Origin of the sequence: Kibdelosporangium aridum (assembly GCF_900176515.1) — a bacterium.
In the GTDB taxonomy this organism is placed as follows: domain Bacteria; phylum Actinomycetota; class Actinomycetes; order Mycobacteriales; family Pseudonocardiaceae; genus Kibdelosporangium; species Kibdelosporangium aridum.
The window spans coordinates 1-57,318 of the sequence record NZ_FWXV01000016.1; the positions used below are offsets into that span (position 1 = coordinate 1).

Consider the following 57,318-nt stretch of genomic DNA (forward strand, 5'->3'; position numbering starts at 1 on the left):
CCGACGACCCTCCAACGTCACCCCGATCGCCGCGTAGATCGGCCGGTTGGCTACCTGACCATCCCGGATCTTCACATGCACCGCATCGATGAACACCGCCGCGTACACCGCATCCAACGGCCGCGACTGCCACTCGCTCATCTCCGCGATGACCTGATCGGTAATCCGCGACACCGTCTCTTTCGACACCGACGCACCGTAAATCTCGGCGAAATGCGCCGAGATCTCCCCGGTCGTCAATCCCTTGGCATACAACGACAACACGACCTCGTCCACACTGCCCAACCTGCGCTGCCGCTTGCGGACGATCACCGGCTCGAAACTCGAGTCCCGATCCCGCGGCACCGCGACCTGCACCTCACCCACCGCATCGGACACCACCGTTTTCGACCGGGTACCGTTACGCACGTTCGAACCCGCCCGGCCGGGCTCAGCCTGGTGCTTTTCGTGGCCGAGATGCTCGGTCATCTCCGCGTTCAGCGCGGCTTCCAGCACCGTCTTGGTCAACTGCTTGAGCAGACCGTCCGGGCCGGTCAACGCCAACCCCTGCTCCTGCGCCTGCGCGACCAACCGGGCCGCCAGCTCTTCCTGCGCCGACCGCGGCTTCGCGGCCTTCTTCCTGCCTGTGGCTCGTGGACTCACAACATCCAGTGTCATCACACATCGTGCCCAATCCCGCCGAGATCACTCCCGGCGTGTCAGGCCAGAAACACCGATCTTGAAACAGTCCCGAATGCCAGGGTGTACGTCCTGGACGGGTGGCCGGACCCCGTTCCGCCTGGCGTGGCGGACGAGTTGTCGTTTCCTCTCCGATGCCTTGAGTTTCGGTGGGTGGCGTTGTCCCTGTCCTTTGCAGACAAGCCACCGGTGTGTCGCATGCGTGCTCAACCCTTGCCCGTTTTGAAGGGCGTGTCGTCGCGGACAGACAGACACACCAGGAGACAAGGTGCGCGTCCGGACTTCGCGCTGACCGTGCCGGGGGATGTGTTGATCTGGTTCGTGGATGCCATGACATGCTGCCTGGGGATGCGACGGCGTCGGTCGGTGATGGAGCGCCGGTTGCGCTGAGGAAGGAGAACCAATGAGCCTCTTATCTGCGGATCCCGCAGATCCACCGTCCTGGCCGCATAGTTGAGGTGAATTGGGTCTGTCCTGTGTGGTGCAAGGTCGCCGGTGCCTGTGTCTACTCAACTCGTGTCACACGCGTGGAAGGCGTGCCTTCGCTGGGCGAGGCCATCGAGGGCCGAGGCGCGCCAGACTCCGCGCTGATTGTGCCGGGCATGTCCCGTGTTGGTCTGGTTGCATGACGGATCCGTCCAGGGCTCGTCGGCACCGGTCGTTGAGGGAGCGCTTGTTGCGCTAGGAAGGAAAGTTATGTGCGCTGTCATCGCAGCTTCGCGGTCCATGACAGATCCGCCTGGGTGCAGCGGCACCCATCGTTGATGGGGTGCTTCTTGTGCTAGGAAAGAGAACCAAGTAGGCCTTGATGTGTCGCCTTCGAACCTTCGCGGTCCCTGTCCGTAGTTGAGGTCTGTTAGATCTGTCCCTGTGGTGCACGTATTGCCGATGTCGTGTGTCCTCAATTCATGCCACACGGGCGAAAGGAATGACCTCGCTGGGTGAAGCAATCGAGAGGGAGGTGTGCGCCAGGGCGTTGACCGATCAGACTAGGTTCAGCGGCGCCCGTCGTTGATGGAGCGCTTGTTGCGCAGGGAAGGAGAATCGCGTGGGCCTTCATGTGTGCTGACATGAAGCTTTGCGGTCGTTGGCCGCATGGTTGAGTGGGGTGGTTATGTCCTTTGTGGCGCCTGGATCCAGCGGCAGCCGCCGTTGACGAAGCACTGATGCACTGGGAAGGAAAACCAAGTGGGCCTTGATATGTGCTGACATCGCAGCTTCGCCGCCCCTGGTCGTACAGGCAAATCTGTTTTATGGGCCTGGATCCCTGGTGCCCTGCCTGCTCGGTATTACCTGGATGTTCCGTGTGCGGATCCCGCCGTACAGCCCACTCGACGTAACTGCCCATATCGGTGCGCTTACCCGCAGCGCAGCCCTGGCTGGACCTCTGACGCCAGAAGAGCATCGACCCCCGGGGCGCGCCTTGGAAGGAGGTGAATGCCTTGATGAACCGCAGTGTGCTTGACCCGCTGCAGCTACGTGACTGGCGCCTGATTCCTGCTGCCCTTGCGGTGTGGCTCGCGGCCTTGCTCGGTCTGCTCATCAGTTGGTGGTGCACGGTCGCAATCGGCGTAGTCGGCGGTGCTGCGGGCATCCTCGTCCTTCGGAAGCGTTGGCCTTCCTTGGGCCTCCGGGGTGACGTGCGTGGTCGATGGCTGCGGCGCGGGATGGGCTGGTCGTTGTTGGTGTGCGGGGTTTTCTCCGTCGTGCCAACGTCTTTGCGGCTCAGGGCGTGGGAGCAAGATCCGCTCCGCGCCTACGCGGCACGCGGAGAAGCGGCGCAGCTGACCGTTGTCCTGTCGGACCGTCCGCGACCCATCTTTTCCGCGGGTTTTGGTGGGCAACAGGCCGGTGCGCGGTTGGCTTCGGTGTCCGCCGATGTTCAGGACGCCAGAGTGGACGGCCGCTCGGTTCCGTCGACAGGGGCAGTGGTGCTCCTTGTCCCCATGGCTGGGTGGTCGAACCTCTTGCATGGCCAGCAAGCCCGCGTGGAAGGAACGCTTGCACCCGGTGACCCGGCAGTGGCCGTGCTGCGGGTGCGAGGACCTCCCGTCGACGTGACACCCGCACCGGTGTGGCAAAGGCTCGCGGAAGCGATGCGGGCCGGGTTGCGGAACGCGGCAAGCGTGCTGTCGCCGGAGTCGGCTGGGTTGTTGCCCGCTCTGGTGGTCGGCGATACGTCGATGCTGCCGCAACGGGTTGTCGAGGAGTTCCGTGCGGCGGGGATGGCGCATCTGCTGGCTGTGAGCGGTGCGAACCTGGCGATCGTGGGTGTGGCGACATTGCTGTTGCTGCGGCTCATGCGGCTTGGACCGAGGCTTTGCGCGGCTGGGGCAGGGTTGACACTCGTCGGCTTCGTCGTGCTCGCTGGGCCCGAGCCGAGCGTGCTGCGTGCCGCGGTGATGGGCGGCGTCGGGTTGCTGGCATTGGTGATTGGACGCGAGCGGGCTGCGTTGCCTGCGTTGGCCACGTCGGTCATTGTGCTGGTACTGCACGACCCGACGATGGCGACGAGTGTCGGGTTCGCGTTGTCCGTCTTGGCCACGGGTGCGTTGGTTCTTCTTGCTACGAGATGGTCGCGGTCGATGGCTGACCGAGGCGTGCCGCGGATGCTCGCGGAGGCTGTGGCGGTACCGGCTGCTGCGCATTTGGCGACGGCACCGGTCGTCGCCGGGATGAGTGGACAGATCAGTCTGGTCGCTGTCGGCGCCAACCTGCTGGCGGCACCGGTGGTGGCTCCGGCCACCGTCCTTGGGCTGCTGGCGGCGCTTGTCGCTACGCCGTTTCCTTGGCTTGCCGAGTTCTTCGTCTGGCTCGCTGGGCCGGAGCTGTACTGGATGATCCAGGTTGGGCGGCATGCCGCCGCGATCCCCGGTGCGGCGATGGACTGGCCCGCCGGATGGTGGGGAGGGATGCTGCTGGCCGTTGTCTTGGTCGTGGGTGTCGTGTTGTTGCGACACAAGCGTTTGCGAGTCCTCGCTATTGCCGTGGTCGTCGGGTTTGCGATCGTGCTGGTCCCGATCCGGGTTATCGAGCCGGGTTGGCCGCCGTCCGGCTGGTCGTCGGTCGCGTGCGACGTTGGTCAGGGTGACGCCATCGTGTTGGCGACAGCCGAGCCGGGGCGGGTTGTGCTTGTCGACACCGGCCCGGATCCGGGTGCCGTCGCCGCGTGCTTGAACAGGCTTGGAGTGTCACGGATCCCGTTGGTGATCCTCACGCACTTGCATGCCGACCATGTCGGTGGGCTGTCGGCAGTACTGGGTGAACACGCGATCGGCGCGGTCGCCGTCGGTTCGGGGCGGTTGCCGGGTTGGGCGTGGCGGCAAGTGCGGTCAGAGGCCGAACGGTCGCAGGTGCCTGTGGTGTGGCTGACCGTAGGACAACGTCTGGACTGGCCAGGTTTGGCGATCGAGGTGCTCGGCCCGCATTACGCCGACACCCGGCAGGAAGGCGAGGCAACCGGAACAGAGATCAACAATGGGTCCTTGGTGCTGCGGGCGACGACCACCAGCGGACGGGTCCTGCTGACCGGCGATGTCGAACTGGCCGCACAGACCGACCTGCTGGACGCCAGGGTCGACCTGAGCGCCGACGTCCTCAAGGTCCCGCACCACGGCAGCCGGTACATCGTCCCGGAGTTCGTCGAGGCTGTCCGGCCGCGGGTCGCGATGATCAGTGTGGGTGCGGGGAACCGGTACGGGCACCCGAACCCGACCACACTCGGGCGGCTCATTGCCGGGGGAGCGACGGTGCTGCGCACGGACCAGGACGGCGATGTCGCTGTGGTTGGTGACTTGACCGTTGTCCGCAGAGGTGATGCGCGCGGGCCGCCGAAGTGACGCGGCCAGGGCGCGACCCCGCGCCCTGGCTTCACGTCACCGGCTGAGACGTTCGATCTCCGCCCGCAACACCGTGACCGATTGCTCGGCGAAGTGGTGCAGCGTGGCGAGTTGTTCGCGGTCGTACTGGGTGAGGGCCTCGGACATGCGGGTGAATAGCGGCATATAGAGATCGGTGGCCAACTGCGCCCGTTCGGGCACGACTGTGACAACGACCTGACGCCGGTCGGACGTCGATGGTTCCCGGTTGGCGAAGCCTGCCTTCTCGAGCCGGTCGACGACGGACGTGATCGCGCTTGGCGACACCCGTAGTTCCTTCGCCAGCTCGCGCGGGGTGTGCGGGCGCTGGATGAGCAGGAAAAGGCACTTCAAGTCGGTTCCGGCGATCCCGAGGCGAGTGGCGATCACGTCGCCGAGGGTCGTGCCCAACGCGGCGGCTTGCTGCTGGACAGCCAGTAACCGGGCTACCAGGTCGGGATCTGCCACCGCGACTCCTTTGTTCGATCGTGGTATAGCTTAGTAGATAATATATTCGGCTGTCGAATTAGGGGGCATGGTGACGCGGCAACTCCTCTTCAGTGGGACGGCCCGGAAAGGCCTGTCCGGCCTGCGGAACCTGGACACAGTCGCCGATCCGAGCGTGACCCGGCGCAGTGGTCGCTGGTGCATGGTGCTGGGCGGGACATACGGCCACGACCGCGTGATCAAGTTGTTCACCGCCGAGTCGACGAGAGCCGACGGTGGTTGGCGGATCGCGACCGCGCAGGATGACCCGGGCTTGGCCGTCGAGTTGGCGGACGCACCGCCGCCAGACGCGTGGGACGCCACCGGTTACCACTGTCCGGCTTATGTGCGTGGGCTTGATGCCAGCGGCGCTGTCGTCGAGCGGATCTACTACGCGAGCTCGTCGGGTTGGGACAGCCTGTACGGGCCGTACCAGATCGGTTTTCTTCAGTTGGTGGACAGCACTTGGGTCCGTCGACCGGAGCCGGTGTTCACCGCTGGCGCGGCGTGGGAACGTGGCACGGTTCTCGAACCGAACGTCCTCCATCACGACGGGCGCTGGCTCCTGCGCTACACGGCAGGCCTCGCCACCGGCGAGCTTCCCGTGACCGGCCTGGCCGAAAGTCCGGACGGCGTCAGCGGGTGGCGCCGAATCGGCACGCCCGAAGCAGGCCAGTTCGATGCCCACGTTATCGCCGGCGAGAAAGGATTCGACCTGATCACCTCCCGGCACCCGCTCGACTCGAAGTTCACGCCTGGCGACGGCTTATGGCACTCGCGAGGCGAAAACCCTGACGGGCCTTGGAAAACCGCGCGCCAGATCGTGAGCACCATTGACGGCACTGACTGGCATCAGGCCGGCGTATGGAAACCCACTGCGGTAAGGGAAAACGGCCGGCTGATCGTGTTCTCCACGGTCGCGCAGCCCAGCGAGAACCCTTATGTGCCAGCGCTTGGCATCGGCATGTTCGAGGCCTCCGCCGACTGATCGGCGAAGGCCTCGGTAGGCGTCAGAAGCCGAGCGCTTGGTGGACCGCGTCGGCCGACGGTGGCACGGTCGCGCGCGGGCCGACCTTGGCCTCGATGGCGTCCAGGGTCTTCAGGCCGTCGCCGGTGATCAGCAGGACCGTTTCGGCCTCCGGGTCGAGCTTGCCGGTCTCGATCAGCTTCTTCGCCGTCGCGACGGTCACGCCGCCCGCGGTCTCAGTGAAGATGCCCTCGGTGCGGGCCAGCAACCGGATGCCCTCGACGACTTCCTCGTCGCTGACGTCCTCGATCGCGCCGTTGGTGCGGTTGACGACATCCAGCACGTACGGGCCGTCGGCGGGGGCGCCGATGGCGAGCGAGCGGGCGATGGTGTCCGGGCGCACGGGCTGGACCACGTCGTGGCCTGCCTTGTACGCGGCGGAAACCGGCGAGCATCCGGTCGCCTGCGCGCCGAAGACGCGGTACGGCGTCTCTTCGACCAGCCCGAGCGTGCCGAGCTCGCGGAAACCCTTGTCCACCTTGGTCAACTGCGCGCCGGAGGCGATCGGCACGACCACCTGCTGCGGCAGCCGCCAGCCGAGCTGCTCGGCGATCTCGAACGCCAGGGTCTTGGATCCCTCGGCGTAGTACGGCCGGACGTTGACGTTCACGAACGCCCAGTCCTCGTGCTCCGCAGCCAGTTCGGTGGCCAGGCGGTTCACGTCGTCGTAGTTGCCGTCGACGGCGATCAGCGCGCCGTCGTACACCGCAGTGGTGAGGATCTTCGCCTTCTCAAGGGAAGACGGGATCAGCACGACCGATTCCCAGCCGGCCCGTGCGGCCGCTGCGGCGGTGGCGTTGGCGAGGTTGCCGGTCGACGGGCAGGCCAGCACCCGGAAACCGAGCTGACGCGCGGCAGCCAATGCGACGGCCACGACGCGGTCTTTGAAGGAGTGTGTGGGGTTACCGGTGTCGTCCTTGACCCACAGGCTTTTCACGCCGAGCGCGGCGGCGAGGCGGTCCGCCTTCACCAGCCTGGTCAGCCCGGGCTCGGTGTTCGGGTATGTGTCCACATCGGACGGAACCGGCAGCAGGTCGCGGTAGCGCCAGATGTTCTTGGGCCCCGCTTCGATGTCCTCGCGCCGGATCTCGCCGAACGAGTATTTGACTTCGAGCGGGCCGAAACACTCCGCGCACGCGAATTCCGGGGCGAGCGGGATCTGGTGACCGCACTCACGGCACGACAGTGCCTGGGCAGGTCCGAGGTCGAAGGTAGTGGGCGCACCGACTGTGGTCGTCATCGCGAGGTATCTCCTCATCTTTCCGGCTTCCGCCGGTCGGAATTGGCACCGTGTGCGACACCTGAACGGTGAACGCATGGTTGCCGGGGCTTCTTCGGGCCGATCCCTCTGCCCCTCTGGATGAGCAATATTCGGTTGTGGGCGTTTCTGCGGGACACGTTACGGCACGGCGGTTACTCAATGCCACCCAAGGCGCCCACCATCCGGGAGGGCGAGGCGTGGCAGGATGCGGGGTGTGAACGCCCCGGCCGTGACGCCCGAGCCGCTGCAACTGGTGGTGGGCGAGGAAGAGCTACTGGTAGACCGCGCGGTCCGGGCGGCGCTGGAGTCCGCCCGGCTGGCCGACCCGACCGCGGACCTGACCAGGGTCCGGGTGGCTGATCTCACAACCCCGCAGCTCACCGAGCTGGTCAGCCCGTCACTGTTCGCTGAGGCGCGGGTGGTCGTGCTGGAAGCGGCGCACGAGGCGACCCAGGAGATCTCCGACGCGATCATCTCGTACGGCAAGAACCCGGCCGACGGCGTCGTGCTCGTGGTCCTGCATTCAGGCGGCGGACGCAGCAAGGTCGCGAAGGCGTTGCCCGCGGCGTTGAAGAAGGCGGGCGCCAAAGTGGTCGAGTGCCCGAAGATGACCAAGCCTGCGGAGCGCGAGGAATTCGTCCGGCACGAGATCCGCGTGGCGGGAGGCAAAACCGACGCGGCCGCAGTCGCCGCCCTGATCGAAACGGTCGGTTCAGACCTGCGCGAGCTCGCCTCGGCAGCCGCACAGCTCGTGGCCGACACCGACGGCAAGGTCGACGAGACCGCGGTCCGCCGCTACCACAACGGCCGCGCAGAGGTGAACGGCTTCGCCGTCGCCGAGAAGGCGGTCGTCGGCGACCTACCCGGCGCTCTCGAAGCGCTCCGGTGGGCGATGCAACTCGGTGTCCCTCACGTGCTCGTCGCCGACGCGCTTTACGACGCGGTCCGTACCGTCGCGCGCGTCGCGCCCCTTGGCCGGGTCGACCCGTTCAAAATGGCCGGTGAGCTGGGCATGCCGCCATGGAAGATCAGGAAAGCGATGGGACAGACCCGCGGCTGGCACCCAGCGGGACTAGCGGACGCGATGCAGATCGTCGCCCAGCTCAACGCCGACGTGAAGGGCGCGGCGGCCGACGCGGGCTACGCCCTGGAACACGCGATCATCAAGATCGCCCGGGCTCACCGCCGCGCCTGACCGCTGAGCGGAGCCCTCCTCGGACGGGTATGGCGCCGCTGGGCCATGGGCCGCGCGTTGAGAGACATTCCACGGCGAGCTAGATCTCGCCCGGCGAGACTACGCCACCCCACCGACACAAATCCGCGCCCGAAATGAGCACCCCCCGATGACCCAAAGTACTGGGTGGGTCTGACAGAAATCGCAGGTCCGGGCGGGAAACTGGCGGCGCCTGTGGACAGATTGATGTTGGGTTGGGGTGTGCGGGGCAACCCGCATCGCCGTCGCCGAGGGCTACTGGGTGGAAACGCCTTGGCTGGGGACATGTGATGAGGCGGAAGTGCCTGGCCGGGGACATGTGATGGGACCGAAGTGCCTGGCTGCGGATGTGCGATGGAGCCGAAGTGCCTGGGACGGGGACATGGGACGGGGCCGAAGCGTCTAGGCCGACATGCGATGGGCCGGAAGCCTGGGCCCGGGATATGTGATGAGGCCGAAGTGCCTAGGCCGGGATATTCGAAGGGCTACGCCGCGCAGTGCCACCGGACTGCGGAGGCGGGCATGCAAAAGGGCCCGCACCCTGCTGGTGCGGGCCCCTTTGACGCGCTTGTCAGAGGCTGTTCGCGCGCTTGGCCATCGCCGACTTGCGGTTGGCGGCCTGGTTGGCGTGGATGACGCCCTTGGCCGCGGCCTTGTCCAGCTGGCGGCTGGCGACCTGCAGCAGCTCGACGGCCTTGTCCTTCTCGCCGGCGTCGGCGGCCTCGCGGAACTTCCGGATCGCCGTCTTCACCGAGGACTTCACGGACTTGTTGCGCAGCCGAGCGGCTTCGTTCGTCTTGATGCGCTTGATCTGGGACTTGATGTTGGCCACGCTTGTGCTCCTCAGGATCGCTATCCGGATTGCCGTACCGCGACTTGTCGGCCCCGCACAATGCGCGGGTTTCCTCCAGGGCGGAATGCCACACGGCACGACTTCCGACAGGGTAACAACCCGTCACCTTCTCCGACGAATCCACCCCCTGGGAAAACCGGTAACGATGTCTCCGTGGCTTGTACCAGGGTGAACACCGTGGATCTCGTCGCTGTGGGGCTTGTCCTGTTCGCCGCGATCGCGCACGCGGGGTGGAATTTCTCCGCGAAACGCGCGGGGGCGGGTGGCGCACTGTTCGTGTGGCTCTACCAGTGCGCATCGGCCGTCATCTGCCTGCCGATCGCGGTCATCGCTCTGCTCGGCGAGCGGCCACAGTGGAGCTGGCTGCTTGCGTCCGGTGTTAGCGCGGTTTTGCATGTCGCGTATGGGCTCGCGTTGCAGAAGGGATACGCGGCGGGCGACATGTCGGTCGTGTATCCGGTGGCGCGGGGGAGCGGTCCGTTGCTGTCGGTGGTTGCGGCTGTGGCGTTTCTCGGTGAGCGGCCGGGGCATTGGGCGCTTGTGGGTGCTGGGTTGGTTGTGGCGGGTGTGTTCGTTGTTGGGCTGGGCAAGAAGCGTGTGTCGATTGGGCCGAGTCTGTTCTACGGCGGGCTCACGGGGTTGACCATCGCGAGCTACACGTTGTGGGATGCCTTGTCCGTCAAGACCGTGCCGCCGTTGATCTACTTCTGCACGGGTGCGGTGATTCAGAGCTTGATTCTGGCGCCCTACGCCGCTCGCAACAGTGGACGCATAGGTTCCTTGTGGCGGGAGCACAAAGGCGATGTGCTCGTCATCGCTGTCTTGTCTCCCGCTGCTTACATCGCTGTTCTTTACGCGATGAGGATTGCTCCGGTGAGCATGGTCGCGCCCGCGCGGGAGTTGTCGATTGTGTTCGGCAGCCTGATCGCGTGGCGTTTCCTTCGTGAGCCGAATCCCGTTCAGCGGCTCGCGGGCGCCTTCGTCGTCCTCGCCGGGGTCGCCTTGATCGCTGTCTCGTGACGTTCATCGGAGGTTTCCGGAAAGTAACAGCGCGGGAGATTGGCCGGACAGAGTAGTGCGCGATGGCGTTTCGCTGGGTGAAGATGTCGACCATGAGCCGTCGCACAACCACATCACGGGCCAAGACCGACCCGTCGACCAATGGGCACGCACCAGGCGCGCTGTTCGACGGCTATCTCGACCCGGGCCGCCCGCACGCGGGCGCGTACGACGAGATGTTCGCCGAGGAGACCACGATCCGGTCGGCGTACCGGACCCTCTACGACTCGCTCGCCCCCTCCGAGGTCTCCGATCTCGCCGCTCGGGCGGAGGCGCTGGGCCGCGCGTTCGTGGACCAGGGCATCACGTTCTCGCTGTCCGGTCAGGAGCGTCCGTTCCCGCTGGACCTCATCCCGCGCGTCATTACCGCGTCCGAGTGGTCCAAGTTGGAACGTGGCATCGTGCAGCGCGTACGGGCCTTGGAGATGTTCCTCGCGGACATCTACGGCGACGCGCAGATCATCCGGGACGGTGTGCTGCCGCGCAGGCTGATCACCTCATGCGCGCATTTCCACCGTGAAGCCGCCGGGATCTCGCCGCCCAACGGCGTACGCATCCACGTCGCCGGGGTCGACCTGGTCAGAGACGAGCAAGGCGTGTTCCGCGTTCTTGAGGACAATCTGCGGTGCCCGTCCGGGGTGTCCTATGTCATGGAGAACCGCCGCACGATGGCGCGCGTGTTCCCTGACCTGTTCGCGCGACATCGCGTGCGTGCCGTGGGCGACTACGCGGGGCATCTGCTGCGGGCGCTCCGGGCCTCGGCCGCGCCGAACGTGGCGGACCCCAACGTCGTTGTGCTCACGCCAGGTGTGCACAACTCCGCGTACTTCGAGCATTCGTTGCTGGCGCGGCAAATGGGCGTCGAGCTTGTCGAGGGACGGGACCTGTTCTGCCGGGACAACACCGTCTACATCCGCACCACCGAGGGCGAACGCCAAGTCGACGTGATCTACCGGCGCATCGACGACGACTTCCTCGACCCGGTGCAGTTCCTGCCGGACTCCGTGCTCGGCGTCGCGGGCCTGGTGAACGCCGCCCGTGCGGGCAACGTCGTGATCGCCAACGCGGTCGGCAACGGTGTCGCCGACGACAAGCTCGTGTACACGTACCTGCCGGAGATCGTGCAGTACTACCTCAACGAGAAACCGTTGCTGCCCAACGTGGACACGTTCCGGTGCTGGCTGCCCGAAGAGCGGGAACACGTCCTGGCCAACCTGGACCAGCTGGTGGTCAAGCCGGTGGAGGGCTCCGGCGGATACGGCATCGTGTTCGGCGCCGAGGCCACCGGGCCGGAGCTCAACAGGTTGCGCCGCAAGATCAAGGGCAACCCGCGTGGCTGGATCGCGCAGCCCGTCGTGCAACTGTCGACCGTGCCGACCAAGATCGGCGACAAGCTGGCGCCCCGGCACGTCGACCTGCGGCCGTTCGCGGTCAACGACGGCAACTTCATCTTCGTCCTGCCCGGCGGGCTGACCAGGGTCGCGCTGCCGGAAGGCAGCCTCATCGTCAACTCGTCGCAGGGCGGCGGTTCCAAGGACACCTGGGTACTGGCCGCTCGTTCATCCACTGTGGAACGCGAGCTGGCCGAGCCGGGACTGGCCGAGATGGCCGGGATGAACTCGACCGCCGTCGACCAGGGCCCGGAGCTGTCGAACAACCAGCAGCAGCAACAGCAGCAACAACAGTCCCAGAAACAGTGACAGGCAGGAGGCACGATGCTCGCGCGCAACGCCGAGTCGCTGTACTGGATCGGACGCTACGTGGAGCGGGCCGACGACACGGCTCGCATCCTCGACGTCTCGGTGCACCAGCTGCTTGAGGACGCCACGGTCAACCCGGACGCCACCAGCCGCCAGCTGCTCGCGGTCCTGGGCATCGACCCGCCCGACCGCGACACGCTGGACGTGTGGTCGCTGACCGAACTGGTCGCCTACTCCGAGGACCACGCCGGCTCGATCGTCTCGTCGCTGACCAGCGCACGGGAGAACACCCGCGGCGCACGCGAGGTCGTCTCGACCGAAATGTGGGAGTGCCTGAACGCGATGTGGAACGCCGTGCCCGAGCGGCAACGCTACGCGCGGCAGGTAGGCCCGCACGCGTTCTTCTCGTTCGTCGAGGACCGTGCGGCGATGTTCGCCGGGCTCGCCGATTCCACGATGAGCCGCGACGACGGCTGGCGGTTCCTCGTACTGGGCCGATCGGTCGAGCGCGTGGACATGATCGTGCGGCTGCTGATGTCCCGTGTCGGTGACAAAGCGTCTTCCCCGGGTTGGGTGACCGTGCTGCGCTCAGCGGGCGCGCATGACACATACCTGCGCACCTACCGTGGCGCGTTGGACGCCGCGCGGGTCGTGCAGTTCATGTTGCTGGACAGGCTGTTCCCCCGGTCGGTGTTCTATTCGTTGAGGCAGGCCGAAGCGTGTCTTGAGCAGCTTGACCATCAGCCGGACGTCCGAGTGGGTGCCCGGGCGGAAGCGTTGCGGCTGCTCGGCAAGGCCCGTAGCGACCTGGAGTTCCTCCGGCCCGCAGATCTGCTGAACGACCTGCCGAAGATGTTGCGCGGGTTGCAGGCTACGGTCCGGGACGTGGGTGAAGCCGTGTCGCAGCAGTACTTCCACACCTCGCCGTGGGTCGCGTGGACCAACGCGGAGGTGTCGTCGTGAGCGAGCTTGCGAGCGAACCATTCAACACAGTGTCTCAGCGACCCACGGCGGCGGCCAGCAAGGAGCGGAAATGAGCTGGCGGGTCAGGGTCGTCCACACCACCGGCTACCGTTACCGGTCCCCGGTTGTCCAGTCCTACAACGAAGTTCGTGTCACGCCACGCTCCGACCGCAAGCAGAACGTTGTGGTCAGCCGGGTCGAAACGACCCCGGCGACTCGGCAGTACCGATATGTCGACTATTGGGGCACGGCCGTCACGTCCTTCGACCTGCACGCGCCGCACACGCAGCTGAAGGTCGTCGGCTCGTCGGTGGTCGAGACCAGTGGCGAGGTCGAGCCGATCCGCACCGGGACCTGGGCCGACCTGCGGGCGGACAACCTGGTCGACCGGTACACCGAACTGCTCGAACCCACGGCGTACACGCCACGCGACCGGGAACTCGGCGCCGTGGCAAGGACTCTGCGCAAGGGGAAGACCCCGGCTGAGGCTGTTCTCGAAGCGTCCCAATGGGTGCACCAACAGCTGAAGTACCAGTCGGGCACCACCGGCGTGCACTCGTCGGCCGTGGACTCCTATCAGGCCAAGGAAGGCGTCTGCCAGGACTTCGCCCACGTGACCCTGGTGTTGTTGCGGGCCATGGGAATTCCGGCCAGATACGTCTCCGGGTACCTGCACACCAAGCCGGGTGGCGAGCTCAAGGAGACCGTGCGCGGCGAAAGCCACGCCTGGATCGAGGCGTGGACCGGTGGCTGGTGGGGTTATGACCCGACCAACGCGATCCCGATCGGCCCACGGCACATCTGGGTCGCGCTTGGCCGGGACTACGCCGACGTGGCGCCGCTGAAGGGGATCTACTCCGGCGGCGACGCGACCGCGTTGGAGGTGACCGTCGACATCACCCGGCTGGCCTGAAGCGACGAGACGAGTCGCCGTTGACCATGCACACCTGCGATGGCCCCGGCACGCCACCCCCATCGATGGATCACCTGGCTGACGGGTCGTAGGTCCACTTCGAACTCTGCTGGGCGGCGGCCGGTTCCTCGACCGCCGCGATGATGTTCATCCGCGCTATCCATTCGCGCAGCACGGGCATCTGTGCCGGTTCGGCGATCGCGGGTTCGACCAGCTCAGGCAGGTTCAGCACCGAGCCGCCGGTCAGTCGCAGCCGCATCGGACCCGACCAGTCCAGCTGGTACTCGGCACGCCTCGAGCGGATCAGCGCCAGGCTGATGGTGTCGCTGACCAATTGCGTCAGCACCTCGACAGCAGCCTGCTGCTTGTTGTGCGGGTGCACGTCGTCGTCGAGCACCTGCGACACCAACACCAGGCCCTTGCCTTGCTCGATGGCGGTCAGCACCTCGTCGAGGCTGCCGGTCCGGGTGACCCCGGACGTGGTGGCCAGCTTGGTGAGCGTCTCGGCGTTGTTCTTGTCGATCGCCGCACCGGCGAGCCGCACGATCTCCTCCCACGAGGCGCGTGGGCCGAGATCGCTGATCAGCAACTGGCTCTCCAGCTGTGGAATCGTCCGTTCCGGCTGCCGCATCAGCGCCCACGCCTGCCGGTTGTCGCCCACCTGGTCCGGTTCGGACATCTTCTCGATCGTGGCGATCCGGACCCGGATCGGCGGGTGACTGTCGTACTTGGACGCGGGCTCGGCGTCCAGCATCTCGCCCTGCAGCTCCGCGAGCTGTGCCCGGCGCGTGCCGTTGGTCAGGTAGGAGTTGAAGCCCAGCAACAGGTCGGGAGTACGGCCTGCCTGCCCGACCAATCCGACGTACGAGCGGTTGAAGTGCGTCCACGCCATGTCCAGTGCCGGGATCTTGCCCAGCGCCGACCGTGCGGCCGACTTGCCCGCAGCGCGTACGGCCAACGCGTCCGCCTGGAGCTCCTGAGCACGGTTGGCCGAACGCGCCACAAGGAAGTACAGCTTCATGTACATCCGCATCAGCCAGCCGATCGGGCCGTCCAGGCCGTCGACGGTGTGCGCCATGGTCGCTGACGCGCGGTACGTCACGGCGGCGTACTTGGTGTGCCCATGGCTGTAGTGGCCCAGCTCGTGCCCCAGCACGGCACGTAGCTCGCTCGTGGTCAGCCCGGCCAGCAACGGAAGACCGATCTCCATGTACCGGCGCCCCGGCCGTAGCCCGAGGAGCTTGCTGTCTTCCCATACTGCGGCGTTGACCTCGGGCACGAGCCTGATCTCGTCAGGCCCGCGCGTGTTCGCGATGACCGCCAGCTCGTCGATCATCTGCCACAGCTCGGGCTGCTCCGCGCGCGTGATCGCCGCACCGTGGGGTTGCGGCCGGTGCTTGAGCACCTTGTACAGCGCGCCGCCGATCGCGAAGATCACGATCCCGGCGACGATGACCAGTTTGATGCCCGCGAGCCTGCCGGTCGCCAGCGCGTAGATCGCCAGGCCGGCGAAACCGGCGATCAGACCCGTGATCAGGACGAAGAACCCGATCAACAGCACGACGGATAACCCGGCGCGTAGCCGAACCCCCACTGATGTCCACCCCTTGAATGCTCAGATCCCCCGACCTGGCCGCGGAAGTGTGCACCTTGGGGCTGACAGTTGTCTACACGGAAAGCGTCAGACCGTTTTCTCGGTGCGTTCGGGGCCGAGTTCCTCGAACAGCTGCCGCTGCAGATAGGGCAGCGATTTGTCCGGTTCGGTGAGCAGTTCCCACGCGGGCCCGCCGTGCTCGGTCCACTCGGGCACACCGGCCTTGGCCAGCGCTTCGGTGCCCTCCGGGGTGGTCAGGAAGGTGTTGAAGCGCTGCACGAGGTCGGGCGTGCGGTACTGATACGACACGCGAGCCGCGGAAAGCCGGAAGTCGTGCCACACCGTAACCAGTGCGGGCAGTTTCATCAATGCCGACTTGGCGGCCTCTTCACCCGCCGCCGAGATGGCCACCGCCTCGGCTTGTTCGTTCCGCGTCCGGTTCTGCGATTTCGTGATGAACCGATAAGGCAGCAGAACAACGCGCGGCAGCCGTGATTCCAACGGCGACACGGTCTGGAAGTGAGCAAGCTCATGGCCGGTGACCGCACGCAACTCGCTTGTGGACAGCCCGCCCAGCAGCGGCAGACCCACCACGAGGCAACGGAAACCGCCCTGCTCGCGCAGGGTGGCACGCATGTCCGGCCCGAGCCGGATCTCATCGGGCGTACGGGTCTCGGCGACCTCGGCCACCTCGTCGACCATCCGCCACAGGTCAGGGTGGATCTTGCGGTTGATCCAGGCGTCCTGCTGGGCTTGCGCCTTGGCCTTCGGGCGCAGCACGTACTGCAGGAAGAGCCACAGCAGCACGACGATCACCACCAGCGCCGCCCAGGTGGCGCTGAAGACGAGCGTGATGGCCGTGAGTACCCCGGCCGCGATTGCCACGAGCAGTGCGAGGTACCCAGCCAGCATCTGTCAGCCCCTTGTCCGCGCGGCGATCGCGTCCGCTACGCGCTGGAACCGGCCAGGCTCCAGCACGGCACCTTCCCGTCGGATGTCGTCCTCGTCGAGTTCGTACATCCGGCTCAGCAACACGAACGACTCACGGCCGTCCCGATCCCACGACCCGCTGCCCAAGCCGAACCAGCCACGCTCGCCCGTACGGTCCTTGCTGGACAGCATCATGGCCAGCAGACGGTGACCGTTTCGTCCGACGACCAACAACGGCCTATCCTTACCCCTGTCCGGGTCCTCTTCGTAAGGGACCCAGGCCCAGACGATCTCGCCAGGATCCGCGAGGCCGTCGAGGTCGGGGGAGTAGTCCAAGATCGAGCCGGGCTCGATGACATGCACCTGCCGCACGTAGCCGTGTGCGGGCTTGAGGTCTTCGCCGGGATCACGCACGCGGCGAGCGTACTGGTCATGGGACTATTGAACGGTCAGGCATGCAAACAGCGAGGGAATCAGTGGCCACGTTCGCCGATACGACGTTCACGCCGCCGGAGCGCATCCGGAACTTCTGCATCATCGCACACATCGACCACGGCAAGTCCACCCTGGCCGACCGGATGCTGCAGCTCACCGGCGTGGTCGAGGAACGCGCCATGCGGGCTCAGTATCTCGACCGGATGGACATCGAGCGCGAGCGCGGCATCACGATCAAGGCGCAGAACGTGCGGCTGCCCTGGGTGGTGGACGACGAGGAAATCGTCCTGCACATGATCGACACCCCCGGGCACGTCGACTTCACCTACGAGGTCTCCCGCGCGCTCGAGGCGTGTGAAGGTGCGATTCTGCTGGTCGACGCCGCGCAGGGGATCGAGGCGCAGACGCTGGCGAACCTGTACCTGGCGCTGGAGAACAACCTGGCGATCATCCCGGTGCTGAACAAGATCGACCTGCCCGCGGCCGACCCGGAGAAGTACTCGCGTGAGCTGGCGCACATCATCGGCTGCGAGCCGGAGGACGTGCTACGGGTGTCGGCGAAGACCGGTGAGGGTGTGCGTGAGCTGCTCGACGCGGTCGTACGCCAGGTCCCGCCGCCGGTCGGCCAGGACAACGCCCCGGCCAGGGCGATGATCTTCGACTCGGTCTACGACACCTACCGCGGTGTCGTGACCTACATCCGTGTCGTGGACGGCCGGATCACCCCGCGCGAGCGGATCCGGATGATGTCCACCGGTGCCGTGCACGAGCTGCTCGAGGTCGGCATCATCTCGCCCGAGCCCAAGCCCAGCGTGGGCCTCGGTGTCGGCGAGGTCGGCTACCTGATCACCGGCGTGAAGGACGTCCGCCAGTCCAAGGTCGGTGACACGGTCACCTCCGAGCGCAAGGGCGCGACCGAACCGCTGGCCGGGTACCGCGAGCCGCGGCCGATGGTCTACTCGGGCCTCTACCCGCTGGACGGCTCGGACTACCCGGACCTGCGTGAGGCACTGGACAAGCTGCGGCTCAACGACGCGGCGCTGACCTACGAGCCGGAAACCTCCGCGGCGCTGGGCTTCGGCTTCCGCTGCGGCTTCCTTGGCCTGCTGCACCTGGAGATCACCCGCGACCGGCTGGAGCGCGAGTTCGGCCTCGAGCTGATCTCCACCGCGCCGAACGTGGTCTACCGGGTCGTGACCGACGACGGCACCGAGACCACCGTGACCAACCCGTCCGACTGGGTCGACGGCAAGATCATGGAGGTCTACGAGCCGATCGTGAAGACGACCGTGATCTGCCCGAGCGAGTTCATCGGCACGGTGATGGAGCTCTGCCAGGCACGGCGCGGACAGCTCGGCGGCATGGACTACCTGTCGGAAGACCGCGTCGAGTTGCGCTACACGATGCCGCTCGCGGAGATCATCTTCGACTTCTTCGACTCGCTGAAGTCCCGCACGCGCGGCTACGCGTCGCTGGACTACGAGGAGGCAGGCGAGCAGACTGCGAACCTGGTCAAGGTCGACATCCTGCTGCAGGGCGAACCGGTCGACGCGTTCAGCGCGATCGTGCACCGGGACGCCGCCTACGCCTACGGCACCCGGATGGCCACGAAACTGCGCGAGCTCATTCCGCGGCAGCAGTTCGAGGTGCCGATCCAGGCCGCCATCGGTTCACGTGTCATCGCGCGGGAAACGATCCGGGCGATGCGCAAGGACGTTCTTGCCAAGTGCTACGGCGGTGACATCACCCGTAAGCGCAAACTGCTGGAAAAGCAGAAGGAAGGCAAGAAGCGGATGAAGATGGTCGGCCGGGTCGAGGTGCCCCAGGAGGCATTCGTGGCCGCGTTGTCGACCGACGAGGCAGGCGACAAGCCCAAGGGCAAGAAGTAACTAGGCAGTCAGCTCGTCGAGCAGCCGGATCGCCTCCGCGTACTTCGCGCGGAGGCGATTCTGCGTTTCCTCCTCCAGCGCGGCCAGCCGCACGGGATCGGTGTTGTCGCCGATATCCGCGCGTTTCACTTGCACGGCAATGGGATCCGCGGCCACGCGCCGCAAGTAGTCCGGCATCGGCTCGCCGGGGATCTTGCTCAACGCGATCACGGCCGTGACCACATTTTCAGGGCAGCCTTGGGAACGAAGGTCCGCGGCCGTCACCGAGGTGTCCTCGATGACGTCGTGCAGCACGGCGGCCATCTGTGCGTGCGCGCCCTTCACTCGCGCCATCACGCGCAGCGGGTGGTCGATGTACGGCTTGCCGCTCTTGTCGACCTGACCGGCGTGTGCCTCACGGGCGATCCGGATCGCGTCATCGAGTACGAAGCCCATGCGGCGATTGTCGCCCATGATCCCCGGCCGCTCTCATCAGCACGTCGACCTCGCAGCCTGGCGCGGACGGGTCGAAGCCGTGCTCGGCCAGCCAGCGGACTCCCAGCAGGCTTCGCAAGGACCACCACGCGCGGATCACGTCGAGGTCGACGTCGGTGCCGTAGCCGTCGATGACGTCGTCGAGGTGCTCCTCGTGCCCGAGCGTCAAGATGGCGAGGTCGAACAGGGCATCGCCCTGGGCCGCCTCGGTCCAGTCGATCACGCCGGTGATCTCGTCACCGTCGACGAACACGTGGCTGACCTGAAGGTCGCCGTGCGTGAAAACCGGTGTCCACGACCGGAGCGCAGCTTCGGCGATCTGGCGGTTGCGCGTGACAACGTCGATGGGAAGGACGTCGTTGGCGACAAGCCACTCGCATTCGCTGTCGAGCTCCGACGCGAGCCTGTCGAGACTCCGACCGGGCCATGGCGGCAACGGCGCGTCGTGCAGCATCCGTACGGCGGCACCCGCCGCGACCCACGCCGCCGACGACGCGCTCGACGGCTCACCGAGTTGGCCGAGCGCCTTGCCCGGGACGGCAGCGAGCGCGAGCACGGGCGGCTTACGCCACAGGATCTCCGGCGTCGGGACCGGCACCATAGCCATCGCCTCGACCTCGACATCGGTGCGCGTCTGATCAGAGTCGATCTTGAGGAACACGTCGCCGACACGCAGGGTCGCGCACTCTTGATGGGCGACGACGACCTGGACCTCCTGCATGTCGGCCATTATCGCGGGGGTGATCACCGATGTCGCCGGATTTATCGCGTGCGACGGGCGCAGCGCGGCACCAAGGCCCGGACGACCGCACCGCGCCTCCTCGGGCCGATGCCAGGCGGCCTCGCCCGCAGCGACCTGTCATTTCAACAAAATCCGGAGGCCCGGCCAAGTACATTCGCAAATCGCCACCTTCGCGCGGAGAAGGACACCCGCGACGTAGGGCCGGCCTCCGCAAGGTTCTGGCGGGCAGATCAGGTGACGTCTTGCCCAACTAGGGGTTGACAGCACCCATTGGTCTAGTCCATTTTAGTGGTGTAGACCACAAACCGGGCGCGGGTGTGGAGAAAAGAACATGGTCAGCAGGGCCAGGCGGCTGTTCGCAGCCGTCTCCACCGCTATTGCCGCGCTCGCTTTGGTTCCGGCCGGACAGGCCGTCGCCGCGAACATAGTGAACAACCCGGGCTTCGAGACGGGCACGTTATCCGGCTGGTCGTGCACGAACGCGACCGTCACCAGCAGTCAGGTGCGGTCCGGCACGAACGCCTTGGCCGCGACGCCGAGCGGGCAGGACTACGCGAAGTGCTCCCAGCAGATCGCTGTCCAGCCCAACACCGCGTACAAGCTCTCCGCGTGGGTCAACGGCAGCTACACATACCTCGGTGTCGGCGGAAACGGCCTCGCCGACCGCAACACCTGGTCGCCGTCCACCGGTTGGGCCCAGCTGAGCCTCGACTTCACGACTCCGGCTTCCACGACGAGCGTCACGATCTACCTGCACGGCTGGTACGGCCAACCGACCTACTACGCCGACGACGTCTCTCTCGACGGCCCCGGTGGCACGCCCACAATCCCCGTTGCCCCAACGGGTTTGAACGCGAGCGCGGCCAACTCGACAAGTGTGAACCTGACCTGGAGCGGGCCGTCCAACGCGACGAGCTACCGCGTGTACCGCAACAACCAGCTTGTCGCGTCGCCGACCGGCACCTCGCACACCGACACCGGCCTGACCGCGAACACGACCTACAGCTACCAGGTCAGTGCCGTGAACTCGGTGGGCGAATCGCCAAGGACCACAGCGGTTTCCGTCACCACTCCGCCCACCGGCGGCGGCCCTGACCCGGGTCCGCTGCCCAAGCACGTGCTGACCGGTTACTGGCAGAACTTCTACAACGGCGCTCGCGCGCTGCGGCTCGCCGATGTGCCGACGACGTACGACATCATCGCGGTTTCCTTTGCCGACGCGGTTCCTGGCCGTGCGGGCGGTGTCACGTTCACGCTCGACTCCGGACTTTCCTCGCAGCTCGGTGGTTACACCGACGCGCAGTTCCGGCAGGACATCAAGACTGTCCAGGCACGCGGCCAGAAGGTGATCATCTCCGTCGGCGGGGAGAAGGGCACGGTCGTGGTCGGCGACGGCACCGCCGCGAACAACTTCGCCAACGACATCAAGAGCCTCATCTCGTCCTACGGCTTCAACGGCGTGGACATCGACCTGGAGAACGGCATCCACCCCGGACCGATGGCGACGGCGTTGCGCAGCATCCACGCGGGCGGCGGCACGATCATCACGATGGCCCCGCAGACCATCGACATGCAGTCCACCCAGGGCGGGTACTTCCAGTTGGCCCTGAACATCAAGGACATCCTGACCATCGTCAACATGCAGTACTACAACTCCGGCACGATGCTGGGCTGCGACCAGCAGGTCCACGGGCAGGGCACGGTCAACTTCCTCACCGCGCTCGCCTGCATCCAGCTGCAGGGCGGCCTGCGGCCCGACCAGGTCGGGCTCGGCCTGCCCGCGTCACCCAGCGGCGCCGGTGGCGGCTACCAGTCGCCGTCGAACGTCAACAACGCTCTGAACTGCTTGGCTCGCGGCACCAACTGCGGCACCTTCAAGCCGAGCACCACATGGCCGGGCATCCGTGGCGCGATGACCTGGTCGATCAACTGGGACGCCGCCAACGGCTACCAGTTCGCGAACACTGTCGCACCGCACCTCGACACCCTGCCTTGAGGTGCACCGGGAGTGGCTCTCGCCTCAGCCCACGGGCGAGAGCCACTTCCGAGTTCTAAGCTCTCTCCATGTTCCCGAAGCTGATCGTCGCGCCGATGGCAGGTGGCCCGTCAACACCGGAACTCGTCGCCGGAGCGGCGAACGCGGGAGCGTACGGCTTCCTCGCGGCCGGTTACCTCACCCCGGAAGCCGTGGCCGGGCAGATCGCCCTGACCAAAGAGCTCACGGTAGAACCCTTTGGTGTCAACGTCTTCGTCCCCGGCGAGGAGTCCACAGCGGACCTGTCGGAGTACCAGCAGATCCTCGAACTGGTCTACGGCACCGAGCCGGGTGATCCGGCGTGGACCGACGACCACTACCCGGCGAAGATCGATGTGCTGGTGGACAACCCCGTCGACACCGTCTCGTTCACATTCGGCGTTCCTTCCGCGGACGATGTGGCCGAGTTGCGCGGCGTCGGCAGCAAGATCGTGATCACCGTGACCAGTCCCGACGAGGCCCGCCGGGCGGCCGAAATCGGGCCGGATGCGTTGTGCGTCCAGGGTTTCGAGGCGGGCGCGCACCGAGGGATCTTCGTCGACGACGGCTCGCCGAGCGGAGCGCCGGCCTACGGTTTGCTCGCCGCGTTGCGGATGGTCAGTGCGACCGTGGATCTGCCTTTGATCGCAGCGGGCGGTCTGGTGCATGGTGCCGACGTCGCCGCTGTCCTGACAGCCGGAGCCGTTGCCGCGCAGCTCGGGACGGCGTTCCTGCAGTGCCCTGAGGCCGGAACCCAGCCACTGCACCGCGAAGCTCTGCACGGCACCAGGGAAACCGCGTTCACCAGGGCTTTCAGTGGTCGTCCCGCCCGCGCGCTGGTCAATCGGTTCGTGGAAGCCAACAGCGCCTTGGCGCCTGCGGCGTATCCACAGGTCAACAGCATGACCAAGCCGATCCGGGCGGCCGCGGCCAAAGAAGGCGATCCCGAGGCGATGTCGTTGTACGCGGGCCAGACCTATGCCTACGCACCACAAGGCACCGTGGCCGAAGTGGTGGCTTTGCTGGACACGCAGATGCGGGCCGCGATCAGATCCGTCGCGACAGCACTTGACCCGGCCAGTCAAAAATAGACTTGTACGTGTGCGACTTCACGAAGCCGTGGCGCTCGTAGTACCGGATGAGGTCGCCCTCGCCGCCAGCGAAGCAGTCGACGCGCAGCAGTGACACGCCTTTCGCACGCGCGATCGACACCGCCTTGTCCAGCAACTGAGTGCCGATCTTCTTGCCCGCGTGCCGTCGTGAGGTCAGCAGCAGCCACACGTAGACCTCGGGCTCGTCGATCGGGTTGACCTGTGGCACCGGCTTGTCGGCGGTGACCATCACGCCGACCGGTTCGCCGTCCAGCTCGGCGATCCACGTGTCGGCTTCCTTCACCATGTTCGTGACGCTCGCGAGCCTCGTCGGCATCCGCGACCAGAGCTGGGTACCCCACTGCTCGGTGTTGCCCCGCGACACCATCCACTCGACGGCCTCGTCGGCCATGGCCATGATCGCGTCGATGTCGGCTTCACCACCAGCTCGAATCCGCATGCGTTCTGTCTACCCCATTGACCAGAATGGGTCTCATGATCGACCGACTCGCCGACGAGCTGCTGGCCGTCATCGCCGAAGAAGACCCGGTCAACGACTTCCTCGACGACGACGACACCGAAGTCCCGCTGCCCGACCCGGCCGAGGACGCACAGTTCCGGCTGGCCGGCCGGGCACGCGACATCGCCGGCCGGGCAGGCGCGCTCGAACCCAGCGTCACCAGGGGAGTGCTGCTGCAACAGGCCGAAGCCTTGATCACCCGGGTCGAGTCGAGGCTGGTCGAGCACACCATGTGGGACTTCCTGGTCTCACCGATCGCCAAGATCTTCTCCGGCCGGGTCGCCGGTCATCCCGCCCGGCTCGCCGCGTTGCCCGAATACCTGGCCAAATCGGCGAAACGGCACCAGTCGGGTGTCGCCGCGGGCCGGCTTCCCGTTGCGTACCGGGCAAAAGCGGCGGTCGCGCGGATCGACGCCTTCCTGGCCAACACGGCCGAACTGGGCACGGACGACCCGGAAATCCGGCGTGCTTTCGCGGCATACCGGGATGTTCTGGACAGCCTGCCCGGCAGGCCCGAAGAACAACCTGGTCTGTGCTGGCTGCCCGACGGCGAAGCCACATACACGCGGTTGGCCAAGATGCACACGACCACCACGTACACGCCTGAGCAGTTGCACCAGGCAGGTCTGGATGCGATGGCACGGCTCGACGAGGAGTTCGCGCAGATCGGCAAAGCACCGGCGGCACATATCCGTGACCAGATTCGCAACGACCCGTCGATGCGATACCGCACTGAGGACGAGGTTCTGGCGATACCGCGCGCAGCCATAGCCCGTGCATGGGAGGTCGCGCCGCAGTACTTCGGGCGTCTGCCCGCTACACCGTGCGCTGTCGAACCCACACCGGCCGAACGGGCTCCTGGCCAGTCCGTCGCGTCGTACTCACCCGCCGAGTCCGTGTACTACGCCAACACGTATCGCTGGCAGGAACGAGACAGGTGCATCGCTGAGGCAAACGCTTTCCACGAGGGCGTTCCCGGCCACCACTTCCAGATCACCCTGGCCAAAGAGATGACCGGCGTGCCGCGGCTGCGCAAGGTCGCGTGGATCAACGCCTACCTCGAAGGCTGGAGCCTGTACTGCGAACGGCTGGCCGACGAACTCGGCCTCTACTCGAACGACGAGGCCAGGATCGGGATGCTCGTGCTGGAGTCGGTCCGGGCCGCCCGCCTGGTCGTCGACACCGGCCTGCACGCGTTCGGCTGGACCCGTGCCCAGGTCGTGGCCTACTTGCGCGAGCACACGGCGATGAACGAGGTCGAGATCCAGCAGGAGACCGACCGCTACATCGAGCTGCCGGGGCAAGGATTGTCGTACCTGTGTGGCAGGTTGGAGCTGGACCGGATCCGGGCCTCGGCGCAACGCCGGGGGGATTTCACCCTGCGCGGGTTCCATGATCTGGTGTTGAGTACAGGTCCAGTACCGATGGACGTGTTGACAGAAGTGGTGATGGGGGAGCTGTGACCCAGATCGAGAAAATCGCCGACGAGGTCCTCGAGCTGCTGATCGAGGAGGACCCGCTCGGCGAGATGATCCAAGGCCTTCCCGGCGTGGACAGCAAGCTCAGCGACCTGGACGAGGCCGCAGAGGCAGGACTGCGCACCCGCGCGCAGGACGCGGCGCGCCGGGCGCGCGAGGACAAAGGCGACGACTGGATCACTCGCGCGGTGGCGATCGACCAGGCACAGGCGATCGTCGCCCGGATCGACTCGAAACTCGTCGAGACCGAGGTCGCCGACCTGATGGTCAGCCCGATCGCCCGGCTGCACGCCATGCTGCCGCTGGTCCGGCCGAAGGACGCCGAGGGCGAGCGGAACTACTTCACCCGCCTGTCGATGATCCCGGACTACCTGGCCAAGGCCGCCATCCGGCACCGGACCGGGATCGCGCACGGCCGTACGCCGGTCGCGTCGCGCGCCGCGTTCGCGTTGTCCCACTTGGACAGCTATCTCGCCAACCCGGCGGCCGACCCGCTGCGCCAAGTGCCCGTGACCAACACGGCCGAGCGGGACCGTCTGATCGACGAGGTCGTGCGGCCCGCGTTCGCCACGTACCGCACGGCGATCGCGCAGGACGTCGCGCCGCACGGACGACCGGATGACAAGCCCGGGTTGTGCTGGCTGCCCGGCGGCGAGGCGACGTACGGGTCATTGGCGCGCGTGCACACCACGACCCACCGTACGGCCGAGGACCTGCACCAGACGGGCCTGGCGTTGATCGAGGCGCTGGCCGAGGAGTACGTCGAGATCGGCAGCCGGGTCTTCGGCGTGAAGACCGTCGCCGAGGTGCACCACAGGATGCGTACCGATCCCGCGCTCAAGTGGAACAGCGCGGAGGAGTTGCTGGCCGGGGCGCGTGCGGCGATGGACCGGGCCGAAGCGGCCGCGCCGGACTGGTTCGGATTACTGCCCTCACAGGCCTGTGTGCTGGAGAGGACCCCGGCGGTCAGCGAGGCACACGAGGCGAGCGCGTACTACCACCCGCCTGCGCTGGACGGCAGCTCGCCGGGCATCTACTACGCCAACACCTACCGCGCGACCGAGCGGGACCGGACGATCGCCGAGGCCACGGCGTTCCACGAAGCCGTGCCGGGACATCACTTCCAGTGCACCATCGCGCAGGAACTCACCCTGCCGATGCTGCGCCGTTGCTCGGCGATCAACGCGTACGCCGAGGGCTGGGGCCTGTACTGCGAGCGGCTGGCCGACGAGATGGGCCTCTACTCCGACGACATCGCACGGCTGGGCATGCTCGCGATGGACTCGGTCCGGGCCGCGCGGCTGGTCGTGGACACCGGCCTGCACGCGTTCGGCTGGTCGCGCCAGCAGACCGTGGACTACTTGCGGGAGAACACCGTGATGTCCGATGTGGAGATCCAGAGCGAGACGGACCGCTACATCGGGATGCCCGGCCAGGCGCTGTCGTACATGGTCGGCCGCCTGGAGATCCAGCGCGTGCGGGACAAGGCCAAGCAGGCGATGGGAGCCGCGTTCGACATCAAGGGCTTCCACGACGTCGTGCTCGGTGCTGGTCCGGTGCCGATGGCAGTCCTCGACGAGATCGTCACCGAGTGGTCCAAGGCAGCACCGTGATCGATGACCTCGCCGACCGGCTGCTTGACCTGATCGGCGCGGATGACCCGCTGGAAGCCAGCCTGGTGGGCATTCCAGGGCACGACCACGAGCTGCGGGACCTCAGCCCGCAAGCGGACAGCGAGCTGCGGGACCGCGCGGTGCGGATCGCCGCCGAGGCCGAGCTGGCCGAACCGAGCGTGACCCGCAGCGTGGTCCTGCAGCTCGCCGCGTCGCTGGTCGACAGGATCAACGCGGGGCTGATCGACCACGTCGTCGCGAACTTCTTCACCGCACCGGCGATCCGGCTGGCGACGTACATCCCACGCGTGATGCCGACGACTGAGCAGGCAGAACGTGCGTACCTGGACCGGCTTTCGGCAATCCCGCGGTACCTCACGCAAGCCGCGGACCGCAACCGGGCGGCGGTCGCAGCCGAGCGGTTCCCGGTCGCGAGATCAGCGCGGACCGCGATCGCGCACATCGACCGGTACCTCCGCCAAACCCCGGACCCTTTCGCACAACCGCCGCTGTCCTCCGGTGGCACGGCAGAGCGACATCGCCTGCTGACCGAAGCCGTGCGCCCGGCATTCGTGCGGTACCGGGACGTTCTGGACAAGGAGATCACGCCGCACGGCAGGCCAGAGGACAAACCGGGCTTGTGCTGGCTGCCGGACGGCGATGCGGCGTACGACGCGATGGTCCGTGTGCACACGACCACCGCACGCACGCCAGAACAGTTACACCGCACAGGCTTGGAGTTGGTTGAGGGACTCGCCGATGAGTACGCGGCCATCGGCAGCCGCGTGTTCGGGTTGCGGACGGCAGCCGAGGTGCAGGAACGCCTGCGTACGGACCCGTCGTTGAGGTGGGGGAGCGCTGATGAGGTCGTCCCGGCCGCCCGGGCGATCATCGAACGCGCTGAACGCGTTGCGCCGCAGTGGTTCGCGCGCGTGCCGGAGAAGCGTTGCGCGGTCGACGTGGTCCCGGACTCCGAGGCGCCGAACGCGGCCTTGGCGTACTACACGCCGCCCGCGCTCGACGGCACCCGCGAGGGCACTTACTGGGCGAACACGTACAACGCGACTCTGCGGCCCAGGTACAACGTCGAGTCGGTCACCTTCCACGAAGCGGTGCCCGGGCATCACTTCCAGCTCGCGTTGGCGCAACAGCTGACCGACCTGCACCCGTTGCGCCGGTTCGCGGAGATCCTCGCGTACAGCGAAGGCTGGGCGTTGTACGCGGAACGACTGGCCGACGAAATGGGCCTGTTCTCTGACGACCTGGCCCGGCTCGGCATGCTCGGCGAGGACTCCCTGCGTGCCGCGCGGCTGGTCGTGGACACCGGGTTGCACGCGATGGGCTGGACGCGGGCGCAGACCGTCGACTACCTGCGGGCCAATACCGTGCTGTCCGAAGTGGACGTTCAGTCCGAGACTGATCGGTACATCGAGGATCCGGGGCAGGCGCTGTCGTACATGGTCGGCAAGCTGGAGATCCAGCGAGTGCGTGCGCACGCCGAGCACGAACTCGGAAACTCCTTCGACATCAAGGAGTTCCACGATGTCGTGCTCGGCGGAGGTGCGTTGCCGATGCCGGTGCTCGACGAGGTCGTCACCGACTGGGTGCTCACTCGGGCGGAGCGGTCTCCTGGAACGTGACGCGGTAGCCGAGGGCCTGCATCATCCCGGTGAGCATCGCCCTGGTGTTGTTGCGGGCCCGTTCGACCAGGCCTGACCGCTGCGCCGCCTCGGAGATCTTCTGCTCGGCGGCGACGTAGAACTGTTGCTGCTGCGGCGGTTCGACCAACGCGCCGAGCGTGTCCAGCAGGCCGCGTTCCTGGCTGAACACGTAACTGCGCTGGTTGTCCAGGTTCGGCTTGGCCAGTTGTGGCGGCGGCAGCTTCAGCTCGACCGAGGTCCGGTCCTCGGAGACGATGATGTTGCCGTCACCGAGTTTGCCGAAGTCGACGAACGCGTCGATCGACCCGGCCGCGACGAACAGGGTCCGTTCACCGGCGATGGACGACGGCACCCAGGCGACGTCCTTCTCGATGTCGACCACGACCTGGTAGTCGCCTGCCGCGGCGTGGTACTGGCTCAGGTCACGCATCGCCTGCAGCACAGCGGGCTGTGATCTGTCTATTGTGGACGTACCAAATTTCGGCAGCAAGCCGATGATCTGCAGCACCGCGGCTACGACGAGCAAGCCTGCCACGGTCAGGGCCACCGGCCGTATCCAGCGAGTATTCACAGGCCACCACCTCTCCCGAAGGGGTTACCCACTGCGGGAGAGGTGGATACTCCGCTATTCGGACGAGTGTCGGTTCAAATGCGACTTGCGCTTGCTGTAGAGGAAGTAGATCAGCATTCCGGCGACGAACCAGGCCGCGAACCGCAGCCAGGTCTCCGGCTGCAGGAACGTGATCAGCCAGATCGAGAAGATCACGCCGATCGCGGGCACCACCGGCATACCCGGGGTGCGGAATGTCCGCGGCAGGTCTGGCCTGCGGTAACGCAGCACGATCACCGCGATGCAGACGACGACGAAGGCCAGCAGGATGCCGATGTTGGTCAGCTCGGCGACCTCGATGATCGGCAGCAGTCCGGCCAGGATCGCCGAGATGATGCCCGCCAGCCACGCCACCCGCACCGGCACCTTGCGCACCGGGTGCGTCTTGGCGAACCACTGCGGCAGCAGCCCGTCGCGGCTCATCGCGAACCAGACACGCGTGACACCCAGCATGAACGTGAACATCACGGTCAAGATGCCGACGATCGCCCCGGCCGCGATCACAGTGCCCAGCCCGCCGAGACCGACGCTCGCGAACGCCGTGGAGAACCCGCTGTCCGGGTCGATCTGCGTGTAGTCCTGCATGCCGGTCAGCACCAAGCACGCCAGCACGTACAGCACCATCGAGATGGCCAGCGAGTAGATGATCGCCTTCGGCATGTGCCGCTGCGCGTCCTTGGACTCCTCGGCCGCGGTCGACATGGCGTCGTAGCCGAACACCGCGAAGAACACCAGGGCCGCACCGCTCATCGCCCCGCCGAAGCCCTCAGGGGCGAACGGCGTGAGGTTGCCGGTCTTGATGTAGAAGAACCCGACGACGATCACCAGCAACACGACCGCGACCTTGATGGCGACCACGATCGTCTCGAATCGCGCCGCGGACTTGATGCCGCGGGTCAGCAGGAACGCGATCAGCAGGCACAGGAGCACCGCGATCAGGTTGACCTTGTACGTGCCGGGCGCGACCCCGGCCCCCTCGGTGCCCGGCGCGCCGAGCATCCACTGCGGCAGGCTGATGCCGATCTGGTCGACCAGGAAGTTGAAGTACCCGGAGATGCCGATCGCGACCACCGCCACGATCGCGGTGTACTCCAGCAGCAGGTCCCACCCGATGAACCAGCCGACGATCTCGCCCAGCACCGCGTAGCCGTACGTGTAGGCCGATCCGGCCTTCGGGATGAGCCCGGCGAACTCCGCGTACGAGAACGCCGCCGCCGCGCTCGCCACGCCCGCGATCAGGAACGAGATGAGCACCGCGGGTCCGACGCCCGCTACGCCTTTCGCCGGGTCACCGTGCGCGACACTGCCCGCCAGGCTGAAGATACCGGCCCCGATGATCCCGCCGACGCCGATCGCGGTGAGCTGCCACAGGCCCAGGGTTTTCTTCAGGCCGTCGCCCGTGGTGTCCTCGATCTGCTCTATGGGCTTGCGGCGGAAGATCCCCGACCCGCCGCCCAACCCACTGCTTTGTAGGTCAGACATTCACCAGACGATAGTCCGGTCGGGCACCGTCGGCTGTACGAACAATTCCCAGGTCATGCCCTTGTGAACACGATCTTTCCGGCCGTGTCGCCGTCGAGCATCGCCTTGAAGCCTTCCTCGGCGCGCTCAAGCGGCAGTTCCGAGCCGATCTTCGGGCGTACGCCGGTCACGTCGCAGTACTTCAGCAGGTCGGCCAGCTCGTCCCGGGTGCCCATGGTCGAGCCGATCACCGAGAGCTGCAGGAAGAACAGCCGCTGCAGTTCCGCGTTCGCGTCGGGCCCGCTGGTCGAGCCGGAGACCACGATGACGCCGCCTGGCTTGAGCGACTTCATCGAGTGCGACCACGTCGCCTTGCCGACGGTCTCGAAGACGCCGTCCACCCGCTCAGGCAGTCGCGCGCCGGACTCGAACGTGTCGTGAGCGCCCAAGGAGGCGGCCAATGCCCGCTTCTCCTCCGAGCGGCCCGTCGCCCAGACACGGAAGCCCGCGGCCCGGCCAAGCTGGATCAGCGCGGTGGCCACACCACCGGACGCCCCTTGAACGAGGATCGTCTGCCCCGGACGCAAACCGGACTTCACGAACAGCATCCGGTACGCCGTCAGCCACGCCGTGCCCATGCAGGCGGCCTCGGCGAACGACAGGCCTGCGGGCTTCGGCAGGACGTTGCGCGCTGGGACGACCACGGACTCGGCGAACGTGCCCTGGTGCTTCTCGGTCAGCAAGGTTCGCTTCGGGTCGAGGGTCTCGTCACCGGTCCAGCCCGGTGACGTGATCACCGAGTGGATCACCACCTCGGTGCCGTCGTCGAGCACGCCCGCGCCGTCACAGCCGAGGATCATCGGGAACTGCTCTGGCTTGATGCCCACGCCGCGCAGGGTCCACAGATCGTGCATGTTCAGGCTCGCCGCCCGCACCGAGACCCGGACCCAGCCATCCGGGACGTCCGGCGACGGGCGCTCACCGACGGTCAACGCGGCGAGTGGGTTGTCCGGCTGAGGCGACGCTGCATACACGGCGAACATGCCAAGCAACTTACCGATTACCCCATTCGTGCGCTTGTGGGCTCGGACACGGCGTAGCCTCGATGGCGTGTCGTGGTTGTCCGATTGGTGGAACGGCGTCGAGTTGTGGATCACGCAACTGGCGTTCCCGTTCCAGTTCGCGATCGTCATCGCGGTCCTGCTGCCGGTGTGTGTGGGCCTGGCGTGGCTGATCGACCGCGTCGTGGACTTCGTCGCGAGCAAAGTCAGCCCGTCGCGGAACGCGGAACCCGACTGCGATTAGGGTTGGGCGCCATGGGGTCGCGCAAACGCATCACGTTCGCCCTGATCGGACTGGTCGTCCTGGTGGTGGGCGGGTGGCTGATCCGGGACGCGACCAGCGAGCAAACCCTTCCCGGCCAGGACTCGGGCCTGCAGGTCAAGGCGCTGTCCACGCTGCCGCCCGAGGCGACGGCGACGTGGCGGCTGATCGAGAAGGGCGGCCCGTTCCCGTCCAATAGGGACGGTGTGGTGTTCGAGAACCGCGAGAAACGCCTGCCGGTCAAGGCCAAGGACTACTACCACGAGTACACCGTGCCGACGCCTGGCAGCAAGGATCGCGGTGCCCGCCGGTTGGTCCACGGCCAGCAGCGTGAGCTCTACTACACCGAGAACCACTACGAGTCGTTCGTGTTGGTGGACCCGGGGAAGTGACGATGCGCTACGTGCTGGACGGCAGTGAGATCCGGACCAAGGCGGCGATGCTCGACGCGTTGGCCAAGGCCATGAGCTTTCCTGACTACTTCGGACACAACCTGGACGCGCTGAACGACGTCGTGAACGACCTGCCGCCGGGCGAGCACACGCTGGTCTGGCAGTCGCCGCGGACGTTGCGCAAGGCCGATCCGGACAACTACGAGCAGTTCGTGGACATCCTCGGCAACGCCGACCGGCTCACATTGGTGCTCACGGACTGAGCAACGGCCCTAGTTCGGTGTTCTTCGCGGCGAGCAAAGCGACTTCTTGCTCGCCCGGAGGTGATCGCGGACAACTGCCGGTCTCGGGCCCACGAGCGGCTACGCTCCCCGCGCCTCCCACCGAGTCCCTTGGCAGACAAGGAGAACATGCTCGAATGGGGGACACCCGTTCGGCCGTTGTCGCTTTGGACCAACAGTCCTGGGGCATGTTGTGGCATCTTCACCACCGTCCGGCCGAAGCCTTCCACCCTAGGTAGTTCTGTGAATACTCTGGGAAACGTCGAGCGTTGAAACGTGAGTTACTCTCGGGTACGAAATGCCCCAGAGGGATTACACCACAAGGAGGCATCGATGAAGCTGGCTCCCCTGCGGCTGGCCACGGTGGCCGCGTTCGCCCTTGCCCCGCTGCTCGCGCTGGGCACGACCGCGTCGGCAGCGGTCCAGACGATCAACTACCAGGTCCGCGCCTCGGCCTTCGGGCAGACCGCGGAACTCGTCCTCAACCAGGACATCGACTCCAACGCACCGGCGAGCGTCGCGGCTGGAGGTGCCGTGACGGTAACCATCGACCCTGCACCCAACACGGTTCCCGCGGAAGGCGGCGGCTACGAGATCAGGGAGATCAAGAACATCGCCCTGAAGATGCCGGTGCCCGCGAACTCCACCTTCGTCTCGGCCACCGCCACCGGCGGCTCCGGGCTCGGCTCGACCCCGCCAACGGTCGGTCTCGAGGGCAGTGACGTCGTTCTCAAGATCGCCGGTCCGCTCAAGGGCGGCGCGGCGTTCGAGCTGCCCACCGTGACGATCAACCTGACCGCCGGCTCGTCCGGCACGATCGAGAGCAAGCTCGGCGGCACCAGCTACGACGCACCCGGGCTGACCTTCACCACCGTGATCACGGCGTTCGGCTTCCCGGTCGACGCGGCGACGGTTGCCTACCCCAACCCAAGCCCAGTCCTGACCAGCACAACCATTGGCTGATCAGTTCCACATGTGTGTTGAGGGCCACCCGGCGCGGGGTGGCCCTCAACGCCGTTGTTCAGGGCAAGATTGCGGCCATGGCTGACGAACTGGTCCACATTGTGGTCGACCGTGGCGTCGCGACGGTCACGCTCGACTCACCGCACAACCGCAACGCCCTGTCCCGCCAGTTGCGCGGGGAGCTGCGGGGTCACCTGTCGACAGCGATCGACGACGACAACGTCCGGGTGATCGTGCTCGACCACACCGGACCGGTGTTCTGCGCGGGCATGGACCTCAAGGAGGCAGGCGGAGCGTCAGCGGGGGACCAGGGCGTCAACGAGTTCCCGGAGATCCTCGAGCAGATCCGCACCAGCCCCAAACCCGTCGTCGCCAAACTGGCAGGCCCGGCCCGCGCGGGTGGCGTCGGCATCGTTGCAGCCGCCGACATCGCGGTAGCCGCTACGTCCGCCACCTTCGCGTTCACCGAAGTCCGCATCGGCGTCGTGCCAGCCGTGATCTCAGTGACCGTGCTGCCCAGGCTGTTGCCGCGTGCCGCGCACGAACTGTTCCTGACCGGCGAGACGTTCGACGCGACCCGTGCCGCGACCATCGGCCTGATCAACTCCGCCGTGCCCGCCGAGGAATTGGACGCGGAGGTCAAGCGCTACACGGACATGCTGTGCCTCGGCGGCCCGGTCGCCCTGGCCGCGACCAAGGCGCTGCTGCGTTCCGAGCCCAGCGACTTCGGCACGATGCTCAAGCTGTCAGCGGAGTTCTTCGCCAGCGAGGAAGGCCAGGAAGGCATCACCGCCTTCGCCCAGAAGCGCAAGCCCAACTGGGTGCCGGAGTAATCAGCCTGTTCGTTCCAGGTCGGCGCTCTGGAGCGCTTCGTCGTAGCGGTGCAGGATGAGCTCGGCGACGTCCGGGTCCGCGCCGAGCGGGTCGGCGATCACCGCGTCCGGGTCCAAGTCCAGCACGGAGTCGTAGATCCGGTCGGGAAGCAGACCCGGAGCCAGGAACCATGAAGCGACAGCGATCCGTGAAGCACCCTGCTTGCGCAGGGCGGCAACGGCTTGCGGCACCGTCGGAGACGCCGACGCGGCGAATGCCTCGATCGCCCCGGCCCACCCGGCTTGTTCGGACCAGCGGTGGGCGATAGCGGCGACTCGCGCGTTGGCCCGCGCGTCCGAAGACCCAGCCCCAGCCAGGATCACGCCCAACGACGGGTCGTCGAAAGCAGCACCCGCGGCGGTCAACCGTCGAAGCGCGGCGGACTCCAGGCGGGGTGACGGGCCGAGGACGTCGGTGACCGTGACGGACAGGCGAGGATTGCGTTGGCACGCCTCATGCACGAGCGCCGGGACGTCGATGCGAGCGTGGTACGCCCGGCCCAGCAGCAAAGGCACGACGACCACGGGACCGCGCAGCCCGGCGAGGACGTCGCCGAGCCGCGGTGCCGAGAGATCCATGAAGGACACGCGGGCGTCCAGTCCTGGCCGCATCTCCCGCACCACCGACACCAACGAGGTGATCGTCGCGGCGGAACGGGGATCGCGGCTGCCGTGGGCGACTGCGATGAGAGGGATCACGTCAAAGCTCCGGTCAGGCCGCGCGCCCGCAGCACGGTCCGTTCGATCGGGCGGAACACCAGCAGGTCGATGCCGATGCCCACCAGGAGGATCAGGAAGATCGCCGCCATCACGGTCGGCATGTCGTTGAAGTTCGAGCCTTCGTTGAGGTACGCGCCCAGGCCGAAGCCCAGGTCCGGGCTCTGCGCGATCAACTCGGCGGCCATCAGCGACCGCCACGAGAACGCCCAGCCCTGCTTGAGGCCCGCGATGTAGCCGGGCAACGCGGCGGGCAACAGGATGTGCCGTGCCGAAGCCAGCCTGCCGGCCCCCAGCGTCTTGCCCACGCGCGGCAGGATCGGCGGGATCTGGTCGATCCCGGCGACCAGGCCGTTGGCGATCGACGGGACCGAGCCGAGCAACACCACGAAGTAGATCGACCCGTCGTTCAAGCCGAACCACAGGATCGCCGCGGGCACCCACGCGACCGACGGCAGCGACTGCAACCCGCTCAGCAGCGGGCCGATCGCCCTGCGGACCACGCGCACCTTGGCCACCAGCAGACCCAGCGGCGTGGCGATCACCACTGCGGCGAGGAAACCGAGCACGGCCCGGTGGATCGACGTCCACAGCACCTCGAAGATCCGGCCGGTCTCGACCATCTCCACGAACTCGTTCCAGACCGCCAGCGGTGCGGGCAGCTTGAACTCCGGCCAGAACGCCGCGGCCCACAACACCTGCCAGACCGCGATCAGCAGGACCAGCGCGACCAACGGCGGCAGTGCCGAGCGCACGAACCGGCGCCAGCCGGGCTCTGCCCGGCCGGTGGTCGGCGTGTCCAGTGCGTCGAGGCCCGCCTCGACCTTGGACAGGTCCTGGACGTCAGGACTTGGCATGGGTGCTGATCACCTCTCGCAGGCGGGCCGTGATCTGTTCGACCAGCCCCTCCGACCCACTGTCCTGAGTGGACCACTCCTGGACGACACGCCCCGGCCGGGACGACAGCAGCACCACGCGCTGCCCGAGGCGCACGGCCTCGCGCACGTCGTGCGTCACGAACAGCACAGCGGTGGAGGTTCGCTCGTACACCCGCAAAAGCTCGCCCTGCAACACATCCCGCGTGATCGCGTCGAGCGCCGCGAACGGCTCGTCCATCAACAGCAACGCGGGCGCGTCCGAACCGCGGACACGCTGCGTCGCAGCCAGCGAACGGGCCAGCGCCACACGCTGACGCATACCGCCGGACAGCTCGTGCGGCCGCTTGTGCCCGGCACCGCTGAGCCGCACCAGGTCCAGCAGCTCCGCCACCTTGGCCTGCCGGTCAGCCTTGCCGAAACCGGCCAGCCGCAACGGCAACTCGATGTTGCGGGCCGCGGTCAGCCACGGCATCAGCGCGGCTTCCTGGAACATCACCGCGGGACGGGACGTGTTCAGCTCGATCTCGCCGCCCGTCGGCGCGTCCAGCCCGGCGACCAGGTTGAGCAGCGTGGTCTTGCCGCAGCCGGATGCGCCGAGCAGGCACACGAACTCGCCCGGCGCGACCTTCAGGTCCACGCCGTCCAGCGCGACGACCGCGCCGCGGCCCTGGCCGAAGACCTTGCTCACCCCCGACAGGGAGACAGCGGTACCGGACTGCACGTGCTCGAGTGTGGCGGTCATGGCCATCTCCTACTTTTTGTCCAGTCCGGCGGCGTCCACCGCCGGTTTGCCGGTCGCCTGCGATGCCGCGTTGAGCGCCGTCAAGTCCGCGAAGCCCTTCAGCTCCACGGCGGACTTCACGATTCCCGCGGTCACCGAGTCGCGCGCCAGCTGCGGGAAAGTCGACGAGATCGGGTCGGTGGTCAGCTCGATCGCCTTGAAGGAGCTGTCCAGCACGGGCTGGCTCAGCGAGTTGCCGGTCAGTTCCTTCAGCGCGTCGTTGACGACCTTCTTCGCCTCGGCCTCGTTGGCCTTCGCCCAGTCGATCGCGTGGATGTGGCCACGCAGGATCGCCTGCACGGTCTGCGGGTACTGCTGCAGGAACTCCTGCCGCACGATGATCACCGTGGTCGGGAACCGGCCGTCCGGCCACAGTGTCTTCTCGTCGAGCAGCACCTTCGCGCCCGCGTCCAGCACCAGACGCGAGGACCACGGCTCGGGCAGCCACGCGCCGTCCAGGTCACCCCGGCGGAACGCGTCGAACGTCTTCGGGTTGTCCAGGTTGGTGACCTTGACGTTCGGCAGGTTCTTCTCTTTGACCAGCTTCTTGAGCGCCACGTCCTGCGTGTTGCCCAGCGACGGCGTCGCGATGTTCTTACCCGCCAGCTGGTCGATCGACGTGATCTCCGGCTTGGTGACCAGTTGTGCACCGCCGGACACCGCGCCGGAGATCAGCTGCAGCGTGCCCTCGGACTTCGTGAAGCCGTTGATCGCCGGGCCGGAACCGATGAACCCGATGTCCAGCGACTTGCCCAGCAGTGCGTTGATCTCCTCGGGACCGGCGTTGAACGTGGTCACCGCGAGCTTCGTCGTGCCGAGTTCCTTGGCGTAGAAGTCCTTCTTCTGCCCGATGATCGCCGGTGCGTGGGTGACGTTCGGGAAGTACCCGAGCCGTACCTCCGGCGCGGGCCCCTGTGACTGCGCCACCGGTGCATCGCTACCGCCAGCACGCGTACACCCCGCCGCCAGGGCTAGTGCCGCGGTCGCGGCGGCCAGTAAGCGAAGCGTACGGCTCGTGCTCACGGTTGGTTCCTCTCAGGCACAAGGGAGTCAGGGGCCGGGGTTGAAGCTGTCTCGGACTGGCAGCGGTGCACCGACGAGACCGGCGGCCAAGGTGGTTCCGTCGCTCGCGTCGATGACCAGGAAAGCCCCAGTCCGTCGGTTGACGGTGTAGTCATCGACCGGCAACGGCTCCGCGGTGCGGATCCGTACTTGGCCGATCTCATTCAACTGCAACGATTCCGGAAGTTCCACACTGGACAGCTTTTGCTCGTCGAACCGGGTCGACAGCTCGGTGACGAACGCCTGCGTCGTCTTCGTGCCGTGCTTGACCAGAACCCGGGCATTCGGCCGCAAAGCCTTGTCCGCCAACCAACACAGCGTCGCCTCGAACTCGTCGACGGCGGCCGGGGCATTGTCCGCGGCGGAAATCAAGTCCCCCCGGGAAATATCCAGATCATGGGACAGCACGAGGGTGACCGACTGGCCCGCGGTCGCCTCGGTGAGTTCACCGTCCGGCGTGTCGATGCGTTCGACCAAAGCCCGGGAACCTGACGGCAGGACAACGATCTCTTCGCCGGGCGTGATCGTGCCCGCCGCGATCTGCCCGGCGTAACCGCGATAGTCCGGATACTCCGGGGTGCGCGGCCTGATCACGTACTGGACAGGGAACCGGAACGGGACGTGGTGCGGGTCCGGCTCGACCGGCACGCTTTCCAGGTGTTCCAACAACGTCGGCCCGGTGTACCAGGGCGTGTTGGCTGACCGTTCCACCACGTTGTCACCGACAAGCGCGGACACCGGGATGGTCAGCACGTCGGAGTCCGCGTACCCCAACGCGTTGGCGTGGGTGGTGAACTCCTTGGCAGTCAGCTTGAAGTTCGACTCGTCGTAGCCGACCAGGTCGATCTTGTTGACCGCCAGCACCAGCCTCGGCACGCCTAGCAACGCGAGGACGGCGGCGTGCCTGCGGGTCTGCTCGATAACACCTTTACGGGCGTCCACAAGCAGAATCCCGAGCTGTGCGGTCGATGCGCCCGTGACAGTGTTGCGGGTGTACTGGACGTGGCCCGGGGTGTCGGCGAGCACGAAAGACCGCTTGGGCGTGGCGAAGTACCGGTACGCTACGTCGATCGTGATGCCTTGCTCGCGCTCCGAACGCAGCCCGTCCACCAGCAACGAAAGGTCCGGAGTCGAGAGGCCGCGGTCCGCGCTCGCCCGGTGGACCGCGTCGAGCTGGTCGGCCAGCACCGACTTGGTGTCGTAGAGCAACCGCCCGACCAAAGTGGACTTGCCGTCGTCCACGCTGCCCGCTGTGGCGAGCCTGAGAAGATCGCTCATGCCTTCTCTCCGCTCTTGGTCGCTCGCGTCGCATGAGCGGGCACTGCGCTGAATGATTCGCTCGCAAGCTCGCTCATTTAGAAATAGCCCTCTCGCTTGCGATCTTCCATGGCCGCCTCGGAAAGCCGGTCGTCGGCGCGGGTCGCGCCACGCTCGGTCAACCGTGACGCCGCCACCTCGGCGATGACCTCTTCGATGGTGCGGGCGTCCGAGTCGATCGCGCCGGTGCACGAGCCGTCGCCGACCGTGCGGTAGCGGATCGTCCGGCGTTCCAGCGTTTCCCCGTCGCGTGGGCCGCCCCACGGGCCTTCGGCCAGCCACATGCCGTCGCGCAGGTAGACCTCGCGCTCGTGCGCGTAGTAGATGTCCGGCAGCTCGATCTTCTCGCGAGCGATGTAGTTCCAGACGTCCAGCTCGGTCCAGTTCGACAGTGGGAACACCCGGACATGCTCTCCCGGACGGTGCCTTCCGTTGTACAGGTTCCACAATTCGGGACGCTGCCGTTTCGGCTCCCACTGGCCGAACGCGTTGCGCAGGCTGAAGATCCGCTCCTTGGCCCGCGCTCGCTCCTCGTCACGCCGCCCGCCGCCGAAAACGGCGTCGAACTTCTGCTCGGTGATGGTGTCGAGCAACGGCATGGTCTGCAGCGGGTTGCGAGTGCCGTCCGGCCGCTCGGTCAGCCTGCCGTCGTCGATCCAGTCCTGCACGTGTGCGACCAGCAGACGCAGCCCGTACTTGGCCACGACCCGGTCGCGGAACTCGATCACCTCGGGGAAGTTGTGCCCAGTGTCCACATGCAACAGCGCGAACGGCACCGGCGCGGGCCAGAAGGCCTTGAGCGCCAGGTGCAGCAGCACGGTCGAGTCCTTGCCGCCGGAGAACAGGATCACCGGCCGGTCGAACTCGCCCGCCACTTCGCGGAAGATGTGGATCGCCTCGGATTCGAGTGCGTCCAGGTTCGCTGTCTTGCGATCCACCGCGAGCGTCACCGATACCCCCTTCTAACCGTGTAGTCCGCACTCGATCTTGTTTTGACCCGCCCAGCGGCCGCTGCGTGGATCGGCGCCCAGTTCGACCTTCGCCGTGCAGGGTGCGCAGCCGATGGACAGATATCCCTCGGCCACCAGCAGGTTCTCCAGAATCCCGTGCTCGTCGATGTAGGCGCGGAACTCCTCGTCGGTCCACGGCGCGATCGGGTTGATCTTCACCAGCCCGTTGCGGTCGTCCCACTGCACAATCGGAGTACCCGCACGGGTCGGCGCGTCAACTCGCCGCACGCCAGTCACCCATGCGTCGTAATTGGCCAGCGTCCGCCGCAGCGGCACGACCTTGCGCATCGCGCAACAGCGGTTCGGGTCACGCTCGAAGAGGTTCGGGCCCTCCTCGGCGTCCTGTTCCGCGACGGTCTTGTCCGGCTTGGCGTTGATGATGTTCAAGCCCGAATACGTCGCCGCGACCGCGTCCCGAAGACCGATGGTCTCCGGGAAGTGGTACCCGGTCTCGAGGAACAGCACGTCGAAGTTCGGCTTCGCCTTGACCGCGAGGTCGAGCAGCACGGCGTCCTGCATGTTGGACGCCACGATGTAGTTGTCGCCGAACGTCTCCGCGGTCCACGCCAGCGCCTCGGCCGCACTGGCGTCGGCCAGTTCGGCCGACGCGCGCTCGGCGAGGTCCTTCAACTCGTCGGTTGCTGTTGTCACTTGGACACCTGCCCCACTGAGATCCCCACGAACTTCACGACGAACACGCGCCTGCAACCGGTGCACAGCCAGGCAGCGTGTGGCTCCTCCTGCGGGCGAAGGTCCTCGTCGCCGCAGTAGGGGCAATAGAAAGGCGTTGCGCGCTCACTCATCGCAGCCTCCGCTGGGAAACGCACGTCGGCTGGCACTCACTTCAGATCAGCCTCGTCCGCGCGCTGCACCCACTGAGCGAACCGCTCACCGGTCGAGCGCTGCTTGAGGTAGTTGCGCACGACCCGCTCGACGTAGTCGGACAGCTCCGCGCCGGTCACCTTGTGGCCACGCAGTTTCCGGCCGAACCCGGCGTCCAGGCCAAGGCCGCCGCCGAGGTGTACCTGGAAGCCCTCGACCTGGTTGCCGTCCGCGTCGGTGACGATCTGGCCCTTCAGCCCGATGTCCGCGGTCTGGATCCGCGCGCAGGAGTTCGGGCAGCCGTTGATGTGCACGGTCACCGGGTGCTCGACACCTGCCTGCACGTCGGCGAGGCGCTGTTCCATGGCCGAGACCAGTTGGGCCGCACGGGCTTTCGTCTCGACGATGGCCAGCTTGCAGAACTCGATGCCGGTGCACGCCATCACGCCCCGGCGCCACGGTGACGGGTCGGTGTGCAAACCCAGCTTGGTCAATTCCGCTTTGAGCGCAGGAATTTCGGCTTCAGGCACATCCAGCACGAGAAGTTTCTGCTGTGGTGTGAAACGGACTCGGTTGGATCCGGCACGCTCGGCCGCCTTGGCCACCTCGACCAGGATCGAACCGGACACGCGGCCCGCGATCGGCGCGGCACCGACGTAGTACTTGCCGTCCTTCTGCTTGTGCACACCGATGTGGTCGAGGACTACCTCGGGGATCTGCGGCGCGGGGCCGTCGATCATCTTGTAGCCGAGGTATTTCTCCTCCATGGTCTCGCGGAACTTCTCCGGGCCCCAGTCGGCGACCAGGAACTTGATCCGCGCCCGGTGGCGCAGCCGCCGGTAGCCGTAGTCACGGAAGACGCTGATCACGGCTTCCCAGACCTTGGGCACTTCGTCGAGCGGCACCCACGCGCCGAGTCGCTTGCCCAGCATCGGGTTGGTCGACAACCCACCGCCGACCCACACGTCGAAGCCGGGCCCGTGCTCTGGGTGCACCACCCCGACGAAGGCCACGTCGTGGACTTCGTGCGCGACGTCCTGCAGACCGGAGATCGCGGTCTTGAACTTGCGCGGCAGGTTGGAGAACGCCTTGTCGCCGACATAGGTGTTCTTGATCGCCTCGATGGCCGGGGTGCCGTCGATGACCTCGTCCTCGGCGATGCCCGCGACCGGTGAGCCGAGGATCACACGCGGGCTGTCGCCGCACGCTTCCATCGTGGTCATCCCGGCGTTCTCGAGCTTCTGCCAGATGACCGGCATGTCCTCGATGCGGATCCAGTGGTACTGGATGTTCTGCCGGTCGGTGATGTCGGCGGTGTCGCGCGCGTAGGTCTGGGAGATCTCGCCGATCACCGCGAGCTGCTGCGTGGTGACTGCCCCGCCGTCGATCCGGATGCGGAGCATGAAGTACTCGTCGTCCAGCTCCTCGGGTTCGAGCGTGGCCGTGCGGCCGCCGTCGATCCCGGGCTTGCGCTGGGTGTACAGGCCGTACCAGCGGAACCGGCCACGCAGGTCGGCCGGGTCGATCGAGTCGAAGCCACCGTGGGCGTAGATGTTCTCGATCCGGTCACGGACGTTGAGCGGGTTGTCGTCCTTCTTGCTGCGCTCGTTCGGGTTGAGCGGTTCGCGGTAGCCGAGTGCCCACTGTCCCTCGCCCCGGCGTTGCTTGGCCCGCTTGGGGGTGGTGGTTGGCGGAGCCATGTGGCGTCCTTCGGGATCGGGGCGCTCGCATACGCCAGCCCCACCTCACCGAGGGGAAATCCGGCGTATCCGACGCCGGCGGAAGAAACAAATATCCGGCGAACGGGTCAACGCCGGCACAAGTCGCTGTTCACGCGCAGGAAATCCACGTGACGACGAGCCACGAGGAGGACCGGCACGACAGCAGACATAAGCCCAGCGTGCCACGCGTCCATCAGGTGGTCTACCACCATCCGCATGCTGGGATCAGGGTCACTCGTACTGGACAAACGCGTTCGGTGCGAAAATAGAGGGCGTGGCTTCCACACTTCCCCCTGGTGATCCCGCCCCCGCGGACGGCTCGTTGCCGCCGGAGGCGCTCGCCGGGCTGGGCAGCAGGCCCTTCGGGGTGTACGTGCACGTGCCCTTCTGCGCGACCCGCTGCGGGTACTGCGATTTCAACACCTACACCGCCGGTGAGCTGGGAACTTCCGCCTCGCCGGAGTCGTGGCTGGAAGGCCTGCGCCGGGAGCTGGACCTGGCCGCCCAGGTGCTGGGATCCGCCCCACCGGCGAGCACGGTGTTCGTGGGCGGCGGCACACCGTCGCTGCTCGGGGCCGACGGCCTGGCGTCGGTGCTGGACGCGGTCCGGGCCTCCCTCGGCCTGACTTCTGCGGCGGAGATCACAACCGAGGCGAACCCCGAGTCCACCTCACCGGAGTTCTTCGCCGGAATTCTGCGCGCCGGGTACAACCGGGTGTCGTTGGGCGCGCAGTCCGTCGCGCCGCACGTACTGCAGATCCTGGACCGCAAACACACACCTGGACGTCCAGCCGCCGCCGCGGGCGAAGCGCGGGCGGCCGGGTTCGAGCACCTGAACCTCGACCTGATCTACGGCACGCCGGGAGAGCGCCCGGAGGACCTGCAGGCGTCCCTTGACGCAGTGCTGGACGCCGGTGTTGATCACGTGTCGGCCTATGCGTTGATCATCGAGGAAGGTACGGCGATCGAGCGGCGGATCCGCCGTGGCGAACTGCCGTCCCCGGACGACGACGTACTGGCCGAGCGGTACGAGCAAGTCGACTCGGTCCTGTCGACCAGCGGCTTCCGCTGGTACGAGGTGTCGAACTGGGCCGCGTCCACCGCGGCCCGGTGCCAGCACAACCTCAACTACTGGCGTGGCGGCGACTGGTGGGGAGCGGGCCCGGGCGCGCACAGCCACATCGGCGGTGTGCGCTGGTGGAACGTCAAGCACCCGGCACGATATGCGTCCACTTTGGCCGAAGGCCGCTCACCGGCGGCCGCGCGCGAGATCCTGTCCGAAGAGGACCGCCGGGTCGAGCGGGTGCTGCTGGAAATCCGGCTGGTCGAAGGACTTTCGTTGAGCGTGCTGGACGAGCCCGGTGTGGCCGAGGCGAAGGTCGCGGTCTCCGACGGCCTGCTCAGCCAGTCCGCGTTCGACAGCGGACGGGCCGTGCTGACCGACGAAGGACGGTTGCTCGCCGACGCGATCGTGCGCCGCCTGCTGCCCTAGGACCCGATCAGCGTGTCCAGTCCGGCGATGAACGTGTCGATCGCGAACTCGAAGCGTTCGTGCGCGGTCTGCGCCGAGAACAGCGGTCCGACGGCCATCAGGTTCGGAAAAGTGCCTGGAGGCAACGACTGCATGTACTCGGCCATCTGGCGGCCTCGTTCAGCCATCTCCTCTGCCGAACCGTCACGCCATGAGGTCACTTCGACCGCGTAAGCCTTGCCGTACAAGCTAAGCGCGTCGAATGCCCATGCCGCCTGTGATTCCGACAAGCCTCCGGCGCGCAGGATCGCCAGCATCGCTTCGCCGTGTCGCAAGGCGTTGGGCCCCAGGGGAATCATCGCATTCATCACGACCGTGGCGATCCCCGGATACGCGATCATCGCCTTGACCTGGCCGAAGCACAGCTCTTTCAACTGCTCCCGCCAGCGTGCCGGATCCGGCTCGGGCAGGTCGACCTCGCCGAGGATCCGGTCGAACATCAGCTCGCAGAGTTCGTCGCGGTTGCGCACGTGTGCGTACAGCGAGGCCGGGCCGGTGTTCAGCGCTTGGGCGACCCGTCGCATCGACAGTGCCTCCAGGCCTTCCTTCTCCAGCAGGCCCAGCGCTGTGTCCACGATCTTGTCGCGGCTCAACGGCTGTCGTACGGGCTTGCGCGCGCCCGTGCGCCACGGCGGCTCCGGTAGCTCCACGCGAGCACTCTACTTGACACGAACGTCGTTCGTAGATAGAACAGTGTTCGTCATCAACGAACGGTGTTCGTTTCTGGAGGGGTCATGAAGGTTCTTGTGGTGGGAGCTGGGCTGTCCGGGTTGTCCACGGCGATGTTTCTGGGACTGCACGGAGTGGAGTCGCTCGTGGTCGAGCGGCACGCGACCACGTCATTGCACCCGAAAGCGCGCGGGCAGTTCCCGCAGACGATGGAAGTCCTGCGGCTGGCCGGGATCGATCAGCGCGTCATCGACGCGTCGCCGCCGGACTTCGAGTTCCGGATCGTCATCGCGCAGGCTGCTGCCGGGCCGGTGTTCAACGAGATCCTGGTCGACAGCATCGGGCCCGACCTGTCCGAGTTCTCGTCGGCTGGCTGGGCCAACACCAGTCAGGAGCGCCTCGAGCCGATCTTGCTGGAGCGTGCCCGTGAACTCGGTGCCACGGTGCGTTTCTCCACCGAGCTGGTCGAGTTCGCCCAGGACCGAGACGGAGTCACGGCTCTGTTGCGTGACCTGAACACGGGTAGCGAAGAGACCGTGCGCGTGGACTACATGGTCGCGGCGGACGGTCACCGCAGCCCGATCCGGCACGCCCTGGGCATCGGCGTGACCGGCCGCGGCGTGCTCGGTACTGGCGTCGGCGCGATCTTCGAGGCGGACCTGTCCGGCATGCTGCCGCGCAATGCCTTGGTGTACCTGCAGAATCCGGACCTGCCTGGTGGTGGAGGCGCCTTGGTGAGCACCGACGAGCCTGGGCGGTACTCGCTCGGAGTCGGGCTGGGCGAGTACACCGACGAGCGTTGGATCGAGATGATCCGGGCCGCCGCCGGTATCTCTGACCTGGCGGTGCGGCTGGTGGAAGTGGGTGGCAGCTCCGACACCAAGCACTGGGTGGCGGAGCGGTTCAGCTCCGGGCGAGTGCACCTGGTCGGCGACGCGGCCCGGGTGATGCCACCGACCGGCGCGTTCGGCGGGAACACCGCGGTCATGGACGGCTTCTACCTGGCGTGGAAGCTCGCCATGGTGGTCAAAGGCGAAGCGGGCCCCGGCTTGCTCGACAGTCACACGCCCGACCGGCGGCCGTACTCGGAGTACATCGCCGAGCAGCAGTACACCTTCTACGTCGAGCGGATGCGGCCCGATCTGGACGACGGCACGCTCACACCGATGGCCGACCCGATCTCGATGCTGTTCTTCGGCTACCGGCACATCAGTGACGCGGTGTTGCTCGAACCCGGCGACGAAGGCGAACTCCTGGAACCGGAGCCCACTGGCCGTCCCGGTTCCCGTGCGCCGCATGTCGTGCTGCCGGATGGGACCTCGACGATCGAGCTTTTCGGCTGTGGGTTCGTGGTGCTGACGGGCTCACAGGAGTGGGCGGCGCGTGCCGCCGAGCTCGGGCTGACCGCCCACCTGCTGCACGGCGCTGACTGGGCGAAGGCGTACGGCGTGACGGAGTCGGGCGCGGTTCTAGTGCGGCCCGACTTCTTCGTCGCATGGCGCACCCCGGACGTCAACGGCGACCTCGCCGGTGCCCTCCGCGCGGTTCTCAAGATCTGATCCTGGCGGGCGGGTGTCCAGCTGAGGCACAGTAGCCGCCAGTTGACCTGCTGACCAGCCAAAACCGGCCTGTGCCGCTGGTGTTCCGGCACCGGCCGGACGGCCCGTTCAGCATCGTTCTCACCTCCGGCACAAAGTTGCGTGGCTAACGCTCAACTTTTGGAACAATCCTCCGCTCAACTCCGTTGGAAGGGGTGTTCGGCCAGGGCGGCCGAAGGGTGTTGATGGAGGTTTGAGAGTCATGGCGCTGCCTGCAGTTCGTACGTTGAACTCGGTCGACCGTTGGGACCCGTTCCGGGAGTTCGAGAACCTGTTCTCACAGCTCAGCCGGTACAACAGCCAGGGTTGGTCGCCGCTTGCGGACGTGACCGAGACCGAGACCGACTACGTCGTCGAGCTCGACGTCCCCGGTGTCCAGCGTGAGGACGTCACCGTCGACCTGAACGACACTGACCTGTCGATCACGGGTGAGCTCAAGGAGCGCGAGCGCAAGGGCCTGTTCCGGCACCGCACTCGCCGCACCGGCAGGTTCTCCTACCGGTTGTCGCTGCCGCGCAACCTCGACGCCGACAAGGTCGAGGCCAAGCTCGCCGACGGCGTGCTGACCGTCACGGTCGGCAAGAAGGACGCGGCCAAGCCGCGCCGCATCGAGATCACCGCGTGACAGCGGTGGTCGGCACTGGCCGGGAGCTGCTGCCCGGCACCGCACACGGGTCCGCCACATTGGCGGGCCCGTAGCTATTTCGCAGCTCGTTGAGCACGCTCGACTGCGGGCCGGAGTAGGACACCATGAGTGACGCCACCGCGGGCACCGACTCGGGCCGCAGCAGCTTGAGTACTTCCGGCTGGTTGGCGAAAGTCCGCTTCAGCCGCTCGTAATTCTGCGCCTGGGTGACGAAGCTCGGGTTGTAGAACCGGGTGTCGTTCTCCAGTTCCGGCGCGGCCTTGTTCATCTCCGCGTCCGTGGCGAACGTGATCTCGATCGTGCTCTCGCATGGCGGCGGCACGCCCGGTGGCCGGGTCGGCCGCGGGTAGTAGGTCTCGTTCGCGCGTGACGGCGGCTGGTTGGCCGCCAGGACGATGACCGCCGCGCCCGCGATGACCAGCGCGATCCCAGCGATGATCGAGACGAGCAGGCGCGGCTTCACACTCTGACGGTAACCCAGTGTTATCTGGTCGGGATCATCCAGGTCAGGACTTCGGCTTGGAGCAGGGAGATCACCCCGACCACCGCGGTCAGCGCCAGTGACCACAGGAACGTCTGGCGCAGCAGCGTCGACTCCTCACCGGTCTTGTTGATCGCGGTCGCGCCGATGGACAGGTTCTGCGGCGAGATCATCTTGCCCATCACGCCACCCGAGGTGTTGGTCGCGCCCGCGAGCGTCGGGTCGACGCCGAGCTGTTGCGCGGAGATCACCTGCATCGGGCCGAACAAGCTGTTGGTCGACGCGTCCGAGCCGGTCAGGAACACCCCGAGCCAGCCGATGTACGCGGAGAACAACGGGAACAGCACACCGGTCGTGGCCAGCGCGAGACCGAGGGTCTGCGTCGCGCCGGAGTAGTTCATCACGAACGCGATGCCCAAGATCATCATGATGGTGGCCAGCGCCCACCGCATCTGCACGATCGTGGCCAGATAGACCTGCGCGAGTTTCTTGACGCCCGCGCCCATCGTCAGGCCGGCGATGATCGCGGAGATCAAAGCCATGCTGCCGGCCGAATACAGCCAGTCGATCGTGAACGACGCCGGGTAGGGCGTGTTTTTCGCGGTGATCGGCGGCGTCTGGATGACCTCGTTGTGCAGCCCGGGCCAGGTGAACACGATGTTGGGCTGCTGCAACAGCTTGGTCAGGTCCAACCAGGACGGCAGGCCTTTGAAGATCGTGCCGATCCGGGACAACAGGATCACGGCGATCAACACAATGTACGGAGCCCAGCCGTAGAGCGCGCCGTGCCTGCGCGCCTGTGTGCCCACGCCGTCGGCCTTGGATTTGACGGTCTCGCCGTCGAATCCCCACAGCTCCTTCGGTTGCCAGAGCCGTGTGAGCACCCACAACGCGACCATCGCGGCCAACGCGGCGAGCACGTCCACCAGGCTCGGGCTGATGTAGTTCGACACCAGGAACTGCACGACCGCGAACGACAACCCGGCGGTCAGCACCGCGGGCATCACCTGGGTCATCTTCTTCCAGCCCGCGAGCACCACGATCAGGAAGCCCGGGATGATCAGCGCCAGCAACGGCAACTGCCTGCCGACCATCGCGGAGAACAGGTGAGTGGCCTCGTCCGCCGACATCCCGAGAATCGGCCCGGTCAACCGGCCGAGGATGATCAACGGGTTGCCCAGTCCACCGAACGCCACCGGCGCGGTGTTGGCCAGCAACGCGAGCACGATCGCTTTGACCGGCGGGAAGCCCAGCGCGTACATCATCGCGCCGGTGATCGCGACCGGCGCGCCGCCGCCCGCGATGCCTTCAAGCAGGGCGCCGAACGCGAACGCGATCAGCAAGGCCTGCAGCCGCCGGTCCGGGCTGAACCCGGCCAGCACGGACTTGACGGTGTCGAACCGTCCTGTTGCGACAGTGACGTTGTGGAAGTAGACGGCGTGGAACGCGATCCAGATGACGTTCCACACGCCGAACGCGACGCCCATCGCGGCGGAGTTGACCGCCAGCCCGACGGGCATCGGGTAGACCACGATCGCCACGACGAGCGCGGTGGCGAGTGCGAGGGCGGCCGACAGGTGCGCCGAGCGGCGCAGCACCCCCAGGGTCACGAGCAGCACGATGATCGGCAGCGCGGCGATGACCGCCGACAGCCACAGTGGACCGGCAGGCTGATAATCCTGGATCACGGCACAACCCCTTCGTCGCAACCCCTTCGGCACAGAAGGTCTTCAAGCTGGTGGGTGGCGGCGCTTCAAAGACGGGTTCTGCGGCGGATCGTCGACCTACGGCAGATAACCGAGACGACGGGACAGGGTGCTGGCCGCGTCCGCGACCATCGGGCCAAGCTCGTCGGTGCGCATCAGTACGCGCCCGGCGGGACCGGCGATGCTCATCGCGGCGATCGGCTGTCCTGTGCGGTCACGGATCGGCGCGGCGACACATCCGACATCGGGTTCGTTCTCGATGTTGTCGACGGCCCACCCGCGCTTGCTGATCCGGTCGAGCTCTTCCAGCAGCTGCGTGCGGTCCACGATTGTGTTGGGCGTCAAGCGGTCCAGCCGCATCCGGGTCACCCGCTCGACTCGCTCGGCCGGTGCGAGCGCCGAAAGCCACGCCTTGCCAAGGGAAGACGCGTGCTGCGGGCGCCTTGTGCCGAGCTGGCAGTGCAACGTGACGGCGTTGGCGCCGCGGTCCTTGCCGACGTAGACCATCGCGTCACCGTCCGGCACGGCCAGGAAGATCGTCTCGCCGCTGCGGGACGCCAGCCCGGCGAGGAACTGCGGCGCGGCCTTGTGCAGGTCGGTCGACGACATCGCCTGCACGCCGAGCTCGACAAGGCGGGCACCGAGCCGGACGCGACCGGTGACGTGGTCGGCCTCCAGGTACTCGAGTTCCTTGAGCGTGTGCACGATCCGGTAGATCGCGCTGCGCGACAAGCCCAGTTGCGTCGCGATCGCGTTCGTGGAGATCTCCTGCCGCAGCCCGACGTGCTCCAGCACGGCCAAGCCACGCTCCAGCGTGCCGGTGTGGCTCTTCTTCCCGTTTGCGTTCGGGGGCACCGGCGCCTCCTTGGGTATCCCGTTCTGCGGGGTCCCGTTCGCGATCGGGACGACATCTCGATACAGGTTCTCAGCGAGCGAGCCAGCCACCATCCACCGCCAATACGTGTCCAGTTACGTAGTCCGAGGCCGAACCGGCCAGAAACACCGCGGCACCGCCAAGATCGTCCGGAGATCCCCACCGGCCCATCGGGATGCGACCCACGATTTCCGCGTTGCGCCGCTGATCCGCCCGCAGCGCCGCGGTGTTGTCCGTCGCGAAGTAGCCAGGGGCTATCGCGTTGACTTGTACATTGCTCGCTGCCCATTCGTTGGCCAGCGTCTTCGTCAGCCCCGCAACCGCGTGTTTGCTCGCGGTGTACGCGGCCACCCTGATCCCGCCTTGGAAGCTGAGCAGGGAAGCGATGGTGATGACCTTGCCCGACTGGCGTTGCAGCATCGGCGCGGCCACCGTCTTGGTCAGTTCGAACACCGAGTCGAGGTTCACCGACAGCACCGCACGCCAGTCTGCATAGGAATGCTCGACGGCGTCCGAGCGCCGGATGATCCCCGCGTTGTTGACCAGGATGTCGATTTGGTGCTCGGCAAGGATTTCCCGAGCCTTCGCGGCAACCTCCTGCGGCTGCGCCAAGTCCACAGTGGCCACCGCGGCGGTCCGGCCGTACGCCTCGATCTCCTCGACGACCGAAACGAAGTCGCCGCCGTGGCCCAGCAGGACCACATCCGCGCCGGCACCGGCCAAAGCGACCGCGATCGCCCGGCCGATGCCGGTGCGGGCCCCGGTCACCAGCGCGGTCCGGCCCTCGAGGGAGAAAAGCTTGTCCAGGTAACTCATCGCAGGTCCGCCATGGCGACGTGGTCCATGTCGTCGAACCGGTAGTTCTCACCGGCCATGAACCAGATGAACGAGTAGCTGCCGGTCGCCGCGCCCGCGTGGATCGACCAGCTCGGCGAGATGACTGCCTGCTCGTTGCGCACGATCAGGTGCCGCGTCTGGTCCGGTTCACCGAGCAGGTGCACCAGGCGGGCGTCCTCGTCGAGGTCGAAGTAGAAGTAGCACTCGGTGCGCCGCAGGTGCGTGTGCGCGGGCATCGTGTTCCACACGCTGCCGGGCGCGAGCTGGGTCCACCCCATCATCAGCTGACAGCTCTCCACCAACGTGCCGTCGATGTAGCGGCGGATCGTCCGCTCATTCGAGGTTTCCGCCGCGCCGAGTTCCACCGGCGGGACGTCCTTCGCGTGGACCAATGTGGTCGGCAGGTCTTGGTGCGCGGGCGCGGACGCGAGGTAGAAGCGTGCGGGTGCAGCGGGATCGGCACTGGAGAAGCTCACTTCGCGGGTGCCGCGCCCGATATATGCAAGGTCTCCCCGTTCGACCGGATACGCGGTACCGTCGCAAACCACCGCTCCACGTCCGTCGACGCAGAAGGCCGCCAGCTCGCGACGCTCGCAGAAGTGGTCCGTGCGCAGGGTGTCGTCCGATTCCAGGCGCAACGGCTCGGCGCCGGGAACGGCGCCACCGAGCACGACCCGGTCCTCGTGGCTGTAGGTCAGGCGGAGCTCGCCTGGCACGAAGACGTCCTCGACCAGGTAATGCCGGCGCAGCTGCGCGGTGTCGAAACCGCGGGCCTCCGCCGGATTGGTCGAGTACCTGACGTCCACAGGGATCCTCCAATGTACCGATCAATGGAACATTGAACCGATGATCGGGGCTGAACGTTAACAAACTTTCCAAATGCGGGGAAGGTTTAGACCACTGCTCCATTTGGGTGGTCGTCAAAACAGCGTTGAGTAAGCGCGTTCAGGCGGGGATTGACTGGTGGTCAGCCGGCGCCGTGGATCAGCCGGAGCTTCGGCCGCGCGTCGGAAAGTCCGATCAGGGCACGGAGTCGAGGTAGTCCAATGTGGAGCCGTGCGGCGAGCGCGGGCAGCGTGAGATCGTTTGCACCGGCGAGCTCGATGGCAAGCCTGAGCAACTCGGGCTGCTCGCCGGGATACCCGGAATTGACCGGTTCGTGCGTCCGCCAGCCCAGCCTGGTCAGCGTCGCGATGACCCGCCGAAGTGTGGAATCGCTGTAGACGCCGAGATCCTTTCCGCGGTAGACCAATGCCGCGGTCGAGACGCCGTAGTTGTCCGCCAGTTCCTTCAGCGCCGCGATGTCGACCGGCGTCGGCAATTGGTCCCGGATCTCGTTGGCAGGCATGAGGAACTCGGCAGCGAACACATTTGCTTCGCGCTCGTTCTGCGGACTGCCCGGCACAGGTTCGGGATGCAGCAGCAAATGCCCGAGTTCATGCGCGACCGAGAACCGCTGACGCATCGGATTTCCCTTGTACGTCAACGCGATGATCGGCCTACCGTGCAAGGCGGACGAGAACGCGTCGATGGTGTCGCTGTCCAGGCCGGGAATGCGCGTGGTGACAACGCCGCGTGCTTCGAGATTTCGCACCAGATGCGCGGTCGGTCCTGAAGAGATGTTCCACGCTTTGCGGACCATGCGCGCGGTGGCCGCTGGATCCCCATGCGGAATGCCCACCGGAATGCCGACGTCCAATGCGGGCAGTTCGATCACGCGGTCCAGCTGTTCGACGACTTCCCATAGCAACTCGACATGAGCGAGAGCCTGTTGGCGCTGCGTCGCGGTGGTCGCGCGCAACGAACGGAAATGCGCCTGCGCGGTGTCGAGATGCAACTGCGGACGCCCAGCCGTGAAGAACGAAACGGGCACACCCAAGGCGCCCGCGCACCGGGACAATGTCTCGGCACTCGGGCGGGACTGGCCGAGTTCGTACTGCGATACCGCGGCCGCCGTGCGATCGATTGCTTCGGCGAGGTCCCTTTTGAGCCACCCGGCGAGCTCCCGTGCCATTGTCAGCCGGGCAGGAGCGAATGCCTGCGCGGCTGCGGAGGCATCCGGGTACACGGTCGAACTCCCATCGGGATGGTGGCCAGGTGATCATCACTGGACGCCTGACATGGTGGTCCAGTACGGAGAGTGGTGGCAGCCGGGCGGTCGGTCACCCAGCGGATCCGCGCCGCTGCTCTGTTCGTGGCCGCATCGGGATGGCCGGCGGTGACTCGTCGAACAGGGTGAGCCCGAGTGGGCTGACAAGTGCCACTGGGGCGGGTCGGCTGCCACTGCCCTCGGCGAGCTCCTCCAGATCAACCAGCCATTCCCACGAGATGTGGTTGTCGTCCTGGAGCCTTCCCTGCCCCGCCCAGCTTTCGGTGAGTCCATCGGTCTCTGTGCCGGACCACGGCAGTAACAGCGGCTCTCGCCCGCTGAGCCAGGCATAGGGTCTGCCGAAAAGGGACATGTCCTCGGCAGAGGTGAGTAGCTCGCGGCGCAGATCGCTCACCTCGCCAATCGACTGGCGCGGTCCCTTCGGGGCATTGAACTGGTAGACGCCGACTCGGCCGACTTTCAGCAAGACGGATTGGAACGAGGAGTCGACGTCCAGTTCGGGGATGTCACCGTGCAGTGTGTGCGCCTGCTGGAGCAGGTACTGGTGTCGGTCGGTGCCGAAACTGACGTTGTTGCTCCAGGTACCCCGGTAGTTCTTGCGCAACGGCTGCAACTCGGCGGCTTCTTCGTGTGCCTCCTGGAGCCACCTTCGAATGGCCAGGACGAAGTCGAGCAGGTCCACCGGCCGGAGCAAGGCGGCCAGCCGCTCGACGTGCGCCGGATCGTTGCCCGTCACAGCACCCTCCCCGCTTGATCTCCGTCAGCCCGCCGGGCCGCTTCACTTGATTTTCGCACGCGATCCGGTCACCGTCCGGGAGGCGGGTCGCAGGCGTGTCGGGCCCGCCGGTACCCGTCTTGACCAGGCAGCCATGCACTCGACACCAAGTGGTGGCGCAATCCGGCCCGGCCGCTCCGTAAACTTGAGGTGGACGAGAGCAACAGTCGAGCGGGGAGGGCCGTGGTGAACGCCGACGAACGTCGTTTCGAAGTGCTGCGCGCGATCGTCGCCGACTATGTCTCCAACCACGAGCCGGTGGCGTCGAAAGCCATCGTCGACCGTCATAACCTGGGCGTTTCCAGTGCGACGGTCCGCAACGACATGGCCTCGCTGGAAGAAGACGGCTACATCATGCAGCCGCACACCAGCGCGGGCCGTATCCCCACCGACAAGGGCTACCGCCTGTTCGTCGACCGGTTGTCCGAGGTCAAGCCGCTCTCCAGCGCCGAGCGGCGGGCGATCGGCACCTTCCTTGAGGGTGCGGTCGACCTCGACGACGTGCTGCGCCGCAGTGTCCGGCTGCTGGCCCAGCTGACCAGGCAGGTCGCGGTCGTGCAGTACCCGACACTGACCCGCTCGACGGTCCGGCACATCGAACTGGTGCTGATCACCCCGGCCAGGTTGATGCTGGTGATGATCACCGACACCGGCCGGGTCGACCAGCGGATGGTCGACCTGGGTGACGTGCTCACCGAGGACTCGCTGGCCAGGATGCGGGCGATGATCAACTCCGGCCTCGCCGGGCACCGGCTGACCGACGCCGCGGTCAAGGTCGCCGAAGTGGTCGAGAACGCACCGAACGACCTGCGTGACGTGATGATCCGGGTCGGCTCGGTGCTGGTCGAGTCACTGGTCGAACACCCGGAGGAGCGGCTGGTCCTCGGCGGCACCGCCAACCTGACCCGCAACGTCGCGGACTTCCCGGGTTCGCTGCGCCAGGTGCTGGAAGCGCTCGAGGAACAAGTTGTCATCCTCAAGCTGCTCGCATCGGCACGGGACGCGGGCACACTGACAGTGCACATCGGCGGCGAGAACGAGGCCGAGGAGATGCGCAGCACGTCCGTCGTCTCGATCGGTTACGGCGGTACCGAACTACTTGGCGGAATGGGAGTCGTCGGCCCGACGCGGATGGACTACCCGGGAACTATCGCGGCGGTGCGCGCGGTTGCCAACTACGTCGGGGAGATTCTGACAGCTCGATGACCAACAACAACGGGGCGGAGCCGGGTGCGGTGGCAAACCGCGGACCGCACTGCGGCAGGAGGACATGACGAAGGTGGCCAGGGACTATTACGGCATCCTGGGCGTGCAGCGCAATGCCAGTGCCGACGAGATCAAGCGCGCGTACCGCAAGCTCGCGCGTGAACTGCACCCGGACGTCAACCCGGACGAGGCGGCGCAGCAGAAGTTCAAAGAGGTGACGGCCGCCTACGAGGTGCTGTCCGACCCGCAGAAGCGCAAGATCGTCGACATGGGCGGCGATCCGCTGGAGAACGGCGGTGGCGCGGGCGGCATGCGTGACCCGTTCGCCGGCTTCGGTCTCGGCGACATCATGGACGCCTTCTTCGGCGCGGCCGCCGGTGGCGGGACGCGTGGGCCACGTAGCCGCGTGCAGCCCGGAGCGGACGCGCTGATCCGGATGCGGCTGACTCTCGAGGAGTGCCTGACCGGCGTCAGTCGCGAGCTGACGGTGGACACGGCCATCTTGTGCGAGCTGTGCCGTGGCTCGGGTTGTGCTGAGGGCACGTCGCCTGAGGTATGTGAGACCTGTGGTGGTCGCGGCGAGATACAGGCCGTGCAGCGGTCGTTCCTCGGTCAGGTCGTCACCGCACGGCCGTGCCCGGTGTGCCGTGGCCTCGGTGAGGTCATCCCGGACCCGTGCCGCCAGTGCGCTGGCGACGGCCGTGTCCGTTCGCGCCGGACGATCGTGGCCAAGGTTCCGCCGGGTGTCGCGGAAGGCATGCGCGTGCGGTTGTCCGGTCAGGGTGAGGTCGGTCCTGGCGGTGGTCCCGCTGGCGACCTGTACGTCGAGGTCGAGGAGCAGCCGCACCCGACGTTCGAGCGCTCCGGCGCGGACCTGCACTGCACGCTGCGCGTACCGATGACGACGGCTGCGCTCGGCGCGGTGCTCCCGTTGGAGACGCTCGACGGCGTCGAGGAGTTGGAGCTCGAGCCCGGCACGCAGCACGGCACGGAACTGGTGATGAGCGGCCGTGGCATGCCGAAGCTGCGTCAGTCCGGCCGGGTTGACGGCCGCGGCGATCTGCATGTGCACGTGGACGTCGAGGTGCCGACACGCCTGGACTCCCGGCAGCAGGAGTTGTTGCGGGAACTGGCAACCCTGCGCGGTGAGGACGAAGGCGGCTTGGCCACCACGAATGGCAAGGGCGGCGGGTTCTTCTCCCGGATGCGGTCACACCGTTCTCGGTAAGGATTTCCGGTGAGCAGCACACCACCGCTGTTTCTCGTTGACGCGCTCCCGAAAGGGGACGACTTCGTCCTTGACGGACCGGAAGGCCGTCACGCGGCAACAGTGAAACGCTTGCGCCCAGGCGAAAGCCTGACGGTGTCCGACGGCGTCGGCGGGCTGGCGGCGTGTGTCGTCGACGGCCCGGCGGGCAAGGATTCGTTGCGGCTGCGGGTGATCGGACGAACCGATGTGCCCGCGCCGCAACCGCGCGTGGTGATCGCACAGGCGTTGGTCAAAGGCGATCGTGGTGAGCTCGCGGTGGAATTGGCGACTGAAGCGGGCGCCGACGCGATTGTGCCGTGGCGCGCGTCGCGATGCGTGGCCAAGTGGGAAGACGGGCCGCGCGGCGAGAAAGCCCTGGCGCGCTGGCGGAACACAGTGCGCGAGGCCGCGAAGCAAGCCCGTCGCCCATGGGTCCCCGATGTGCACGACCCGGTCGGCACCAAGGGCTTGGTGAAGCTCGTCGACGGCACCACCGGACTGGTCCTCGAAGGCTCGGCCAAGCACGGGCTCACCGAGATCTCCTTGCCACAGCAGGGAGACATCGTGATCGTCGTCGGACCCGAAGGCGGCGTCAGCGAAGAAGAGATCGCGGCGCTGGAAAACGCGGGCGCGCAGACCGTCCGGCTCGGGCCGAGCGTCCTGCGCGCCTCAACGGCAGCTGCCGTGGCGCTGGGCGCCATCGGCGCGCTCACCGCGCGCTGGTCCTGAAACTCAGCCGAACGGGTTGGCGTCGAGCTTGCAGACCTTGCCTGCCTCAGGGAACTTCCCGGAGATCAGGTAATCCCGCTTGACCTGCTCGGTGCACGTGCTCGGGGCCAGCATGGTCGAGTGGCCGTAGCCCTCGGTCACGAAAACCCTTGCCCTGGCCAGTTCGTTGGCGCCGTCGATCGCGCCGTGCAACGGCGTCGACGGGTCGTACCGGTTGTTCAGCACCAGGATTTCCGCCGAAGTGCG

General features: G+C 66.7%; 55 protein-coding genes and 1 riboswitch (1 of these 56 only partly in view). Of the genes, 24 read left to right on the forward strand and 31 right to left on the reverse strand.

Annotation, left to right across the window (positions count from 1 at the left end; translation table 11 throughout):
* Window positions 1–657 (reverse strand): IS256 family transposase (locus B9C43_RS50060; protein WP_407657182.1); only part of this gene is annotated, 657 nt, incomplete at its 3' end.
* Between the two features lie 1,466 nt (window positions 658–2,123).
* On the opposite strand from B9C43_RS50060, the gene B9C43_RS50065 reads away from it, so the two are divergent.
* Window positions 2,124–4,517, forward strand: a complete 2,394-nt coding sequence (locus B9C43_RS50065; RefSeq protein WP_084434357.1) for a DNA internalization-related competence protein ComEC/Rec2 — start codon at window positions 2,124–2,126, stop codon at window positions 4,515–4,517.
* 36 nt (window positions 4,518–4,553) lie between these two features.
* Here B9C43_RS50065 and B9C43_RS50070 read toward each other — a convergent pair whose 3' ends face one another.
* Entirely contained in the window at window positions 4,554–5,003 is a 450-nt protein-coding gene (locus tag B9C43_RS50070) for a MarR family transcriptional regulator (RefSeq protein ID WP_160097318.1), read from the reverse strand.
* 70 nt (window positions 5,004–5,073) lie between these two features.
* Here B9C43_RS50070 and B9C43_RS50075 point away from each other — a divergent pair, with 70 nt between their 5' ends.
* On the forward strand, window positions 5,074–6,009 hold the full coding sequence (locus B9C43_RS50075) for a hypothetical protein (RefSeq protein WP_143447171.1): 936 nt from the start codon (window positions 5,074–5,076) through the stop codon (window positions 6,007–6,009).
* Between the two features lie 22 nt (window positions 6,010–6,031).
* Here the strand turns inward: B9C43_RS50075 and thrC are convergent, their stop codons facing one another.
* Window positions 6,032–7,288: a threonine synthase gene (thrC, locus tag B9C43_RS50080; RefSeq protein ID WP_084434360.1), complete on the reverse strand. Its 1,257-nt coding sequence runs from the start codon at window positions 7,286–7,288 to the stop codon at window positions 6,032–6,034.
* A gap of 11 nt (window positions 7,289–7,299) precedes the next feature.
* Window positions 7,300–7,415, reverse strand: a riboswitch (SAM riboswitch).
* Window positions 7,416–7,523: 108 nt separating this feature from the next.
* On the opposite strand from thrC, the gene holA reads away from it, so the two are divergent.
* On the forward strand, window positions 7,524–8,504 hold the full coding sequence (gene holA, locus B9C43_RS50085) for a DNA polymerase III subunit delta (protein ID WP_033382681.1): 981 nt from the start codon (window positions 7,524–7,526) through the stop codon (window positions 8,502–8,504).
* 589 nt (window positions 8,505–9,093) lie between these two features.
* On the opposite strand, the gene rpsT is transcribed toward holA, so the two are convergent.
* Window positions 9,094–9,354: a 30S ribosomal protein S20 gene (gene rpsT, locus B9C43_RS50090; RefSeq protein WP_033382671.1), complete on the reverse strand. Its 261-nt coding sequence runs from the start codon at window positions 9,352–9,354 to the stop codon at window positions 9,094–9,096.
* 198 nt (window positions 9,355–9,552) lie between these two features.
* On the opposite strand from rpsT, the gene B9C43_RS50095 reads away from it, so the two are divergent.
* The 4 genes from B9C43_RS50095 (at window position 9,553) to B9C43_RS50110 (ending at window position 14,010) form a co-directional block, all read left to right on the forward strand.
* Window positions 9,553–10,395: an EamA family transporter gene (locus B9C43_RS50095; protein WP_033382672.1), complete on the forward strand. Its 843-nt coding sequence runs from the start codon at window positions 9,553–9,555 to the stop codon at window positions 10,393–10,395.
* A gap of 92 nt (window positions 10,396–10,487) precedes the next feature.
* Window positions 10,488–12,134: a circularly permuted type 2 ATP-grasp protein gene (locus tag B9C43_RS50100; RefSeq protein ID WP_235039303.1), complete on the forward strand. Its 1,647-nt coding sequence runs from the start codon at window positions 10,488–10,490 to the stop codon at window positions 12,132–12,134.
* A 15-nt stretch (window positions 12,135–12,149) separates the two neighbouring features.
* On the forward strand, window positions 12,150–13,097 hold the full coding sequence (locus tag B9C43_RS50105; protein WP_084434362.1) for an alpha-E domain-containing protein: 948 nt from the start codon (window positions 12,150–12,152) through the stop codon (window positions 13,095–13,097).
* Window positions 13,098–13,167: 70 nt separating this feature from the next.
* Entirely contained in the window at window positions 13,168–14,010 is an 843-nt protein-coding gene (locus tag B9C43_RS50110; protein ID WP_084434363.1) for a transglutaminase family protein, read from the forward strand.
* Between the two features lie 70 nt (window positions 14,011–14,080).
* Here B9C43_RS50110 and B9C43_RS50115 read toward each other — a convergent pair whose 3' ends face one another.
* From B9C43_RS50115 to B9C43_RS50125, 3 genes are all read right to left on the reverse strand, one after another.
* Window positions 14,081–15,604 carry a M48 family metallopeptidase gene (locus B9C43_RS50115; protein ID WP_143447173.1) on the reverse strand — a complete coding sequence of 508 codons (1,524 nt, stop codon included), beginning with the start codon at window positions 15,602–15,604 and terminating at the stop codon, window positions 14,081–14,083.
* A gap of 87 nt (window positions 15,605–15,691) precedes the next feature.
* Entirely contained in the window at window positions 15,692–16,516 is an 825-nt protein-coding gene (locus B9C43_RS50120; protein WP_084434365.1) for a M48 family metallopeptidase, read from the reverse strand.
* A 3-nt stretch (window positions 16,517–16,519) separates the two neighbouring features.
* Window positions 16,520–16,948, reverse strand: coding sequence for a type II toxin-antitoxin system PemK/MazF family toxin (locus B9C43_RS50125; RefSeq protein WP_084434366.1), 429 nt, complete (start codon window positions 16,946–16,948; stop codon window positions 16,520–16,522).
* A gap of 62 nt (window positions 16,949–17,010) precedes the next feature.
* Here B9C43_RS50125 and lepA point away from each other — a divergent pair, with 62 nt between their 5' ends.
* Window positions 17,011–18,858, forward strand: a complete 1,848-nt coding sequence (gene lepA, locus B9C43_RS50130; protein ID WP_084434367.1) for a translation elongation factor 4 — start codon at window positions 17,011–17,013, stop codon at window positions 18,856–18,858.
* Here the strand turns inward: lepA and B9C43_RS50135 are convergent, their stop codons facing one another.
* Both B9C43_RS50135 and B9C43_RS50140 read right to left on the reverse strand, forming a co-directional pair.
* On the reverse strand, window positions 18,859–19,293 hold the full coding sequence (locus B9C43_RS50135; protein WP_051895294.1) for an HD domain-containing protein: 435 nt from the start codon (window positions 19,291–19,293) through the stop codon (window positions 18,859–18,861). It abuts the gene before it with no gap.
* Window positions 19,274–20,053, reverse strand: coding sequence for a phosphotransferase family protein (locus B9C43_RS50140; RefSeq protein WP_084434441.1), 780 nt, complete (start codon window positions 20,051–20,053; stop codon window positions 19,274–19,276). Before B9C43_RS50140 ends, B9C43_RS50135 begins: the two co-directional genes overlap by 20 nt.
* Window positions 20,054–20,405: 352 nt before the next feature.
* On the opposite strand from B9C43_RS50140, the gene B9C43_RS50145 reads away from it, so the two are divergent.
* Complete coding sequence (locus B9C43_RS50145; protein ID WP_084434368.1) at window positions 20,406–22,070, forward strand: chitinase; 1,665 nt, start codon at window positions 20,406–20,408, stop codon at window positions 22,068–22,070.
* Between the two features lie 68 nt (window positions 22,071–22,138).
* Complete coding sequence (locus B9C43_RS50150) at window positions 22,139–23,179, forward strand: nitronate monooxygenase (protein ID WP_033382688.1); 1,041 nt, start codon at window positions 22,139–22,141, stop codon at window positions 23,177–23,179.
* Here the strand turns inward: B9C43_RS50150 and B9C43_RS50155 are convergent.
* The gene (locus B9C43_RS50155; protein WP_084434369.1) at window positions 23,136–23,639 is read right to left on the reverse strand and encodes a GNAT family N-acetyltransferase; all 504 of its coding nucleotides are present in this window, start codon (window positions 23,637–23,639) and stop codon (window positions 23,136–23,138) included. The genes B9C43_RS50150 and B9C43_RS50155 overlap by 44 nt on opposite strands.
* 35 nt (window positions 23,640–23,674) lie before the next feature.
* Between B9C43_RS50155 and B9C43_RS50160 the strand changes: the two genes are divergently transcribed.
* From B9C43_RS50160 to B9C43_RS50170, 3 genes are read left to right on the forward strand one after another with little or no spacing between them, the layout of a single operon-like run.
* Entirely contained in the window at window positions 23,675–25,162 is a 1,488-nt protein-coding gene (locus B9C43_RS50160; RefSeq protein ID WP_200826074.1) for a DUF885 domain-containing protein, read from the forward strand.
* Window positions 25,159–26,790 (forward strand): DUF885 domain-containing protein, encoded by a 1,632-nt coding sequence (locus B9C43_RS50165; protein ID WP_033382690.1) that lies wholly within the window; start codon window positions 25,159–25,161, stop codon window positions 26,788–26,790. Before B9C43_RS50160 ends, B9C43_RS50165 begins: the two co-directional genes overlap by 4 nt.
* Complete coding sequence (locus tag B9C43_RS50170) at window positions 26,769–28,430, forward strand: DUF885 domain-containing protein (RefSeq protein WP_084434371.1); 1,662 nt, start codon at window positions 26,769–26,771, stop codon at window positions 28,428–28,430. Before B9C43_RS50165 ends, B9C43_RS50170 begins: the two co-directional genes overlap by 22 nt.
* On the opposite strand, the gene B9C43_RS50175 is transcribed toward B9C43_RS50170, so the two are convergent.
* Genes B9C43_RS50175 through B9C43_RS50185 form a run of 3 tightly spaced genes read right to left on the reverse strand, consistent with a single transcriptional unit; the run spans window position 28,399 to window position 31,565 of the window.
* On the reverse strand, window positions 28,399–29,022 hold the full coding sequence (locus tag B9C43_RS50175; protein ID WP_200826075.1) for a DUF4230 domain-containing protein: 624 nt from the start codon (window positions 29,020–29,022) through the stop codon (window positions 28,399–28,401). The two genes, B9C43_RS50170 and B9C43_RS50175, sit on opposite strands and share 32 nt — an antisense overlap.
* Window positions 29,023–29,076: 54 nt before the next feature.
* Window positions 29,077–30,543 carry an amino acid permease gene (locus B9C43_RS50180; protein ID WP_200826076.1) on the reverse strand — a complete coding sequence of 489 codons (1,467 nt, stop codon included), beginning with the start codon at window positions 30,541–30,543 and terminating at the stop codon, window positions 29,077–29,079.
* Between the two features lie 53 nt (window positions 30,544–30,596).
* Complete coding sequence (locus B9C43_RS50185) at window positions 30,597–31,565, reverse strand: zinc-binding dehydrogenase (RefSeq protein ID WP_084434373.1); 969 nt, start codon at window positions 31,563–31,565, stop codon at window positions 30,597–30,599.
* Window positions 31,566–31,632: 67 nt separating this feature from the next.
* On the opposite strand from B9C43_RS50185, the gene B9C43_RS50190 reads away from it, so the two are divergent.
* From B9C43_RS50190 to B9C43_RS50210, 5 genes are all read left to right on the forward strand, one after another.
* The gene (locus B9C43_RS50190; protein WP_033382696.1) at window positions 31,633–31,827 is read left to right on the forward strand and encodes a hypothetical protein; all 195 of its coding nucleotides are present in this window, start codon (window positions 31,633–31,635) and stop codon (window positions 31,825–31,827) included.
* Between the two features lie 11 nt (window positions 31,828–31,838).
* The gene (locus B9C43_RS50195; protein WP_084434374.1) at window positions 31,839–32,237 is read left to right on the forward strand and encodes a guanyl-specific ribonuclease; all 399 of its coding nucleotides are present in this window, start codon (window positions 31,839–31,841) and stop codon (window positions 32,235–32,237) included.
* A gap of 2 nt (window positions 32,238–32,239) precedes the next feature.
* Window positions 32,240–32,500 (forward strand): barstar family protein, encoded by a 261-nt coding sequence (locus B9C43_RS50200; protein WP_033382698.1) that lies wholly within the window; start codon window positions 32,240–32,242, stop codon window positions 32,498–32,500.
* Window positions 32,501–32,851: 351 nt separating this feature from the next.
* Window positions 32,852–33,481 (forward strand): hypothetical protein, encoded by a 630-nt coding sequence (locus B9C43_RS50205; RefSeq protein WP_033382699.1) that lies wholly within the window; start codon window positions 32,852–32,854, stop codon window positions 33,479–33,481.
* Between the two features lie 77 nt (window positions 33,482–33,558).
* On the forward strand, window positions 33,559–34,314 hold the full coding sequence (locus B9C43_RS50210) for an enoyl-CoA hydratase-related protein (RefSeq protein ID WP_084434444.1): 756 nt from the start codon (window positions 33,559–33,561) through the stop codon (window positions 34,312–34,314).
* Here B9C43_RS50210 and B9C43_RS50215 read toward each other — a convergent pair whose 3' ends face one another.
* The 9 genes from B9C43_RS50215 to B9C43_RS50255 form a co-directional block, all read right to left on the reverse strand.
* Window positions 34,315–35,052 carry a sirohydrochlorin chelatase gene (locus B9C43_RS50215; RefSeq protein ID WP_143447174.1) on the reverse strand — a complete coding sequence of 246 codons (738 nt, stop codon included), beginning with the start codon at window positions 35,050–35,052 and terminating at the stop codon, window positions 34,315–34,317. It lies immediately after the preceding gene.
* Window positions 35,049–35,927, reverse strand: a complete 879-nt coding sequence (locus B9C43_RS50220; RefSeq protein WP_084434375.1) for an ABC transporter permease — start codon at window positions 35,925–35,927, stop codon at window positions 35,049–35,051. Before B9C43_RS50220 ends, B9C43_RS50215 begins: the two co-directional genes overlap by 4 nt.
* The gene (locus B9C43_RS50225; RefSeq protein ID WP_033382710.1) at window positions 35,914–36,690 is read right to left on the reverse strand and encodes an ABC transporter ATP-binding protein; all 777 of its coding nucleotides are present in this window, start codon (window positions 36,688–36,690) and stop codon (window positions 35,914–35,916) included. The genes B9C43_RS50220 and B9C43_RS50225 overlap by 14 nt, the downstream gene beginning before the upstream one ends.
* Window positions 36,691–36,699: 9 nt before the next feature.
* Complete coding sequence (locus B9C43_RS50230; protein ID WP_084434376.1) at window positions 36,700–37,752, reverse strand: ABC transporter substrate-binding protein; 1,053 nt, start codon at window positions 37,750–37,752, stop codon at window positions 36,700–36,702.
* A gap of 27 nt (window positions 37,753–37,779) precedes the next feature.
* Window positions 37,780–39,069: a sulfate adenylyltransferase subunit 1 gene (locus B9C43_RS50235; protein WP_033382706.1), complete on the reverse strand. Its 1,290-nt coding sequence runs from the start codon at window positions 39,067–39,069 to the stop codon at window positions 37,780–37,782.
* A 77-nt stretch (window positions 39,070–39,146) separates the two neighbouring features.
* Entirely contained in the window at window positions 39,147–40,058 is a 912-nt protein-coding gene (cysD, locus tag B9C43_RS50240) for a sulfate adenylyltransferase subunit CysD (RefSeq protein WP_084434377.1), read from the reverse strand.
* 12 nt (window positions 40,059–40,070) lie between these two features.
* Complete coding sequence (locus B9C43_RS50245; RefSeq protein WP_033382708.1) at window positions 40,071–40,769, reverse strand: phosphoadenylyl-sulfate reductase; 699 nt, start codon at window positions 40,767–40,769, stop codon at window positions 40,071–40,073.
* The gene (locus B9C43_RS59165; RefSeq protein WP_033382711.1) at window positions 40,766–40,921 is read right to left on the reverse strand and encodes a hypothetical protein; all 156 of its coding nucleotides are present in this window, start codon (window positions 40,919–40,921) and stop codon (window positions 40,766–40,768) included. The genes B9C43_RS50245 and B9C43_RS59165 overlap by 4 nt, the downstream gene beginning before the upstream one ends.
* A 36-nt stretch (window positions 40,922–40,957) precedes the next feature.
* On the reverse strand, window positions 40,958–42,640 hold the full coding sequence (locus tag B9C43_RS50255) for a nitrite/sulfite reductase (RefSeq protein ID WP_084434378.1): 1,683 nt from the start codon (window positions 42,638–42,640) through the stop codon (window positions 40,958–40,960).
* A 295-nt stretch (window positions 42,641–42,935) separates the two neighbouring features.
* Between B9C43_RS50255 and hemW the strand changes: the two genes are divergently transcribed.
* Window positions 42,936–44,153, forward strand: coding sequence for a radical SAM family heme chaperone HemW (hemW, locus tag B9C43_RS50260; RefSeq protein WP_084434379.1), 1,218 nt, complete (start codon window positions 42,936–42,938; stop codon window positions 44,151–44,153).
* Here the strand turns inward: hemW and B9C43_RS50265 are convergent.
* Complete coding sequence (locus B9C43_RS50265; protein WP_143447175.1) at window positions 44,150–44,842, reverse strand: TetR/AcrR family transcriptional regulator; 693 nt, start codon at window positions 44,840–44,842, stop codon at window positions 44,150–44,152. The two genes, hemW and B9C43_RS50265, sit on opposite strands and share 4 nt — an antisense overlap.
* Before the next feature lie 84 nt (window positions 44,843–44,926).
* Here B9C43_RS50265 and B9C43_RS50270 point away from each other — a divergent pair, with 84 nt between their 5' ends.
* Complete coding sequence (locus B9C43_RS50270; protein ID WP_084434380.1) at window positions 44,927–46,420, forward strand: FAD-dependent monooxygenase; 1,494 nt, start codon at window positions 44,927–44,929, stop codon at window positions 46,418–46,420.
* Between the two features lie 241 nt (window positions 46,421–46,661).
* Window positions 46,662–47,084: an Hsp20/alpha crystallin family protein gene (locus B9C43_RS50275; RefSeq protein WP_084434381.1), complete on the forward strand. Its 423-nt coding sequence runs from the start codon at window positions 46,662–46,664 to the stop codon at window positions 47,082–47,084.
* Here B9C43_RS50275 and B9C43_RS50280 read toward each other — a convergent pair.
* From B9C43_RS50280 to B9C43_RS50310, 7 genes are all read right to left on the reverse strand, one after another.
* Window positions 47,074–47,568 carry a hypothetical protein gene (locus tag B9C43_RS50280; RefSeq protein ID WP_084434382.1) on the reverse strand — a complete coding sequence of 165 codons (495 nt, stop codon included), beginning with the start codon at window positions 47,566–47,568 and terminating at the stop codon, window positions 47,074–47,076. The two genes, B9C43_RS50275 and B9C43_RS50280, sit on opposite strands and share 11 nt — an antisense overlap.
* A gap of 20 nt (window positions 47,569–47,588) precedes the next feature.
* Entirely contained in the window at window positions 47,589–49,274 is a 1,686-nt protein-coding gene (locus tag B9C43_RS50285) for an L-lactate permease (RefSeq protein WP_084434383.1), read from the reverse strand.
* A 96-nt stretch (window positions 49,275–49,370) separates the two neighbouring features.
* On the reverse strand, window positions 49,371–50,147 hold the full coding sequence (locus B9C43_RS50290; protein WP_033382723.1) for an IclR family transcriptional regulator: 777 nt from the start codon (window positions 50,145–50,147) through the stop codon (window positions 49,371–49,373).
* Between the two features lie 70 nt (window positions 50,148–50,217).
* Window positions 50,218–50,982, reverse strand: a complete 765-nt coding sequence (gene kduD, locus B9C43_RS50295; RefSeq protein WP_084434385.1) for a 2-dehydro-3-deoxy-D-gluconate 5-dehydrogenase KduD — start codon at window positions 50,980–50,982, stop codon at window positions 50,218–50,220.
* Window positions 50,979–51,809: a 5-dehydro-4-deoxy-D-glucuronate isomerase gene (gene kduI, locus B9C43_RS50300; RefSeq protein WP_033382718.1), complete on the reverse strand. Its 831-nt coding sequence runs from the start codon at window positions 51,807–51,809 to the stop codon at window positions 50,979–50,981. Before kduI ends, kduD begins: the two co-directional genes overlap by 4 nt.
* A gap of 161 nt (window positions 51,810–51,970) precedes the next feature.
* Entirely contained in the window at window positions 51,971–53,071 is a 1,101-nt protein-coding gene (locus tag B9C43_RS50305; protein WP_051895300.1) for a helix-turn-helix domain-containing protein, read from the reverse strand.
* A gap of 94 nt (window positions 53,072–53,165) precedes the next feature.
* Window positions 53,166–53,849, reverse strand: coding sequence for a hypothetical protein (locus B9C43_RS50310; protein ID WP_084434386.1), 684 nt, complete (start codon window positions 53,847–53,849; stop codon window positions 53,166–53,168).
* Window positions 53,850–54,071: 222 nt separating this feature from the next.
* Between B9C43_RS50310 and hrcA the strand changes: the two genes are divergently transcribed.
* From hrcA to B9C43_RS50325, 3 genes are all read left to right on the forward strand, one after another.
* Window positions 54,072–55,094, forward strand: a complete 1,023-nt coding sequence (hrcA, locus tag B9C43_RS50315; RefSeq protein ID WP_084434387.1) for a heat-inducible transcriptional repressor HrcA — start codon at window positions 54,072–54,074, stop codon at window positions 55,092–55,094.
* Between the two features lie 73 nt (window positions 55,095–55,167).
* Window positions 55,168–56,322 carry a molecular chaperone DnaJ gene (gene dnaJ / locus B9C43_RS50320; protein WP_033382732.1) on the forward strand — a complete coding sequence of 385 codons (1,155 nt, stop codon included), beginning with the start codon at window positions 55,168–55,170 and terminating at the stop codon, window positions 56,320–56,322.
* 9 nt (window positions 56,323–56,331) lie between these two features.
* Window positions 56,332–57,072: a 16S rRNA (uracil(1498)-N(3))-methyltransferase gene (locus B9C43_RS50325; RefSeq protein WP_084434388.1), complete on the forward strand. Its 741-nt coding sequence runs from the start codon at window positions 56,332–56,334 to the stop codon at window positions 57,070–57,072.
* Between the two features lie 3 nt (window positions 57,073–57,075).
* Here B9C43_RS50325 and B9C43_RS50330 read toward each other — a convergent pair whose 3' ends face one another.
* Window positions 57,076–57,318, reverse strand: partial view of an alpha/beta hydrolase gene (locus B9C43_RS50330; protein WP_084434447.1) — the 3' portion only. It continues 1,284 nt past the right edge of the window; 243 of the gene's 1,527 nt are visible here — the last part of the coding sequence; its start codon lies beyond the right edge, outside the window — the gene reads right to left on this strand; the stop codon is at window positions 57,076–57,078.

Excerpts from the sequence above, each read along its gene's own strand:
- B9C43_RS50235 (WP_033382706.1), bottom strand. The coding sequence starts at position 39,069 with ATGAGCGATCTTCTCAGGCTCGCCACAGCGGGCAGCGTGGACGACGGC.
- B9C43_RS50135 (WP_051895294.1), bottom strand. The coding sequence starts at position 19,293 with ATGGGCTTCGTACTCGATGACGCGATCCGGATCGCCCGTGAGGCACAC.
- B9C43_RS50185 (WP_084434373.1), bottom strand. The coding sequence starts at position 31,565 with ATGTTCGCCGTGTATGCAGCGTCGCCTCAGCCGGACAACCCACTCGCC.
- B9C43_RS50205 (WP_033382699.1), top strand. The coding sequence starts at position 32,852 with ATGAAGCTGGCTCCCCTGCGGCTGGCCACGGTGGCCGCGTTCGCCCTT.
- B9C43_RS50180 (WP_200826076.1), bottom strand. The coding sequence starts at position 30,543 with ATGTCTGACCTACAAAGCAGTGGGTTGGGCGGCGGGTCGGGGATCTTC.
- B9C43_RS50195 (WP_084434374.1), top strand. The coding sequence starts at position 31,839 with ATGGGGTCGCGCAAACGCATCACGTTCGCCCTGATCGGACTGGTCGTC.
- B9C43_RS50065 (WP_084434357.1), top strand. The coding sequence starts at position 2,124 with ATGAACCGCAGTGTGCTTGACCCGCTGCAGCTACGTGACTGGCGCCTG.
- B9C43_RS50275 (WP_084434381.1), top strand. The coding sequence starts at position 46,662 with ATGGCGCTGCCTGCAGTTCGTACGTTGAACTCGGTCGACCGTTGGGAC.
- B9C43_RS50220 (WP_084434375.1), bottom strand. The coding sequence starts at position 35,927 with ATGCCAAGTCCTGACGTCCAGGACCTGTCCAAGGTCGAGGCGGGCCTC.
- B9C43_RS50150 (WP_033382688.1), top strand. The coding sequence starts at position 22,139 with ATGTTCCCGAAGCTGATCGTCGCGCCGATGGCAGGTGGCCCGTCAACA.
- B9C43_RS50140 (WP_084434441.1), bottom strand. The coding sequence starts at position 20,053 with ATGCAGGAGGTCCAGGTCGTCGTCGCCCATCAAGAGTGCGCGACCCTG.
- B9C43_RS50255 (WP_084434378.1), bottom strand. The coding sequence starts at position 42,640 with ATGGCTCCGCCAACCACCACCCCCAAGCGGGCCAAGCAACGCCGGGGC.
- B9C43_RS50120 (WP_084434365.1), bottom strand. The coding sequence starts at position 16,516 with ATGCTGGCTGGGTACCTCGCACTGCTCGTGGCAATCGCGGCCGGGGTA.
- B9C43_RS50200 (WP_033382698.1), top strand. The coding sequence starts at position 32,240 with ATGCGCTACGTGCTGGACGGCAGTGAGATCCGGACCAAGGCGGCGATG.
- B9C43_RS50110 (WP_084434363.1), top strand. The coding sequence starts at position 13,168 with ATGAGCTGGCGGGTCAGGGTCGTCCACACCACCGGCTACCGTTACCGG.
- B9C43_RS50100 (WP_235039303.1), top strand. The coding sequence starts at position 10,488 with ATGAGCCGTCGCACAACCACATCACGGGCCAAGACCGACCCGTCGACC.
- kduD (WP_084434385.1), bottom strand. The coding sequence starts at position 50,982 with ATGAGTTACCTGGACAAGCTTTTCTCCCTCGAGGGCCGGACCGCGCTG.
- B9C43_RS50155 (WP_084434369.1), bottom strand. The coding sequence starts at position 23,639 with ATGCGGATTCGAGCTGGTGGTGAAGCCGACATCGACGCGATCATGGCC.
- B9C43_RS50160 (WP_200826074.1), top strand. The coding sequence starts at position 23,675 with ATGATCGACCGACTCGCCGACGAGCTGCTGGCCGTCATCGCCGAAGAA.
- B9C43_RS50105 (WP_084434362.1), top strand. The coding sequence starts at position 12,150 with ATGCTCGCGCGCAACGCCGAGTCGCTGTACTGGATCGGACGCTACGTG.
- B9C43_RS50210 (WP_084434444.1), top strand. The coding sequence starts at position 33,559 with ATGGCTGACGAACTGGTCCACATTGTGGTCGACCGTGGCGTCGCGACG.
- B9C43_RS50225 (WP_033382710.1), bottom strand. The coding sequence starts at position 36,690 with ATGACCGCCACACTCGAGCACGTGCAGTCCGGTACCGCTGTCTCCCTG.
- thrC (WP_084434360.1), bottom strand. The coding sequence starts at position 7,288 with ATGACGACCACAGTCGGTGCGCCCACTACCTTCGACCTCGGACCTGCC.
- B9C43_RS50270 (WP_084434380.1), top strand. The coding sequence starts at position 44,927 with ATGAAGGTTCTTGTGGTGGGAGCTGGGCTGTCCGGGTTGTCCACGGCG.
- B9C43_RS59165 (WP_033382711.1), bottom strand. The coding sequence starts at position 40,921 with ATGAGTGAGCGCGCAACGCCTTTCTATTGCCCCTACTGCGGCGACGAG.
- B9C43_RS50145 (WP_084434368.1), top strand. The coding sequence starts at position 20,406 with ATGGTCAGCAGGGCCAGGCGGCTGTTCGCAGCCGTCTCCACCGCTATT.